50 protein-coding genes (2 of these 50 cut by a window edge) are annotated in these 57,396 nt (G+C 70.5%); 22 read left to right on the top strand and 28 right to left on the bottom strand.

Annotated features, from left to right (window positions below):
* Positions 1 to 1,572, top strand: partial view of a cytochrome c oxidase subunit I gene (gene ctaD, locus DEJ09_RS12715; RefSeq protein WP_375537960.1) — the 3' portion only. The gene continues 144 nt to the left of window position 1, outside the view; the window shows 1,572 of its 1,716 coding nt (coding positions 145-1,716); its start codon lies beyond the left edge, outside the window; it ends in the stop codon at positions 1,570 to 1,572.
* Between the two features lie 121 nt (positions 1,573 to 1,693).
* Here ctaD and glgX read toward each other — a convergent pair whose 3' ends face one another.
* From glgX to DEJ09_RS12680, 7 genes are all read right to left on the bottom strand, one after another.
* The gene (glgX, locus tag DEJ09_RS12710; protein WP_111088827.1) at positions 1,694 to 3,712 is read right to left on the bottom strand and encodes a glycogen debranching protein GlgX; all 2,019 of its coding nucleotides are present in this window, start codon (positions 3,710 to 3,712) and stop codon (positions 1,694 to 1,696) included.
* Positions 3,713 to 3,771: 59 nt separating this feature from the next.
* Positions 3,772 to 4,386, bottom strand: a complete 615-nt coding sequence (locus DEJ09_RS12705) for a TetR/AcrR family transcriptional regulator (RefSeq protein WP_111088826.1) — start codon at positions 4,384 to 4,386, stop codon at positions 3,772 to 3,774.
* Between the two features lie 134 nt (positions 4,387 to 4,520).
* Positions 4,521 to 5,057 (bottom strand): MarR family winged helix-turn-helix transcriptional regulator, encoded by a 537-nt coding sequence (locus DEJ09_RS12700; RefSeq protein WP_071248777.1) that lies wholly within the window; start codon positions 5,055 to 5,057, stop codon positions 4,521 to 4,523.
* 18 nt (positions 5,058 to 5,075) lie between these two features.
* On the bottom strand, positions 5,076 to 5,258 hold the full coding sequence (locus DEJ09_RS12695; protein WP_071248776.1) for a hypothetical protein: 183 nt from the start codon (positions 5,256 to 5,258) through the stop codon (positions 5,076 to 5,078).
* A 141-nt stretch (positions 5,259 to 5,399) separates the two neighbouring features.
* The gene (locus tag DEJ09_RS12690; RefSeq protein ID WP_111028786.1) at positions 5,400 to 5,960 is read right to left on the bottom strand and encodes a hypothetical protein; all 561 of its coding nucleotides are present in this window, start codon (positions 5,958 to 5,960) and stop codon (positions 5,400 to 5,402) included.
* A 1-nt stretch (position 5,961) separates the two neighbouring features.
* Positions 5,962 to 7,995 carry a primary-amine oxidase gene (locus DEJ09_RS12685; protein WP_111088825.1) on the bottom strand — a complete coding sequence of 678 codons (2,034 nt, stop codon included), beginning with the start codon at positions 7,993 to 7,995 and terminating at the stop codon, positions 5,962 to 5,964.
* A 49-nt stretch (positions 7,996 to 8,044) separates the two neighbouring features.
* Entirely contained in the window at positions 8,045 to 9,538 is a 1,494-nt protein-coding gene (locus DEJ09_RS12680; RefSeq protein ID WP_111088824.1) for an APC family permease, read from the bottom strand.
* Positions 9,539 to 9,731: 193 nt separating this feature from the next.
* On the opposite strand from DEJ09_RS12680, the gene DEJ09_RS12675 reads away from it, so the two are divergent.
* The 4 genes from DEJ09_RS12675 (at position 9,732) to DEJ09_RS12660 (ending at position 12,802) form a co-directional block, all read left to right on the top strand.
* A complete protein-coding gene (locus DEJ09_RS12675) occupies positions 9,732 to 11,249 on the top strand; it encodes an APC family permease (RefSeq protein ID WP_111088823.1) in 1,518 nt (505 codons plus the stop codon).
* Positions 11,246 to 11,899 (top strand): helix-turn-helix domain-containing protein, encoded by a 654-nt coding sequence (locus DEJ09_RS12670; RefSeq protein ID WP_258373891.1) that lies wholly within the window; start codon positions 11,246 to 11,248, stop codon positions 11,897 to 11,899. Before DEJ09_RS12675 ends, DEJ09_RS12670 begins: the two co-directional genes overlap by 4 nt.
* Positions 11,900 to 12,008: 109 nt before the next feature.
* Positions 12,009 to 12,464 carry an Hsp20/alpha crystallin family protein gene (locus DEJ09_RS12665; protein WP_071248766.1) on the top strand — a complete coding sequence of 152 codons (456 nt, stop codon included), beginning with the start codon at positions 12,009 to 12,011 and terminating at the stop codon, positions 12,462 to 12,464.
* Positions 12,465 to 12,475: 11 nt separating this feature from the next.
* On the top strand, positions 12,476 to 12,802 hold the full coding sequence (locus tag DEJ09_RS12660) for a hypothetical protein (RefSeq protein ID WP_071248763.1): 327 nt from the start codon (positions 12,476 to 12,478) through the stop codon (positions 12,800 to 12,802).
* An 82-nt stretch (positions 12,803 to 12,884) separates the two neighbouring features.
* Here DEJ09_RS12660 and DEJ09_RS12655 read toward each other — a convergent pair whose 3' ends face one another.
* Complete coding sequence (locus DEJ09_RS12655; RefSeq protein WP_111088845.1) at positions 12,885 to 13,766, bottom strand: manganese catalase family protein; 882 nt, start codon at positions 13,764 to 13,766, stop codon at positions 12,885 to 12,887.
* A 489-nt stretch (positions 13,767 to 14,255) separates the two neighbouring features.
* Here DEJ09_RS12655 and DEJ09_RS12650 point away from each other — a divergent pair, with 489 nt between their 5' ends.
* From DEJ09_RS12650 to DEJ09_RS12630, 5 genes are all read left to right on the top strand, one after another.
* Positions 14,256 to 14,627 carry a DUF6355 family natural product biosynthesis protein gene (locus tag DEJ09_RS12650; protein WP_111028791.1) on the top strand — a complete coding sequence of 124 codons (372 nt, stop codon included), beginning with the start codon at positions 14,256 to 14,258 and terminating at the stop codon, positions 14,625 to 14,627.
* 10 nt (positions 14,628 to 14,637) lie between these two features.
* On the top strand, positions 14,638 to 14,958 hold the full coding sequence (locus DEJ09_RS12645) for a DUF6355 family natural product biosynthesis protein (protein WP_111028792.1): 321 nt from the start codon (positions 14,638 to 14,640) through the stop codon (positions 14,956 to 14,958).
* A 97-nt stretch (positions 14,959 to 15,055) separates the two neighbouring features.
* Positions 15,056 to 15,742 (top strand): SDR family NAD(P)-dependent oxidoreductase, encoded by a 687-nt coding sequence (locus DEJ09_RS12640; RefSeq protein WP_111028793.1) that lies wholly within the window; start codon positions 15,056 to 15,058, stop codon positions 15,740 to 15,742.
* A gap of 250 nt (positions 15,743 to 15,992) precedes the next feature.
* Positions 15,993 to 17,204 carry a sensor histidine kinase gene (locus DEJ09_RS12635; RefSeq protein WP_258373890.1) on the top strand — a complete coding sequence of 404 codons (1,212 nt, stop codon included), beginning with the start codon at positions 15,993 to 15,995 and terminating at the stop codon, positions 17,202 to 17,204.
* Positions 17,201 to 17,872 (top strand): response regulator transcription factor, encoded by a 672-nt coding sequence (locus DEJ09_RS12630; RefSeq protein ID WP_056072621.1) that lies wholly within the window; start codon positions 17,201 to 17,203, stop codon positions 17,870 to 17,872. Before DEJ09_RS12635 ends, DEJ09_RS12630 begins: the two co-directional genes overlap by 4 nt.
* Here the strand turns inward: DEJ09_RS12630 and DEJ09_RS12625 are convergent.
* Positions 17,869 to 18,621: a TetR/AcrR family transcriptional regulator gene (locus DEJ09_RS12625; protein WP_111088822.1), complete on the bottom strand. Its 753-nt coding sequence runs from the start codon at positions 18,619 to 18,621 to the stop codon at positions 17,869 to 17,871. The two genes, DEJ09_RS12630 and DEJ09_RS12625, sit on opposite strands and share 4 nt — an antisense overlap.
* Positions 18,622 to 18,700: 79 nt before the next feature.
* On the opposite strand from DEJ09_RS12625, the gene DEJ09_RS12620 reads away from it, so the two are divergent.
* A complete protein-coding gene (locus DEJ09_RS12620) occupies positions 18,701 to 19,543 on the top strand; it encodes an NAD(P)H-binding protein (protein ID WP_111088821.1) in 843 nt (280 codons plus the stop codon).
* Here the strand turns inward: DEJ09_RS12620 and DEJ09_RS12615 are convergent.
* The 8 genes from DEJ09_RS12615 to DEJ09_RS12580 form a co-directional block, all read right to left on the bottom strand.
* On the bottom strand, positions 19,536 to 20,297 hold the full coding sequence (locus DEJ09_RS12615) for a triose-phosphate isomerase family protein (RefSeq protein WP_111088820.1): 762 nt from the start codon (positions 20,295 to 20,297) through the stop codon (positions 19,536 to 19,538). The two genes, DEJ09_RS12620 and DEJ09_RS12615, sit on opposite strands and share 8 nt — an antisense overlap.
* On the bottom strand, positions 20,294 to 22,000 hold the full coding sequence (locus tag DEJ09_RS12610; RefSeq protein ID WP_111088819.1) for a dihydroxyacetone kinase family protein: 1,707 nt from the start codon (positions 21,998 to 22,000) through the stop codon (positions 20,294 to 20,296). Before DEJ09_RS12610 ends, DEJ09_RS12615 begins: the two co-directional genes overlap by 4 nt.
* Positions 21,997 to 23,388, bottom strand: coding sequence for an MFS transporter (locus DEJ09_RS12605; protein ID WP_111088818.1), 1,392 nt, complete (start codon positions 23,386 to 23,388; stop codon positions 21,997 to 21,999). The genes DEJ09_RS12610 and DEJ09_RS12605 overlap by 4 nt, the downstream gene beginning before the upstream one ends.
* A gap of 140 nt (positions 23,389 to 23,528) precedes the next feature.
* The gene (locus DEJ09_RS12600; RefSeq protein ID WP_111088817.1) at positions 23,529 to 24,314 is read right to left on the bottom strand and encodes an SDR family NAD(P)-dependent oxidoreductase; all 786 of its coding nucleotides are present in this window, start codon (positions 24,312 to 24,314) and stop codon (positions 23,529 to 23,531) included.
* Between the two features lie 16 nt (positions 24,315 to 24,330).
* Positions 24,331 to 25,284, bottom strand: coding sequence for a 3-hydroxyacyl-CoA dehydrogenase family protein (locus DEJ09_RS12595; protein WP_111088816.1), 954 nt, complete (start codon positions 25,282 to 25,284; stop codon positions 24,331 to 24,333).
* Positions 25,281 to 26,303, bottom strand: a complete 1,023-nt coding sequence (locus DEJ09_RS12590; RefSeq protein ID WP_111088815.1) for a sugar phosphate isomerase/epimerase — start codon at positions 26,301 to 26,303, stop codon at positions 25,281 to 25,283. The genes DEJ09_RS12595 and DEJ09_RS12590 overlap by 4 nt, the downstream gene beginning before the upstream one ends.
* 93 nt (positions 26,304 to 26,396) lie before the next feature.
* Positions 26,397 to 27,113 carry a GntR family transcriptional regulator gene (locus tag DEJ09_RS12585; protein ID WP_111088814.1) on the bottom strand — a complete coding sequence of 239 codons (717 nt, stop codon included), beginning with the start codon at positions 27,111 to 27,113 and terminating at the stop codon, positions 26,397 to 26,399.
* 2,127 nt (positions 27,114 to 29,240) lie between these two features.
* On the bottom strand, positions 29,241 to 30,086 hold the full coding sequence (locus DEJ09_RS12580) for a serine/threonine-protein kinase (protein ID WP_111088813.1): 846 nt from the start codon (positions 30,084 to 30,086) through the stop codon (positions 29,241 to 29,243).
* 378 nt (positions 30,087 to 30,464) lie between these two features.
* Here DEJ09_RS12580 and DEJ09_RS12575 point away from each other — a divergent pair, with 378 nt between their 5' ends.
* Positions 30,465 to 30,758, top strand: a complete 294-nt coding sequence (locus DEJ09_RS12575) for a hypothetical protein (protein WP_111088812.1) — start codon at positions 30,465 to 30,467, stop codon at positions 30,756 to 30,758.
* 21 nt (positions 30,759 to 30,779) lie between these two features.
* Here DEJ09_RS12575 and DEJ09_RS12570 read toward each other — a convergent pair whose 3' ends face one another.
* The 9 genes from DEJ09_RS12570 to DEJ09_RS12530 all read right to left on the bottom strand — a co-directional run bounded on the left by DEJ09_RS12570 (position 30,780) and on the right by DEJ09_RS12530 (position 44,599).
* The gene (locus tag DEJ09_RS12570; RefSeq protein WP_220034937.1) at positions 30,780 to 31,697 is read right to left on the bottom strand and encodes a GNAT family N-acetyltransferase; all 918 of its coding nucleotides are present in this window, start codon (positions 31,695 to 31,697) and stop codon (positions 30,780 to 30,782) included.
* 180 nt (positions 31,698 to 31,877) lie between these two features.
* Positions 31,878 to 33,824, bottom strand: a complete 1,947-nt coding sequence (locus DEJ09_RS12565; RefSeq protein WP_111088811.1) for a prolyl oligopeptidase family serine peptidase — start codon at positions 33,822 to 33,824, stop codon at positions 31,878 to 31,880.
* The gene (locus DEJ09_RS12560; RefSeq protein ID WP_111088810.1) at positions 33,821 to 35,659 is read right to left on the bottom strand and encodes an N-acetylglutaminylglutamine amidotransferase; all 1,839 of its coding nucleotides are present in this window, start codon (positions 35,657 to 35,659) and stop codon (positions 33,821 to 33,823) included. Before DEJ09_RS12560 ends, DEJ09_RS12565 begins: the two co-directional genes overlap by 4 nt.
* Positions 35,659 to 38,244 (bottom strand): carboxylate--amine ligase/circularly permuted type 2 ATP-grasp protein, encoded by a 2,586-nt coding sequence (locus DEJ09_RS12555; RefSeq protein ID WP_111088809.1) that lies wholly within the window; start codon positions 38,242 to 38,244, stop codon positions 35,659 to 35,661. The genes DEJ09_RS12560 and DEJ09_RS12555 overlap by 1 nt, the downstream gene beginning before the upstream one ends.
* A 649-nt stretch (positions 38,245 to 38,893) precedes the next feature.
* A complete protein-coding gene (locus tag DEJ09_RS12550) occupies positions 38,894 to 39,772 on the bottom strand; it encodes an ABC transporter permease (protein ID WP_111028813.1) in 879 nt (292 codons plus the stop codon).
* On the bottom strand, positions 39,769 to 40,641 hold the full coding sequence (locus DEJ09_RS12545; protein ID WP_146245719.1) for an ABC transporter permease: 873 nt from the start codon (positions 40,639 to 40,641) through the stop codon (positions 39,769 to 39,771). Before DEJ09_RS12545 ends, DEJ09_RS12550 begins: the two co-directional genes overlap by 4 nt.
* A 74-nt stretch (positions 40,642 to 40,715) precedes the next feature.
* Entirely contained in the window at positions 40,716 to 41,936 is a 1,221-nt protein-coding gene (locus tag DEJ09_RS12540) for a PotD/PotF family extracellular solute-binding protein (protein ID WP_204166168.1), read from the bottom strand.
* Positions 41,933 to 43,114, bottom strand: coding sequence for an ABC transporter ATP-binding protein (locus DEJ09_RS12535; RefSeq protein ID WP_027466951.1), 1,182 nt, complete (start codon positions 43,112 to 43,114; stop codon positions 41,933 to 41,935). Before DEJ09_RS12535 ends, DEJ09_RS12540 begins: the two co-directional genes overlap by 4 nt.
* A 30-nt stretch (positions 43,115 to 43,144) precedes the next feature.
* Positions 43,145 to 44,599, bottom strand: a complete 1,455-nt coding sequence (locus DEJ09_RS12530; RefSeq protein ID WP_111088807.1) for an aminobutyraldehyde dehydrogenase — start codon at positions 44,597 to 44,599, stop codon at positions 43,145 to 43,147.
* A gap of 133 nt (positions 44,600 to 44,732) precedes the next feature.
* Here DEJ09_RS12530 and DEJ09_RS12525 point away from each other — a divergent pair, with 133 nt between their 5' ends.
* From DEJ09_RS12525 to DEJ09_RS12480, 10 genes are all read left to right on the top strand, one after another.
* Positions 44,733 to 45,215: an Lrp/AsnC family transcriptional regulator gene (locus DEJ09_RS12525; protein ID WP_035809531.1), complete on the top strand. Its 483-nt coding sequence runs from the start codon at positions 44,733 to 44,735 to the stop codon at positions 45,213 to 45,215.
* Entirely contained in the window at positions 45,212 to 46,669 is a 1,458-nt protein-coding gene (locus DEJ09_RS12520; RefSeq protein ID WP_084740608.1) for an aspartate aminotransferase family protein, read from the top strand. Before DEJ09_RS12525 ends, DEJ09_RS12520 begins: the two co-directional genes overlap by 4 nt.
* Before the next feature lie 2 nt (positions 46,670 to 46,671).
* Positions 46,672 to 48,036 carry an FAD-binding oxidoreductase gene (locus DEJ09_RS12515; protein WP_111088806.1) on the top strand — a complete coding sequence of 455 codons (1,365 nt, stop codon included), beginning with the start codon at positions 46,672 to 46,674 and terminating at the stop codon, positions 48,034 to 48,036.
* On the top strand, positions 48,036 to 49,379 hold the full coding sequence (locus tag DEJ09_RS12510; RefSeq protein WP_111088805.1) for an NAD(P)/FAD-dependent oxidoreductase: 1,344 nt from the start codon (positions 48,036 to 48,038) through the stop codon (positions 49,377 to 49,379). Before DEJ09_RS12515 ends, DEJ09_RS12510 begins: the two co-directional genes overlap by 1 nt.
* Positions 49,380 to 49,422: 43 nt before the next feature.
* A complete protein-coding gene (locus tag DEJ09_RS12505) occupies positions 49,423 to 50,076 on the top strand; it encodes a DUF1345 domain-containing protein (RefSeq protein ID WP_111045675.1) in 654 nt (217 codons plus the stop codon).
* A 221-nt stretch (positions 50,077 to 50,297) separates the two neighbouring features.
* Positions 50,298 to 51,008, top strand: a complete 711-nt coding sequence (locus DEJ09_RS12500) for an Abi family protein (protein WP_181433006.1) — start codon at positions 50,298 to 50,300, stop codon at positions 51,006 to 51,008.
* A 39-nt stretch (positions 51,009 to 51,047) separates the two neighbouring features.
* On the top strand, positions 51,048 to 52,082 hold the full coding sequence (locus DEJ09_RS12495) for a nitrilase-related carbon-nitrogen hydrolase (protein WP_111088804.1): 1,035 nt from the start codon (positions 51,048 to 51,050) through the stop codon (positions 52,080 to 52,082).
* Positions 52,079 to 53,089: an agmatine/peptidylarginine deiminase gene (locus DEJ09_RS12490; RefSeq protein ID WP_111088803.1), complete on the top strand. Its 1,011-nt coding sequence runs from the start codon at positions 52,079 to 52,081 to the stop codon at positions 53,087 to 53,089. Before DEJ09_RS12495 ends, DEJ09_RS12490 begins: the two co-directional genes overlap by 4 nt.
* A gap of 132 nt (positions 53,090 to 53,221) precedes the next feature.
* Positions 53,222 to 54,634, top strand: coding sequence for an APC family permease (locus DEJ09_RS12485; RefSeq protein ID WP_111028824.1), 1,413 nt, complete (start codon positions 53,222 to 53,224; stop codon positions 54,632 to 54,634).
* 21 nt (positions 54,635 to 54,655) lie between these two features.
* Positions 54,656 to 56,020, top strand: coding sequence for an NAD-dependent succinate-semialdehyde dehydrogenase (locus DEJ09_RS12480; protein WP_111088802.1), 1,365 nt, complete (start codon positions 54,656 to 54,658; stop codon positions 56,018 to 56,020).
* Between the two features lie 333 nt (positions 56,021 to 56,353).
* Here the strand turns inward: DEJ09_RS12480 and DEJ09_RS18175 are convergent, their stop codons facing one another.
* Complete coding sequence (locus tag DEJ09_RS18175; protein WP_155896911.1) at positions 56,354 to 56,512, bottom strand: hypothetical protein; 159 nt, start codon at positions 56,510 to 56,512, stop codon at positions 56,354 to 56,356.
* A gap of 76 nt (positions 56,513 to 56,588) precedes the next feature.
* Positions 56,589 to 57,396: the 3' portion of an NAD(P)/FAD-dependent oxidoreductase gene (locus tag DEJ09_RS12475; protein WP_111088801.1), read on the bottom strand. It continues 563 nt past the right edge of the window; only the last 808 of its 1,371 coding nucleotides appear in the window; the start codon falls outside the window, past its right edge — the gene reads right to left on this strand; its stop codon occupies positions 56,589 to 56,591.

The following is a 57,396-nucleotide window of genomic DNA, read 5'->3' as shown; positions in this document are numbered from 1 at the left end:
ACGGAGCTCTTCACCCCCGGGCTCGACGTGCTCGAGACGCGTGAGGAGTACAACCAGCTGCTCACGATGCACGGCACCGTCATGCTGCTGTTGTTCGCGACCCCGCTGTTCTCCGGGTTCGCCAACGCGATCATGCCGCTGCAGATCGGTGCCCCCGATGTCGCGTTCCCCCGGCTCAACGCGTTCTCCTACTGGCTCTACGCGATGGGCAGCCTGGTGACGATGGGCGGGTTCCTGACACCGGGCGGAGCGGCCGCGTTCGGGTGGACGGCCTACGCACCGCTGTCGGACACCACCTTCGAACCGGGCATCGGCGGGCACCTCTGGGTCGCCGGCCTGAGCATGACCGGATTCAGCACGATCCTCGGCGCCGTGAACTTCATCACGACCGTCATCACCATGCGCGCCCCTGGGATGACGATGTTCCGGATGCCGATCTTCACGTGGAACGTGCTGATCACGTCGATCCTCGTGCTGATGGCGTTCCCGGTGCTGGCGGTGGCGCTGTTCGGCCTGCTGCTCGACCGGGTCTTCGACGCGCAGATCTTCAACCCGGCCAACGGCGGACCCCTGCTGTGGCAGCACCTGTTCTGGTTCTTCGGCCACCCCGAGGTCTACGTGATCGCCCTGCCGTTCTTCGGCATCGTGTCCGAGGTGTTCCCGGCCTTCAGCCGGAAGCCGATCTTCGGCTACAAGACGCTCGTGTACGCGACGATCTCGATCGCGGCGCTGTCCGTGTCGGTGTGGGCGCACCACATGTTCGCGACGGGTGGGGTCCTGCTGCCGTGGTTCTCACTCATGACGATGCTGATCGCCGTGCCGACAGGCGTGAAGATCTTCAACTGGGTCGGCACGATGTGGCGGGGGTCGGTGACCTTCGAGACGCCGATCCTGTGGGCGATCGGGTTCCTCGTGACCTTCACGTTCGGCGGGCTGACCGGCGTGATCCTGGCGTCGCCGCCGCTCGACTTCCACGTCCACGACACCTACTTCGTCGTGGCGCACTTCCACTACGTGGTCTTCGGCACCGTCGTGTTCGCCATGTTCTCCGGCTTCTCCTTCTGGTGGCCGAAGTTCACCGGCAAGATGCTCGGCGAACGGCTCGGCAAGGTGCACTTCTGGATGCTGTTCATCGGGTTCCACATGACGTTCCTGATCCAGCACTGGCTCGGCGTCATCGCGATGCCCCGCCGGTACGCGAGCTACCTGCCCGAGGACGACATCACCTGGCTGCACCAGGTCTCCACGGTCGGAGCGGTCCTGACGGCGGCGTCGATGATCCCGTTCTTCCTGAACATCGTGCAGACGATGCGGAAGGGCCACAAGGTGCTCGTCAACGACCCGTGGGGCTACGGCCGGTCGCTCGAGTGGGCGACCAGCTGCCCGCCGCCCCGGCACAACTTCACGTCGGTACCGCGGATCCGGTCGGAGTCGCCGGCGTTCGACCTGAACCACCCCGAGGCCGGAGTCCCGGTCGGGGTGGGCCCGGCGATGGACGCCCCGGACGCGGCCACCCACGACCAGGCGACGGGCAAGACCCGGCACCCGAAGGAGACCGACCAGAAGTTCTGACGGCACCACTTCGTGAGCAGCAATGGTCGGGTCCCGAACGGGGACCCGACCATTGCTGCTCACCAAGCGAAGACCACGACACGAGCGACGCGAACGACGCCCCCGCGCGAGCCCGCGCCCGTCAGACCAGCGCGGTGAAGGACGCGTCGCGCACGAGCAGGGTCGCCGCGTCGCCCACCACGGCCTGGTCGGGGTCGCTCGACAGCCCGAGGGACCAGCTGCCCCCACCCGGACGCTCCGGCAGCGTGAACTCGACCGTGGTGTCCGACGCGTTCAGCAGCACGGCCACGGTGTCGTCGCCCTGGTGCAGCACGAGCGTCACGGCCCGGTTGCCGCCGTCCGCCCAGTCGCCGTCCTCGAACCCGGCGGCGTCGGCACGGAGCACGGTCACCGTCGACTCCGAGTCGCCCGGCGCGGTGCGGAACCACTCCGGACGCAGCGCCTGGTGCTGCCGACGGAACGCGATGGCCGCCGTGGTGAAGGCGAGCAGGTCCTGGTCGGCGGCGGCCCAGTCGAACCACGAGATCTCGTCGTCCTGGCAGTACGCGTTGTTGTTGCCGCCCTGTGACCGGGCGAGCTCGTCGCCACCCAGGATCATCGGCACGCCGGCGGAGAGCAGCAGGGTGCCGAGGAAGTTGCGGCGCTGCCGGTCGCGGTAGTCGTTCACCGCTCCGTCGTCGGTCGGGCCCTCGATGCCGCCGTTGAACGAGGTGTTGTCGCTCTCGCCGTCGTTGTTGTCCTCGCCGTTCGCCTCGTTGTGCTTGTCGGCGTACATCGTCAGGTCGGCCAGGGTGAAACCGTCGTGGGCGGTCACGAAGTCGATCGAGCACAGCGGGGAGCGCCGTGAGCCCTCGTAGACGTCCGGGCTGCCCAGGACCCGCTGCACAGCGTCGCCGAGTGCGCCCTCGTCGCCGCGCCAGAAGGCACGCAGGTCGTCGCGGTACTTGCCGTTCCACTCGGACCAGTCGGCCGGGAACCCGCCGACCTGGTAGCCGGCGGTGTCCCACGGCTCGGCGATCATCTTGACCTCACGCAGCACGGGGTCCTGGTGGATGATGTCGAGGAACGCGGAGTGCTTCTCGGCCTCGCCGTCCTGGCGGGTGAGCGTCGTGGCCAGGTCGAACCGGAAGCCGTCGACGTGCATCTCCTCGACCCAGTACCGGAGCGAGTCCATGATGAGTCCGAGGGCCGCCGGGTGCCCGACGTTCAGGCTGTTGCCGGTGCCGGTGGTGTCGAAGTAGTTCGCCTCGTCACCCTCGACCAGCCGGTAGTACGACTGGTTGTCGATCCCCTTGAACGACAGCGTCGGGCCCATGTGGTTGCCCTCGGCGGTGTGGTTGTAGACGACGTCCATGATGACCTCGAGCCCCGCGGCGTGCAGGGCCTTCACCATCGCCTTGAACTCGGCGACCTGCTGCCCGGCGGTGCCGGAGGACGAGTACTCGTCGTGCGGCGCGAAGAAGCCGATGCTGTTGTAGCCCCAGTAGTTGCGGAGGCCCTTGTCGAGGAGCGTCGAGTCCTGCACGAACTGGTGCGTCGGCAGCAGCTCCACCGCGGTGACGCCGAGGTCGGTGAGGTGCTTGATCGCCGCCGGGTGGGCCATGCCGGCGTAGGTGCCGCGGATCTCCTCGGGGACGTCCGGGTGCTGCTTCGTGAAGCCCTTGACGTGCACCTCGTACACGACGGTGTCGGCGAGCGGGGTCCGCAGCAGGGTGTCACCGTCCCAGTCGAAGGACCGGTCGGCGACGACGGACTTGGGCATCGCGCTGGCCGAGTCGGTCTCGTCGATCTGCTCGGGCTCGTTCATGTCGTGACCGAAGAGCGCCTGGCCCCACTCGTACTCGCCGTCGATCGCGGTGGCGTAGGGGTCGAGCAGGAGCTTCGCGCCGTTGTGGCGCAGGCCGTTCGCCGGGTCCCACGCGCCGTGCACGCGGAAGCCGTAGCGGGTGCCGACGGTCACGCCGGGGACGACGTCGTGGAAGGTGTAGCCGGTGCGGTTGCGGAGCTCGGTGCGGTGCTCGGTGCCGTCGTCGTCGAAGGTGCAGAACTCGACCCGCTCGGCGGTGCTCGAGAACAGGGCGACGTTGGCGCCCCCGTCGACGAGCGTGACGCCGAGCGGGGTGCGCGTGGAAGTGGTCATGCTGCCCTTCTACCGGCCGGTCGCTGTGCCACCGGCGGTCTGGGCGTACCCCTGGCCGCTCAGCGCACCGGCGGGACCAGTTGCTCGAGCAGCCGCAGCACCCGCTCGCCGTCGACGGCGTCCGGGTCGAGCAGCCACTGGACCTGCAGCCCGTCGGATGCCGCGATGCTCAGGCTCGCCAGGTCGACCGGGTCCAGGTCGGCGCGGATCCGGCCGCTCGCCTGGTCCGCCTCGATCAGTTCCGCGAGTTCGGCGCGCAGCCGGGCGAAGCGTTCGCGCATGAAGTCGCGTGTGGCCGGGTGGCCCTCCTGCACGGCGTCGGCCGCGAGGGTCGTGTACAGCTGCACCAGCCCCGGCACGGCCCGGTTGCGCGATGCGCTCTCGCGCATGTCGCCGATCGCCGACTTCATCCGGTCGGGCGCGCCCTGCTCGCGGACCTCGTGCTCCCGGTAGACGGCGAGCAGCAGTTCGTCGCGGCTCGGGAAGTAGTGGCGGAGTGCCGCGTGCGTGATCCCGAGGGCCTCGGCCACCGAGCGGAGCGACGATGCGTCGACCCCCTGCTCCGCGACCATGCGGATCATCTCGTCCAGGATCTGCGTGCGCCGCTCGGCGCCCTTGCGGTACCCGCCGCGGCGCGGCTGGTCCGCGTCGGCGTCGTCCGCGGGGTGGGTCATGCACCCAACTTACCGCTGGAAGGTTTTCTCGCCACCGTCCGGACTGGAGGCCCGTGGCGGCCGCACCACGGGCCTCCAGTCCGTACCGGGGTCGCGTCGCACCCGCCGGGTCGCATCAGCCGGGCGCGCTCGCGTCAGTCCTGGTCGTCGACCGTGTACTCGTCGACCGGCGCGGGCGTGCCCGCGGCGAGCGCGTCGACGATCTTCGTCAGCGAGTCGGCGAGGACGGCGTTGTCCGCGTCGGGGAGTTGCTCGAGCACCTCGACGACGGCCGCGTGGAAGCGCGCGTACGAGGCGTCGATCTTCTCGGCGGCCTGGTCGGTCGGGGCGAGCACCTGCGCACGACGGTCGGTGGGGTGCGCCGTGCGCGACAGCAGGCCCTTCTGCACGAGCCCGTCGACGATCTTGGTGACCGAGGCGTTCGAGACGGCGAGCATCACGGCGAGGTCCTTCGGTCCCATCGTCCGGCCGTCCCGGTGCGCCTGGAGCATGTACCGGACGGCGAGGAACTCGTTCTTCGACAGGCCGCTCTCGATGCGGGCGGACTCGATCTGCTGGTCCTCGGCGTGCTGCAGGCGGAGCAGCGCGTCGACGGCGGTCTTCGCGACCCCGGACTCGGGTTCGCGGGCGTAGAGGTGGACGTGCTCTCGACGGACGACGGTCAACGGCATGGGGTCATGCGCTCCTTGCTAAACGGCAGGCGTGCTGAAGAAGTCCGCGTAGGACGGTTCGGAACGACCGGCGAGCAGCGAGGGGTCCTGGATGCGACGCTCGACGTACGCGTCGATGATCGCCGGGTCGGTGAGACCGACGCGGGTGTGGCTGCCACCGATCCGTGCCGTCCGAGGCATCCCGGAGTACGTGCTGTGCATGTCGTGTCCCGCCCTTCTTGCTTGCCGTGTGTCCCCTGCGGACGGCTGAACTCTTTCACAATGTGAACGGTCAGTTCAACGAACCATTCGCGCTGTGTACGTTTTGCGCGCCGAACGGGTCGGCGGCACGCGGCACGCGCCTCAGACCATCGCCGCGGACATCACCGCGACCGCGACCCCCATCGCCAAGGTCTCGACCAGCGGCAGCGGACGTGATCGTCGCCGGACGCCGTCACGGAGCATGTGGACGGTGAGCACCAGGTACCCGAGGGTCAACCCGCCGAGCACCACCTGCCACGTCACCGCGACCACCCCGAGGTGCTGGTGCATCCCCGCGGCACCGGCGTCGTGCGCCATGCCGACACCCATCGCGCCCATCACGAGCAGGCCCAGGGCAGCATGCAGCCGCCCGTACCGGCCGTGTGCGGAGGCCGCACCCGGCGGCTGAGCCGACCCGCGCCTCCAGGCGGACGTGGACTGCAACCGGTGCACCCCGGCGACCACCACGGCGAGGAACGCCAGCACCAGGAACCACAGGACACCCGGCAGGACCCGGGGTCCGAACGCCCCGTCGACCATCGCCGCCACCATCGCGACCGCGGCGACCACGTCGACCGCACGGCCGGGGCGCCACGCCCCGACCGTGCAGCAGGCCCCGGCCGACGCCGGCACGATGGCCGCGAGCCCGAGCAGGTCGGTCACGTCAGTGCCCGTCCCCGTGCCCGTGCCCGTGGTCGTGCTGGTGCTCGGCTGCGTCGTGTGCGGCCTCGACGGCGCCGGAGACGTGGTGCGAGCAGTGCGACCCGGCCGATGCCCCGATCGACGCCGGCACGTTCAGGGCCGGGTTCCGCGGGAAGAACCCGTACGGCTTGAGCGTGAACTTGGCGTAGTCGACGGGCATGACGGGCCAGTCCTCGGGCCGGGGGAAGTGCGTGGGGCCGAAGGTGTGCCACAGCACGATGTCCTCGCCGTCGAGCGGACGGTCCCCCTGCACGTACCGGGCGACGCCGTCCCCGCCGGGGTTCTGGTGCACGAAGTCACCGGCGGCGAAGCGCTCGGCCGGGTCGTACTGCGTCACGTACAGGTGCTTCCGTGCGAACTCGGCGCGTGCGGCCACCGACGACGAGTCGTCCGCGAGCAGCACCGGGGCGTCCTGCGGGTACAGCACGTACCCGGTCGGGCGGTCGAGGTGGTTGCGCTCCTCGGTGTTCGAGATGAACCAGGTCCGGGCCTTCGACGCGTCGGCGAGACGGCCGGAGGTCGACTCGGACGACAGCCGGGTGACCGACTTCGTGAACGCGTTGCCGTGCTCGTTGCCCGGGCCGACCGGGACCCGGACGGCGTCGACCTCGTCCACCGCGTTCGACAGCCCGTCGACCATCATGTCCAGCCGTGCCGAGAACAGGTGCTGGTGGTACGGGGCGCCGAGGCCGGGCGCGACCTCGGAGGCGTACGGGTAGTCCGCACCGGTCTCCGTCCGACCCGGGTACGACGAGGTGAAGAGGACGCCGGTGAGCTTCGCCTCGCACTCGATCGTGCCGTCGAGGTACAGGTACCAGTAGAACCCGTAGTCGTAGTTGCCGACGGTGGTGAAGAACGAGATCACCAGCCGACGGGAGCGCCGGACCTCCTGCGACCCGGTGTAGATGTCCCCGTGCTTCCACAGCGTGCCGAAGTCCTCCTCGTGCATGCAGATGCCGTTCCGGATGGTCTGCGGGTTGCCGAGCTCGTCGGCCAGGACGGCGTCGAAGTACTTGATCTCGCCGACGCAGTCGCAGCCGAGCTCGAGCGAGTTGGTGAAGCGTCCGAACAGGTACTCGCCGGTGTCGAAGTAGTTCTGCCAGAACCGCACCGGTGACGGGTCGCCGTAGGGCACGAGCATCTCGTCGATCGAGGCCCGGTAGACGATCGGCCGCAGCCGCGCACCGTCCTGCCACGACAGCTGCCGGAGCACGAGCCCCTCGCGGGCGTCGAACCCGACCTGGAACCGCCAGTTCGCCCACTCGACGAACTCGCCGTCGACCGAGAACGACGGCCCCTCGGGCTGCGTGATGACGATCGGCTTGAGGTCGAGCGGTTCGCCCTGCACCGCCGGGTCGTCGAAGTTGCCGGACGTGGCGGGCACGGGCATCTCCGCGACGTCCACGATGCGGGTCACGGCGCGGTTGGCGGCGTCGACGTACACCGACAGGCCGTCCACGGGGTGCGCCCAGACGTGGTCGGCGGGGTGGTCCTGGCGGAAGGCGAGCACGCGGAGGATCCGGCGCCCCTCCTCCTCGGGGTAGTCGTAGTACCCGGCCGACAGCGGGACGCACTTCACCTCGTCCGGCGTCAGGCCGCGCTTCGCCAGGGCGGCGACCCAGCGCTCGTCCGCGTTCGCGATCTCGCCGACGGCGTCGAACTCCTCGATGAGGACGGGCAGCTGTCCACGGGACCCGTCGAGCACGTCGGTGGACAGGACGATCCGGTCGGTGATCGAGACGACGCCGTCGGTGGAGCGTCCGGTCGCCATGTCGAGGAGCATCACGCGGGCGCGGCGGTCCGGCAGGGGACCGTCGCCGGCCTGCCAGGCCAGGACCTGCTGCTTGTGCGGCTCGTCGAGGCCGACGTAGACGAAGCGCGTGGTGTCGGTCCAGTCCGGCTGCGCCGTGACGACGTCGCGGACGGCGGTGAACTCGTCGGGGCTCAGGTTCGCGAGCGGGTGGGTGGTGGCGGTGACGGGGTCGGTGAGCGTCATGCTGGTGGTTCCTTCGGTTCGGTCTGGAGGCGCGGGTCGGGTGGGTCGGTCAGCCGTCGCTGGCGAGACGGTCGAGCATCTGGTCGTAGCGGCGGCGGTCGCGCCGGCGCAGCACCACGGCCTGCAGCACGCCGACGGCGGGCACGACCACGACGAGGCCGGTGAGCACGGTGCTGACGACACCGAAGACGCTCGCTCCGGAACCGTCGACGTCACCGACGAGCGTCGGGAAGTTCGCCCAGATCAGGACGGCCGAGGCGACGAGCCCGACGAACCCCAGGACCGGGGCGATGACGGTGTTCCAGATGCGGCGGTCGGCGCGGTTCCGGCGGAAGTACACGATGACGGCGAGGCTCGTCGCTGCCATCAGGATCGCCACGCCCAGGGTGGCGACCCCGGCGAACCAGCTGAAGACCTGCAGGACCGGATCGAGGCCGAGGACGGCGAACAGGACCATGAGCACGGCGGCGGTGACGGTCTGCACGACGCTCGAGGTGTGCGGCGACTCGTGCTTGCGGTGCACGGTGCCGAGACGACCGGGCAGGAGCGAGGCGTTCGCCATCGAGTGCTGGTACCGGGTGATGACGTTGTGGAAGGACAGGACGCAGGCGAACATGCTCGTGAGCAGCAGCACGTTCATGACGGCCTCGCCCGCGGTGCCGATGTACTGCGCCGCCGTGGTGAGGATGAGCGCGCCCGGGTCCTTCGCGGCCTCGGCGAGCACGCCGTCCGGACCCCAGGCCATCACGAGTCCCCACGACGCCAGCGTGTAGAACACCCCGATGCCGATGACGGCGGTGTAGGTGGCCCGTGGGATCGTGCGCTCCGGGTCCTTCGCCTCGTCACGGAAGATCGCGGTCGCCTCGAACCCGATGAACGCCGCGATGGCGAACATGAGGCCGACGCCGGGCGAGCCGGACATGACGTGGGTCGGTTCGAACGGCGCGAGCGAGAGCCCGTCGGCACCGCCCCGGAACACGATCGCGGCGACCAGGACGAGCACGATCCCGACCTCGCCGACGAGCAGGACGCCGAGGACCTTGCTCGACAGGTCGATGTGCCGGTAGCCGAGCACCCCGACGAGCGCCACGACGACCAGGGACCACACGTACCAGGGGATGTCCGGCCCACCGAGGCCCGTGACGGTCACCCCGAGCAGGTACCCGATGTAGCCGTGCACGCTGACCTGGATCGTCGTGTAGGTCAGCAGCGCCAGGGTGGCCGCCCCCGCACCGGCCGGACGACCGAGCCCGTGGCCCACGAACGTGAAGAAGGCGCCGGGTCGTGGCAGGTGCCGGGTCATCGCCGCCAGCCCCACCGAGAACAGCAGCAGGATCACGGCGGACGCGGCGTAGAGCGACGGGAACCCGACGCCGTTGCCGAGCAGCATGCCGAGCGGGGCGGCACCGCCGACGACGGTGAGCGGGGCGGCGGCCGCGACGACCATGAACACGATCGCGGTGACGCCGAGCGAGCCGCGCATGGTCCGCTGCGGTGCGGGTACGGCTCCGAGTGACGCGGGGTCCTTCGTGATGCTGGACATCGTGGCCTTCCGGTTCGGGTGACTGGGTCGGGGTGGGACCACGGTCCCGCGCTGGGGTTGCGCCCCCGTTCCACGAGTGTGAAACCCGCACGCACCCGAATGGGACGGCCCGGACGAGGCGTCTCATTTGCCCGAGACCACCGCGAAACACGACCGAGACACCGGGGCAACGCAGCGCCCGTACCGTTGCCGCATGACCGCGCTCGACCGTGCCATCGCCGACCCGCCACGGGTGCCGGGCATCGGCACGCGCTCCCCCGTCGACGGGCTGTCCCGGCGGAGCATCGGCCCGGTCGACGTGCTGGCGCAGTCGGTGTCCGCGGTCGCACCGTCGGCGGCGGCCACCACGATCCCGGTGCTCGTCGCGACCGTCGCCGGGCAGGGCGCGACGTGGTCCCTGCTCGCCGCGATGGCGCTGTCGTTCCTGGTCGGACGCACCGTGAACCAGTTCGTCCGACGCGTGGCGGGCACCGGCTCGCTCTACACCTACGTCTCGCTCGGCCTGGGGCCGGCGGCCGGTGTGGTCGCGGGCGCCGCACTGCTGCTCGGCTACGGGTTCATCGCGATGTTCTCGCTCACCGGCAGCGGCTACTACCTCGACTACCTGCTGTCCCGGTTCGTCCCGACGGCCGGCACTGGCTCCCTGGTCACGGTCGTGGTGATCACCGTCATGGGCGCCGCGGTGTTCGCCGTCATCGCCCTCGGGGTCCGGTTGTCGACGCGCCTCACCCTGCTCGTCGAGACCCTGTCCGTCGCCGTCATCGTCGTGCTGATCGTCGCCCTGGTCGCACGGCTGCAGCCCGTCGACACGTCCGCCCTCGCACTCGGTCCGACCGCACCGGCGCCCTTCGCGGTGGGCACGGCGCTCGCGGTCACCGCCTTCGTCGGGTTCGAGAGCGCGTCGGTGCTCGGCGTGGAGGCCCGGCGCCCGTTCCAGGCGATCCCCCGCGCGATCTCGTGGACCGTCCTGGTCGCGGGCGTGCTCTACGTCGTGAGCGCTGCCGCCCAGCAGACCGGGTTCGCCGCGATCGGCGCCGACCTCGCCACGAGCGCGTCGCCGGTCAACGAGCTCGCCACGGCCTTCGGCATGCAGTGGGTCGGGTGGGCGCTCGACCTCGGGATCGCCGCCTCGTTCGCCGCGTGCGCGATCGCCTCGACGACGGCGCTCGTCCGGGTGCTGTTCGCGATGGGCCGTGAAGGGGTGCTGCCGGCCGCGCTCGGGCGGGCGTCGCCCCGGTTCCGGACACCCTTCGTCGCGGGCGTGCTGGCGTGCTCGGTGCTGACCGCGCTGCCGGTCCTCGGGCTCCTCACCGGCATCCCGACCTGGTCCCTGATGGAGGCCGAACTCGTCGTCGCGGCACTCGGGTACCTGACGGCGTACGCGATGACGTGCTTCGCGGCTCCGGTGTTCCTGCGACGCATCGGCGAGCTGACGACGGGGGTGGCGACCACCGCGGTGACGACCGGTGTCCTGCTCACCGCCGTGCTGCTCACCTACGCCGGGGTCGAGGCCGCATCGCCCCGGTGGCCGGCCGTCGTCCTCGCCGTCGGGGCGGTCACCGCGGTCGTCGTCGCGTTCCTGGTGGCGACCCGTCGGCGACCCTGGCGACGGGGTCGGAGCCGGGCGGTGTACGACGTGCCGGTCGAGGCGGACCTGCTGGGCGCCTCCCGGCCGTCCGCCGGACCCGGCCACGGGACGGGGGTGCGGTGAGCGAACCCGGTCTCCGCGCGCGGCAGCCGAAGGCGATCCAGAACGCCCTCGCGGTGCTCGAGGCGGTCGCGCACGCCGGGCCCGGCGTCACCGCCCAGCAGATCTCGGACGCGCTCGGGATGCCGCGGGCGACCACCTACCGGCTCATCACGCTGCTCGTGGAGGACGAGTACCTGGTGCGGCTGCCGGACCTGCGCGGCTTCGCACTGGGGCACAAGGTCTCGGAGCTCGCCGGCGTCGCCCCGGCCGCTGCCCCGTCGGTCCCACCGCTCCCCCGCGCCGTCCGGTCCGTGCTGTCCGACGTGCGCTCGGCGGTCCGCGCCGGGGTGCACCTGGCCCGGTACGACGCCGACGGGATCTGCGACGTCGACGTCGACCCGGACTTCCCGCTCCTCGACGCGACCGCCCTGCGATCGGCACCCGGGTCGAGCGCGATGGGCCGGCTGCACGCAGCCGGCGGTGCCTCGGCGTCGCAGGTCGGTGCCTTCGTGCGGGGCTTCGGGTGCCTGGCACTGCCCGTCCGCGGCGAGCGCGGTGAGCTCGTGGCGGGGCTGACGTTGTCCGCGCCCGCGGCCCGGGTGGAGTCCCCTGGCGAGGCCCTGGTGCACCTGCGGACGGCGGTCGCGCGGCTCGAGCCCCTGCTCGGCTGAGTTCTCGGCGTCCTCCGAGCGATCTCTTGGCACTCACCAGGGTCGAGTGCTAAAACGGTGGCAGTTGAGTCGAGGGGACTCAACGAGAACCACGAAGGAGTTGATTTCGATGACGATGAACTTCGATCCGTTCCGCGAGCTCGACCGACTCGCGGGTTCGCTCCTCGGCACCGCCGCCGGACCGCGCTCGATGCCGATGGACCTGTACCGCACCGGGGACCACTACGTCCTCGACGTCGACCTGCCCGGCATCGACCCGGGCTCCGTCGACATCGACGTGGACGGTTCCGTCCTGACCATCCGCGCCGAGCGCACGCTGGGCGCGCCCGAGGGCTCGCAGTGGCTCACCCGTGAGCGCCAGCCCGGCACGTTCGTCCGGCAGCTGACGCTCGGCGACGGCCTGGACGCCGAGCGCATCACCGCCGGGTACGACAACGGCGTGCTGAGCGTCACGATCCCCGTCAAGGAGTCCGCGAAGCCGCGCAAGATCGCCGTCACCGTCGGTGGCGCGTCCGAGCAGCTCGCGGTCGGTTCCGGTGCCGCCGGTTCCGGCGCCGCCGAGTGAGGAGCTGAGCGATGACGTCCGTCCTGCTGAACGCGGTGGTCGCGGTCCTCGTCGTCACCGCGGCGCTCGCGCTGACGAGCCTGGACCGGCGCACCGCCGTGCTCCTCGGGGCGACCGGCAGCCTGACCGGCACGTTCCTGACCTGGGTCGCCGCGCCCCGGCTGTTCGAGCAGTCACTCCTGGCGCCCTGGGTCGCGGCCGTCCTCGGCACGGCCCTGCTGATCGCGGGGTGGAGCGCGGTCCGCGCCTACTCGGGCATCTTCGAGGCACCCCGCGACGAAGAACCCGAGACGGGGGCGCTGATGACCGTGGGCGGGTCCGCCCCGTCGGTGCGGTGACCACCTGACGGACAGGAGGCCCGGTGCACGTCGTGCGCCGGGCCTCCTGTCGTTCCGTCGGTCGCGTGGGCGACCGTCGGGACTACTCCTTGTTCAGCTTGTCCTGCACCAGGCCGGCCGTCTTCTCGACGATGTTCGGCAGCTCGGTGGTGCCGTAGAGCCGGACGTCGGGGTGCGTGGGCGGGGGCATCGGGACCGAGGTCGTCGGGCCGTCGTGGTACGAGTACTCGCCCTTGCCGTCGAACGAGGGGCCGCTCGCCCAGGGGCCGTTCTTCGCCTCGGCGCCGTCGGAGAAGTTGAGGTACTGGTAGTTGACCTCCTGGTTCTCCTTCGACTGCGGGAAGTTGCTCGGCACGGGGAAGCCCTCGACGCCCTTCTCGCGCAGCTCGGCGGCAGCGGTCGCCCACATGTTCTGGTGCATGGTGTCGCGAGCGATGAGGAACGACAGCAGGTCCCGCACGCCGTGGTCGTCGGTCATGTGGTAGAGCCGGGCGGCCTGCACACGACCCTGCATCTCGGCGTTCTCGTTCGCCGTGAAGTCGGCGAGCAGGTTGCCGCTGGCGGTGATGTACGAGCCCTGCCAGGGGTTGCCGTTGCTGTCCACCGGGCGGGCACCCGCACCGGCGACGATCGCGTGCTGGACGTCGGTGCCGCCGACGATCGCGGCGACCGTGGGGTCGTCCTGCAGCGCGTCCTCGGTGATGCCGAGCGGGGACTTCTCGAGCAGCTGCGCGATCATCGTCGCGAGCATCTCGACGTGGCCCATCTCCTCGGCGCCGATGCCGAACACCATGTCGCGGTACTTGCCGGGGATGTGCATGTTCCACGCCTGGAACTGGTACTGCAGCGCGACGGAGATCTCTCCGTACTGGCCACCGAGCACCTCCTGCAGCTTGCGGGCGTAGATCGCGTCGGGCTTGTCGGGCGTTGCCTTGAACTGCAGTTCCTGCTTGTGGAAGTACACGTGGCTCTCCTTCACTCCAGCGGATGCCCGTCGATCGAGCGGGTCCGTGTGCGATGGTCGGCGCGACCGCCTCAGCGCCGTCCCAAGGAAAGCCAGATCGCGCAGACGGGCGTCAGCGTCCTCTCCCGCGTCGACGCAAGGCGACGACCCCGGCCCAGACCGTGCAGCCGGTGAACCCGAGAACGAGCACGGACACGACGGGGATCGCGAACCCATCTCCGATCGACTGCTGTCCGCGGAGCCAAACGACGACGAGGAGCAGTACCAAACACCCTGCGGCGATGATCGTCGCGACATTGCCAGCTGATCGTGAGCCCATGTCCACCTCGTTCCGTTGCGATACCCACCGCATGCACACCTGGCGGGCTTGCGTGATGATTCTTCAAGAGTAAGTTCGTTGTTGTTCCGAATTCCACGAACGGAATTCGGGGCACGATGCACAATTCGTTGCGCGGACAGCCTACCGCAGTCCCGCAGAGGGGAGAAAGAATGCATCTGCATCAGAAAATCCGGAAGGCAGCACTGGGGAGTGCGGCCGCCGCACTCGCACTCGGCGGAGTCGTCGGTGTGAGTACCGTCACCGCAGCGCCGGCGAGCGCGATGGTCTGCGGGTACAGCGAAGAGATCGAGGACTACGATTCGACCTTCGCGATCAACGTCCCAGTGGTCGGGTCGATATCGCCGTTCAGTGGTCAGCGCCAGGTCGCGCATTACGGGAATTGCGGCAGCGGCAATGTGAAGATCAAGGTGACGATGAAGGGCGGGAGCAAGAACTACTGCGTCCAGCCCGGCGACGTCCGACTGGGATTCACCGAGAACGACAAGCAGATCTCAGGGGCCAGCAAGGTCGGAAGCTGTTAGGGGGAGAGCGATGAAGCTCTGGACGAAGATCGGTGGCACGGCACTCGCCGCCACCATGATGTTCGGCGGGTCGCTGGCAGCGGCCGGTCCCGCGAACGCCGCGTCACCGTGCGGTTTCTACCCGATCACGACGGGGAACATCGGCGGCGGGGACGACGGACACTACGAGAAGGGCACCTACAACAACTGCAAGTCGGACCCGGTCCAGATCACCGTCAAGTACACGTACACGTCGAAGAGCCTGTGCTTGTCGGCCGGCGAGACGACGTTGTACGCCAATCCGGACTACGGGGCCCTGACCGGTGCCTCGTGGACCGGCAAGTACTGCTGATCGCGATCTGACCACCGGAGCTCCTGCCCGCCATCGGGTGGGGGCTCCGGTGCGCGACGGGCGGGCAGACCGCACCGTCCCGGCATAGCGTGGCCGCGTGGACCTCGAACTCAAGAACCGTGTCGCACTCGTCGTCGGAGGCAAGGGGTACATCGGTACCGCCGTCGCCCACCGCCTCCGCACCGAGGGGGCGACCGTCGTCGTCGCTTCCCGCAGCGCCGAGGACTCCGACGGCAGCGTGCCGATCGACACCGCCTCGCAGGAGTCGGTGGACGCAGGCATCGCCGCCGTCCTCGAGCGGCACGGGCGCATCGACGTGCTGGTCGTGACCGCTGCCCCGAGCGCGAGCACCCTCGACCCGGCCCGGAAGTCCGACCCGGAGCAGGTCCTCGACGCGATCGACGGCAAGGCGCTCGGGTTCCTCCGCGTCGCGAACGCCGTGCTCCCGGCCCAGCGCGAGGCCGGGTTCGGCCGCGTGGTCGTGGTGAGCGGGCAGAACGCGTACTTCTCCGGCAACATCACGGCCTCGCTCCGGAACACGGCGGTGAGCGTCATCGCGAAGAACCTGGCCGACGACGTGGCGGGCACCGGGGTCACGGTGAACGTCATCAACCCCGGGACCGTGACGGACACCCCGTCCGCCGAGGTCCGCCCGGGAGGCCCCGGCGACTCGACACCGCAGCAGATCGCCGACCTCGTCGCGTTCCTGTCGTCGCCGCTGAACGCGGTGTCCGGCGAGTCCGTCTCGATCGCGCACCGCCAGCTGGGGTCCGTCGTCGTCTGATCCCCGAGTACCGGGTGATCACCCCTCGCTTCACCCGCAGGGACGAAGCGCTTCGCCCCTGCGCCCGATGCCCCGGCGACTCCGGGCCACGAGTCTGGTGACATGGAGTCCTCGACGAAGCACACGATCGCCACGCTGCTGCTCTGCGCCGCGATCGTCACCACGACCGTCATCGCCCTCGCCGCCATGACCGCGGGCGCGTGACGTCGGTCCGCGCTGCCCGGCGTGGGCGGCATGCGATGATCGAGCCGTGACGGACCGGCGCACGTTCCTCCGGCCGCTCGCCACCCGGTCGATCGTCATCGACGTGGCCTGGGCGGCCCTGGCGGCGTTCGTGTTCCTGCTGCCCATCGACCTCGAGCTCGAGCACGCGAGCCTCGCCGCAGTGTTGTCGGCTTCGGTGGCGATCGCCCTGCGTCGCATCTCCCCGTCCGCCGCGATGGCCATGGTCGTCGTCCTCGGGGTGATCCAGGTCGGCGGCGGCGAGCGCCCGTCGCTGGTGGACCTCGCGATGTTCGTCGTGATCGGCACCGCCGCGGTCGTGGGCACCCGCACCGAGGTCGTCGTCTCGGGCGTGCTCGCGGTCGTCGCCGGGGCGGGTGCCACGGTCTACCTGGCGTCGACCGGCTTCCGGTTCCTCGTGCTCATCAACGGGCCGCGCGACCAGGCCTTCCTGGCGATGGCCGCCCCGGTGACCGCGCTGCTCGGGGTCTGGGCGGGTGGCGTCGCCGTCCGGGCCTTCCGCTCCCGCGACCGCGAGTCGGAGCGCCGTGCCGACGCCGAGGCCGCAGCATCACGTGCCGAGGCCGTCGCCACCGAGGCCGAGGCCACCGCCACCCGCGCCATCGACGTCGCCGAGTCCGAACGCATCCGCGCCGACATCGCCCGGGACGTGCACGACGTCGTCGGCCACTCGCTCGCGGTCATCATCGCGCAGGCCGACTCGGTGCCGTTCCTCGACGACGAGGCGCGCATCCGAGCGGTCAGCGCCACCATCGCGAGCACCGCCCGGAGCTCCCTGGTCGAGGTCCGACAGGTCCTCGGGCACATCGACGGCTCCGCCGAGGCGACCGGCCCGGGCTCGCTCGAGGAGATCGTGCAGGGCATCCGCGACGCCGGGGTCGACGTCGACCGCACGGTTCGCGGGGTCCCGCTGGCCCTGCGCCCGGACACCGGCACCGCCGCCCGCCGTGTGCTGCAGGAGATGCTCACGAACGCCCTGCGCCACGGCGCCCCCGGCAACCCGGTCGTCGTGCGGGAGACCTGGCGGAACGCCGACCTGGTGCTCGAGGTCGAGAACGTCGCCGGAGACGGCACCACCGCTGGCTCCGGCCGCGGGATCGACGGCATGGACTCGCGCCTCGGCGCCCTCGGTGGGTCGTTCGACGCCGCCGTGCTGGACGACGTGTTCACGGCACGCGCCCGCATCCCGTTCGACGTCCAAGGGGGACCCGTCCGATGACCGAACCGATCAGGATCCTGCTCACCGACGACCAGGCGCTGTTCCGCGCCGGGCTCCGGGTGGTGCTCGACGCCCAGGACGACATGCGGGTGGTCGGTGAGGCCTCCGACGGGGCCGAAGCGCTCGCACTCATCCCCGAGGTGCGCCCCGACGTGGTGCTGCTCGACATGCGGATGGCCGGCATGGACGGCGTGGAGACCGTCCGGCAGCTCTACTCCGGCGCCGTCCCGGGTCCGCTGCCCCGCGTCGTCGTGCTCACCACCTTCGGGCTCGACCCGGCGGCGGCGACCGCGATCCGGCTCGGCGCCAGCGGCTTCCTGCTCAAGGACACCACGCCGCCGTTCCTGTTCGCCGCGGTGCGGGCCGTGCACGAGGGCAGCTCGGTCATCGCACCGAACGACCTCGCGCAGCTGTTCGGCACCGACGTGGCACGGGCCCCGGCACCGCAGCCGCCGGAGTTCGCGACCCTGACCGAGCGGGAGCGCGTCGTGTTCGGGTGGGCGTCCCGCGGGCTCTCGAACGCCGAGATCGCCACGAAGGAGTACGTCACCGAGTCGACGGTGAAGACCCAGATCTCGAGCATCCTCGGCAAGCTCTCGCTGCGCGACCGTGTGCAGCTCGTCGTCTACGCACACGACCACGGGCTGGCGGGCACCCGCGAGGACTAGTCCGCGGCGATCCGGTCGAGCCACTCCGCGAGCATCGTCCGCTCGGCTGCCGACAGTCGATCGAGCCGGGGCGCAGCGGCACGGAGCGTGATCGCGGCGCTCGTCACGGCGTCAGTCCCCCGACCGCGACCACCCGGGGCCGCGCCGCCGTCGTCCCTCGTCGGCCCGCTCGGCACGAGGATCCGCCCGAGCACCGCGTCGAGGACGTCATCGGCGAGTGACGGGTCCCGCTCGTCCGCCGGAGCGGCCAGGATCGCGAGCACCGCACCGGTGCCGGCCGCGTGCACGAGCTCGACCGCGCGGTGTTCCGGCACGGCCAGTCGTCCGGCCTCGGCCACCCGCTGGATGCGTTCGGCGAGCAGCGCGGTACCGGCGCGGGCGGCTGCCGACCGACGGCCGCGCTCCGGGTCGCTCAACAGCACGAACAGGTCGGGGTTCGCCAGCCCGAAGCCGATCGTCATCGACCACCCGGTGCGCAGGTCCTCGACGGGGTCGGTCGCCCCGTCACGAGCAGCCCGGACAGCGTCGGCCTTCATCGCCGAGAACGTCGCCATCGCGTGCTCGGCAACCGCTTCGAGCAGACCGTCCTTGTCGCCGAACAGCCGGTAGATGGTCGGTGCCTGGACGCCTGCGCCGTCCGCGACCGCCCGCGTGGTCACCGCCGCGGCACCGCGTTCGCGCAGCATGGTGCCGGCGACCTCGACGATGCGCGAACGCGTCTCGTCGCGCTGGCTTCCCTGCTCGATCACGGATCAACGATAACGGATCTGTGCTATCACTGTGTTACCAGCGATACCGACGCGCTGTTTCCACCGATACGGAGAAGCCATGATCGTCATCACCGGGGCCACCGGAGCCCTCAACGGCGCGACCGCCGACCACCTGCTCGAGCACCTCGCGCCGTCCGACCTGGCGGTGGTGACCCGTGAGCCGGCCCGAGCACAGCGGTTCGCCGACCGCGGCGTCGAGGTCCGCCGCGGCGACTACGCCGAACCGGAGACCCTGCCGGCAGCCTTCGCGGGCGCCGACCAGCTCCTGCTCGTCTCGTCGAGCGACCCGGCCGCCGACGCCGTCGCGCTGCACCGTGCCGCGGTCGACGCAGCCGTGGACGCCGGCGTCGGCCGGGTCCTGTACACGAGCCACCAGGGCGCCGCGCACGGTTCACCCTTCGTGCCCGCAGCGCACCACGCCGCCACCGAGGACCTGCTCCGCGACTCCGGGCTGCCGTGGACGAGCCTGCGGAACGGGTTCTACGCGCACAGCGCCGCCTGGATGACGGGCCCGTGGCAGGAGACCGGCACGGTGTCCGTCCCCGTCGACGGCCCGGTGTCGTGGACCGCCCGCGGGGACGCCGCCGAGGCAGCCGCCGCGATCCTGCTCGCCGATCAGCCGTTCGACGGGCCGGTGACGCTCACCGCTCCGGACGCGCCGACCTTCGCCGACCTGGCTCAGCAAGCGTCCGAGGTGTCCGGTCGGACGATCGGGTTCGAGGCCCTGGGCGAGGACGAGTGGCGTGCCCGTGCGCTGGCCGCGGGGCAGGACCCGCACATGGTCGGGTTCCTGCTCGGCATGTACCAGGCCGCCGAGCGGGGCCTGTTCGCCGGCACCGATCCGCTGCTCGGCGAACTGCTCGGTCGCGCCCCACGGCCGGTGCGTGACCAGCTCAGCTGAGCGCCGCGACCTCGTCGAGGATCGCCTCGACCGCTGCGGGGTCGTGGGCGAACCGTCCGAGGAACAGCCCGCCGATCCTGCCCTGCCCCCGGGTGAGCAGGCCCGGTCCGGCACTGCCCCCGTAGAGGACGGTGCTGCCGCGCAGTTCGGGCCGGGCGCCGAGGTGCTGCTCGATCCCGGCGAGCACCGCCACGATGTGGTCGTCCGGTGCAGGTGCCGGTGCGCCGATCGCCCACACCGGTTCGTAGGCGACGGTCAGGGGTCCGGCGAGACCGTCCGCGACGGCGGTCGAGACGGCCCGGTCGAGCTGCGCGGTCACCGCCGCCACCGCTTCCGTCGGATCGGAGGCCCGGTCCGGCTCCCCGACGCACACAAGCGGACGCAGGTGGTTCCGGAAGGCCGCGTGCACCTTCCCCGCGATCGTCGCGTCGTCCTCGTGGAACAGGGAGCGCCGTTCGGCGTGCCCGATCTCGACCAGGTCGACACCGATCTCCCGCAGTTCGGCGCCGGAGACCTGGCCGGTGAACGCGCCCGCGTCGGCCCACGACAGGTCCTGCGCGGCGAGGAGCACTCCCGACCCGGAGAGCACGTCGCGGACGGGCACCAGCGCCGGGAACGTCGGCGCCACGAACAGCGTCGCCGCTCCCGACAGCGTCGCGGGGTGTCGCCGGGCGATGTCCGCGACCTCGGCCGCCCACGACAGCGTCCGGGCGTGCGAGAAGTACGTCTTCAGCGACACCCCGACGGTGATCACGGGGCGACCGTCTCCACGACGAGGGCGAAGGACAGCGCACCGGGGTCCGCGGTGCCGACGGCCTGGTCGGCGTGCGTCCGCGCCCGGCCCATCCTCGGCACCAGGGACTCCGTGGCGTCGGCCGCTTCGCGGGCGGCACGGACGGCGTCACCCCAGGCCTCGGCGAGCGCCGCCCCGGCGTCGAACCGGGTGCGGAGCACCTCGTCGAACGGCACCAGGGCGTCCACCATCGTCTTGTCACCGACGGTGGCGCCGAACGCGAGCACGGCCTCGGTGGCCGCGCGGACCCCCTGCGCGACGGTGGCACCCGACGGACGCGAGTCGTCCCCGACCACGCGACCCAGGGCCTCCAGGGCGGCGCCCCAGATCGCACCGGACGTGCCGCCGGCCTTGTCGGACCAGGCATCCGCGGCGACCAGCAGGACGGTGCCGGCACCGGCACCGCGGCTGACCGCGTCGGCGGCTGCGACGTCGGCGGCGTGCGATCCGCGCTGCATCCCGATGCCGTGGTCACCGTCACCGGCCACGGCGTCGATGCGCCCGAGTTCGTCGGCGTGCTCGTCGAGGACGGCGCGGACCGCGGCGAACCCGGCGGCGACCTGCTCGGCGACCGCACGGGACTCGTCGGTCGCCGGGCCGATGCCGACGCCCTCGGCGTCCGCCGCCACGGTCGACGGGTCGACCCGCTGTTCGGCGACGGCACCGCCCTTGCGGTAGGCGGGGGTGTCCGCGGGTGCTGCCCAGAGTTCCTCGAGCTCGTCGTCGAGCCAGAAGAGCGTCAGGGAGACCCCGGCCATGTCGAAGCTCGTGACGAGTTCGCCGACCTCGGGCTCCACGATGACGACCCCGGCGTCCGCCAGGCGCCGCTGCACCGAGCGGTAGACGACGAAGAGCTCCTCGTACTTGACCGAACCCAGGCCGTTCAGGATGGGGACCACCCGCTGGCCCTCGAGCGTCACGCCGTCGGGCAGTTCGTCGAGCAGCCGGGACACCAGCAGCTCGGCCAGCCCGTCCGCGGTGGGCACGTCCGTCTCGTCGATGCCACGCTCGCCGTGGATGCCCATGCCGACCGCCATCCGGCCCTCGGGCACCGTGAACAGGGGTTCCTCGGCACCCGGCAGCGAGCACCCGGAGAACGCGACGCCGAAGCTCCGCGTCCGGTCGTTCGCCCGCTCGGCGACGGCGGTGACCGTGTCGAGGTCGTCCCCGCGCTCGGCGGCGGCGCCGGCCACCTTGAAGACGCAGAGGTCACCCGCGATGCCGCGGCGCTTCGCGCGCTCGTCGGCCGGGGCGCTCGTCACGTCGTCGGTGACGCGGACCGTCCGGACCGGGATGCCGTCGGCCTCGAGCGTGCGCGCCGCGGCGTCGAAGTTCAGGACGTCACCGGCGTAGTTGCCGTAGCTGAGCAGCACACCGCCCCCGTGCTCCGCGGCCTTCGCGACCCCGGTGACCTGCTGGGCGCTGGGGCTGGCGAACAGGTTGCCCATCGCGGCACCGGCGGCCAGTCCGTGTCCGACCAGTCCGCCGAACGCGGGGTAGTGCCCCGAGCCGCCGCCGATCACGACCGCGACCGTGCCGTCGGGACTCGTGGTGGAGCGGGCGACCCCGCCGTGCACCTTTCGCACCCACCGCTCGTTCGCGGCGACGAAGCCGTCGGTCGCCTCGTCGGCGAAGTCCGCCGGGTCGTTGAACAGTCTGGTCATCGCTTGCTGCCCTTCGGGTCGGTGGTGCGGACGTGCGAGGTGTCGAGCAGCTCGTCGGCCTTGGCCCCGCGGAAGAACTTGGTGCAGAAGATCATCACCGCGGCGACGAACGCCAGGACGCCGAGCGAGACGATGCCGAACGCACCGCTGTCGGTGGGCACCACCTCGTTGATCGCGGTGCGCATGATCGGGGCGACGAACCCGCCGAGGTTGCCGAGCGAGTTGATCAGGCCGATGCCCGCGGCCGCCGCGGCACCGGTCAGGAACGCCGTCGGGTACGCCCAGGTGATCGGGCCGACGGCCAGGAAGCTCGCGACGGCCAGGGTGATGAACAGGATGCCGAGCACGGGCTGCCCGTTCGCACCCGCCCACGCCGAGCCGAGGATCGACAGACCGGTCGTGACGTAGAACAGGGTGCCCCAGCGACGACGGCGTCCGACGGAGTCTGCACGCGACCCGATCAGGTAGCAGGCGACGAGCCCGACGAGCCACGGGATCGCGGACACCAGACCGACCTGCCAGCCGACGTCCTGCCCGAGCAGCGAGGACACCTGCTGCGGCAGGTAGAACGTCGTGCCGTAGACGGCGACCTGCAGGCAGAAGTAGATGATCGTGAAGTACCAGACGCGCCCGCTCGCCATCGCGCGCCAGATGCCCTTCGGGCCGTCCTCGCTGCGGGCGGTGTCCTCGCGCTCCATGGCCGCGGTGAGCGACGCCTTCTCGCCCGGTTCGAGCCACTTCGCCTGCTGCGGACTGTTCGTCAGGAACACCAGGGCCGCGATGCCCGCCAGCACCGCGAGGATCCCCTCGCCGGCGAACATCACCTGCCAGCCGTGGAACGGGGTGACCTGGTCACCGATGCTGATCAGCCCACCGGACAGCGGGGCGCCGATCATCTGCGAGAACGGCTGCGCCAGGTAGAAGATCGCGAACATGCGCACGCGCACCTTGTTCGGGAACCACTCGGACAGGTACATGATCACGCCCGGGAACAACCCGGCCTCGGTCACACCCAGGATGAACCGCAGGATGATGAACATCGTGTCGTTCGTCGTGAAGGCGAACAGTGCGGCGACGATGCCCCACGTGACGGCGATGCGGGCGAGCCAGAAGCGCGCACCGAACCGCTTGAGCAGCAGGTTCGACGGGATCTCGAAGATCGCGTAGCCGATGAAGAAGATGCCGGCGCCCAGGGCGAAGGCGGCGTCCGAGATGCCGCGGTCGACGCGCAGGGCCTCTTCGGCGAAACCGACGTTCGTGCGGTCGAGGAACGCGACGAAGTACAGGATGACGAGCATCGGCATGAGGTGCTTCGTCGCCTTGCCGATGGCGGACTTCAGGCCGGGGTCGTTCGTCGACCCGAGCGCGGGGGCAGGGGGTAGTGACACGGGTTCGCTCCTTTGCGAGCACGGTGCGGTCGTTCTGGCGTCCGGCGGTCGGGCCTGTCGGCTTGTCAGCTTGTCGGCCTGTCGGACGGGAGGCACGGATCGCGTCGCCCGGTCGGCGCGCGTTCCGTGGGCGGCTGGCCCTAGTGCATGTACAGGCCACCGTCGACGTTGAGCGTCTGGCCCGTGACGAACCCGGCGTCCTCGCTGATCAGGTAGGCGATCGCGGCAGCGATGTCCCGCGGTGTGCCGATGCGCGGCAGCACGCCGTCGGCGGCCATCTCGGCCTTCCGCTCCTCGGACAGGGTGCCGCCCATGATGTCGGTGTCGATCGGACCGGGGGCGATCGCGTTGACCGTGACGCCGCGCGGGCCGAGCTCGCGCGCCAGTCCGCGGGTCAGGCCGATCACGCCGGCCTTCGCCACCGTGTACGGGGTCTTGCTGAAGGTGCCGCCGCCGCGCTGGGCGGAGACGGACGACAGGTTCACGATGCGCCCGTAGCCGGACCGCACCATCGACTCCGCCGCCCGCAGGCTGGCGAAGTGCACACCGTCGAGGTTGATCGACAGCACCCGGTGCCACTCCCCCTCGGGCAGGTCGAGGTAGGCGTGCGCGGAGGAGACCCCGGCCAGGTTCACGAGTGCGGTGATCGGCCGGAGTTCGGCCTCGATCGTGTCGAAGGCCGCACGGACGGCGGTCTCGTCGGCGACGTTCGCACCGACGCCGACGGCCCGCACGCCGTGCTGTTCGCGGATCTCGGCGGCGACCTGCTCGCTCGCCGTCTGGTCGAGGTCGATGATCCCGACGTCCCACCCGGCCTCGGCCAGGTGGTGGGCGGTGGCGCGGCCGATGCCCCGCGGTGAGGCGCCCCCGGTGAGGACGACGGTGCGGTCGCGGTGCTGGCCGGCTGACTGGTTCTGCGTGCTCATGGTTCGTGCTCCGGGCTCAGTGGATCGGTGCCGGGCCGAGCTCGTCGAGGAGCTTCTGCATCGCCACGTACGCCTTGTTCCGGTAGGCCACGAGCTCGGGCGTGCGGTCGGCCGGCACCTCGAGGTACCCGGCGCCGGACTTCGTGCCGAGCTCACCGGCGTCGACGTGCTGCTGCAGCGACGGCGGGGTGGCGAAGCGCTCCGGCCAGCGGGTCTGCAGCGACTCGAAGCAGAACGCGTAGACGTCGAGTCCGGCCATGTCGGCGATCGCGAACGGGCCGAAGAACGGCAGGCGGAACCCGAACGTGGTCCGCACGATGGTGTCGATGTCGTCGGGGCTCGCGATGCCCTCGTCGGCGATCTTCGTGGCCTCCTCGAACAGCGCGTACTGCAGGCGGTTCAGGACGAACCCCGTGGAGTCCTTCACCCGCGCCGACTGCTTGCCGGTCGCGGCGACGACGGTCTCGCCGACCTCGATCGCGTGCTCGTTCGTGGTCGGGTGCGGGATGAGCTCGACGCCGGGGATGAACGGTGCCGGGTTCGAGAAGTGCACGCCGAGGAACCGCTCCGGGCCCACGACCGCCTCGGCCAGCGACTCGATCAGGATCGTCGAGGTGTTCGAGCCGATCACGGCGTCGGGGCGAGCGGCCTCGCTGATGCGGCGGAGCGTGGCGTGCTTGATCTCGAGCTTCTCGGGCACGGCCTCCTCGATGAAGTCGGCGTCGGCGACGGCGGCCTCGATCGACTCGGCAGCGCTCAGGTGTGCGCGGACCCGTTCGACGGCGTCCTCGGGGAACAGTCCGTCGGCGACGAACTCTGCGGTCTCGCCGAGCAGTCGCTCCAGGTTCTGCTGGGCGATCTCGGCCGAGACGTCGGCGATCCGGACGGTGTGGCCGGCGAGGGCGAGGACCTGGGCGATCCCGCCGCCCATGTAGCCGGACCCGACGACGGCGATGTCGAGGGTGCTCATCGGATTGCTCCTTCGGTGCTGGTTGCTGCGGTCGGGGTCGCCGTCGCGTCGAGCTTCGTCGTCGCGAGGACGGATCGGATGTACTGCTGGTTGGTGGCGCAGACGCCGAGGCTGTCCCCGCCGTACTGCTCGGTCATGACGATCCCCCGGAACCCGTCGGCGACGGCGTCGCGCAGGACCTGGCGGTAGTTGATGAGGCCCGTCTCCATCGTGCTCGGCGCGCTCGTCGCCCAGCTGCCGTCGCCGGCCTCGTCACGCGTGTAGTTCTTCACGTGCAGGTAGTTCGTGTGCGGCATGGTCTTCGCGAACAGCTCCCGCCAGTCCTCGACCGGACGGTGCAGACGGATGAGGTTCGCGACGTCCGCGTTCAGCCCGACGTTGTCGAGCCCGATCTCCTCGACCAGGCGGACCGCACTGTCGGCGGTGCCGAGGTACGTGTCCTCGTACAGCTCGAGCGCCATCGGCAGCCCGACGCTCGCAGCGTGCTCGCCGAGCTCCCGCAGTCGCTTGACCGCGGCGTTCCAGACCTCGGGGTCGTCGGGGTCCTTCGGGCCCGGTGCCGTCCAGAACCACAGCGCGCGCTTCTGGGCGTCGGTGAACGGCTGGTGCAGCCCGGTCGAGAAGACCTGCATGCCCCACTCGGCCGCCGCGTCGATGGTGCGGTGGGCGTAGGCGAGGTTCTCCTCCTCGCGCCCGGGCTGGATGACGCTCTTGCGCTGCAGGTGCACGGACGGGATGCCGATGCCGTGCGCCTTCGCGACGGCGAACAGCTCGTCGCGGCGGGAGGCTTCGAGGTCTGCGGGGCGGATGTGGCTGTCGGCGAGCTCGGCGAGCGAGAAGCCGACGGCCTCGATCTGCCCGAACACCTCGTCCCACACCTCGGCGGGGGCGTCGTGGAAGGCCGTCCCGTCGCGGGTGACCTGCGCGAACCCGTGCAGGCAGGCGGCGATCGGCCAGGTCTTCGACGTCCAGGTGGTGGGGTCCCAATCCTGGTCGACCCAGTCCTGTGGAGTGGTCACGGAATGCTCCCTTGCATGTCGTGGTGGTTCAGCATCGAACCTCTTTCCTATAGGAAAGATACTCGCACGACGCCGGAACGCAACCCCTCTGCCTCAGCTCGTGTGGGACGCGTCCGCGCGCGAACGCAACCGGACGGCGTCGATGTGGAGCCGCATCGCGGCGACGGCCGACGTCGGGTCCGCAGCCAGCGCCTCCAGGATGGCCCGGTGTTCCTGGACCGCACGATCCGTGTCGTCCCCGCCACCCTCGACGATCTGCCGCATGCGGTGCACGCGCGTCGTGATGATCTCGGACATCTCCTCGAGGAACGGGTTCCGTGTCGCGTCGAAGATCAGCTGGTGGAACTGCCAGTCGCTGCGGAAGAAGCGGGCCATCAGCTCCTCCGGTGGATGCGCTGCGCCAACGGACGCGACCTCGGCGGCCACCGCAGCCTGCTCGTCGAGCGCTGCCGCCAGTCGCTCGCGCAGGCCGTCGACGTCGCCGCGGGCTGCGAGCTCGACGGCGCCGCTCTCGACGATGAGCCGGGCGTCGAACAGGGCCTCGAGCTGGTCGCCGGCCAGGGGCGGCGAGACCCGGTAGCCCTTGTTCGCTTCACGGGTGACGAGGCCGGTGCGTTCGAGTTGCACCAGGGCTTCGCGCACCGGGGTCGGCGAGACCCCGAGACTGCGGGCCAGTCCGTCGATCGACAGCCGCATGCCCGGTTCGACGTCGTGGCCCATCAGGACCTCGAGCACCCGGTCGTAGACGCGGTCGCGCAGACCGAGCTGCGTGATGCGCTCCGTCCCGAAGCCGGGCATGGTCGTGGACATGGGTCGATCCTAGAGAATCCACGACTCGGGCTCGGTGGGAGGGCCCCGAGCAAGGCTGCGCCATCACGAGCTGTCACCTTCTTCGACGTCGCCCCGCCCTCGCGCTCATGTCGCCCATGGGCTTGCTCGATTGCCGCTCCCCGCGCGCCGATAGGGCGCCCTTCTATCAGCTGAGGCTGCGGCGATCTGCGTCATGCCGCCGCCCCACTCGTCTACCGAGTCACGCTCAAACTCAAGAAGCTAGAGTGGGCAGGTGTCAAGGGTTCGAGGGATAGCGGTCGCAACATCCCAGCCGCGACCCGGCCGCCGATTTGAGCCAATCCAAGAGCTAGAACTCCATGACGACGCGCTAGATGCAGCCAAAACCCTCCCCGGCGCATCTCGAGGCCTGGTCGTCGTGTCAGAATTCGCTGGACCCCTCGGTATCCCAGATTTTACAGCATTCGTCGGGCAAGTGGCACACATTCGTACGCGTCAGAATCTGACTATCGCCCCGATTGTCAACGAGGTAGAGGCGGGCATAGTTTCCGTAGCTCACGTGAATCGCCCATCCTCCGCGGAACAGCTTGCGCAAGCTCTCGGCTGGCCGTCAGCGATTGTCGCAGGGCGGGTGCCGAGACTCGTGAAAAGCGGCGCGTTGGCCGAAGTTGCCCGCGGGAGATACACGCGACCTATGCTCCTTGAGCCTGCTGGTCGACTCTATGCGATCGAGGCAAAGGTGAACGACTGGCGGTCCGCACTCCGTCAAGTCCGAACCTATCGTGTATGGGCGGATGCATATGTAATTGTCATGGGGTCGATATCAGTGCAGGCTCAAGAAGCCCTCACAGCTGAGGTTCGTCATGACCGTGGCGGGCTCGTGGTCGCCGGGAAGTGGGTCATGAGACCACGTCTCGGCCCAGTTCCGACCAGACGGAGGATCGAGGCCTGGGAACGGTTTGCGTCAGCAACGCCGAGAGAGCTAGACGACCCATCCCTCGCTCTGCGCATACATTCGTAGCCCTTGTTGGTAGGGAGACACCCACATATCAGAACGATCGCGTAGCCCTACCGATGCGCGGATAGCGGCCCAGTTTGTGGCGGCCTCTGAGTACATGCGGTCGAGTTCCTCGTATCGCGCCTTATAGCTTGTTCCGGCGCCCTCCACACGACTCAACGCCGCTTCGAGTTGCGCTACGTGATGCCGGAATGCTTCCTTGGCTCCCGGAGCACCAGGAACGCCTCCGAGGCGTGCTGCGAGGCTTGGAGACTGTTGCTGAAGTACGGCCCCGTCTCCCTTTTTATCGAGGCTTCCAACGAGGCCCGAAAGGCTGGGTCGCTCGTACCAACTCGCTGGTCCGCTCGTCTCGGGCCGAGGTTCGTAATCCTTGAAGGAAACGACCCTTTGACGTTTATCCCATCCCGTTCCCACCGAGCGCGCACCTGCGGCGACTGCCGGTAGGGCCGCGAAGTCCCCGTGCGAGATGTGCACTGGCGCGTACTCACTCAAAGCGCGGACGGTGCGGCAGATTCCGAATACCTCATCGGCGGTAAGACGCGGCGGCAAGCTGTTATCAGGTTGAACAAATGAGAGAAACCACCCATTTGGAGCAAGAGCTGCGAGCGCACCGATATGCGCATCTAGGTCGCGACCATCGTTCCAGAATGTACTCACCCCAGCAATGGTTAACCAAGCGCCGGGCTGCATCTCTAAAGCAACCCTTGACGTCTCTAGCGCTAGGGTGCTGACGTTATTCAGACCGGAAGGCAGCAGAGGTGCAGGTGCAAGATATGGAACCGACAGATCGGCTTGGTGTTTGAACACTCTGCGTACGTGCTCCCGACGGTAGGAATCCTCGGTTAGGTCCCCCACCGGCCCGCCCCAAAGGGCAAACTCTGCGTAATACCGGAAGTCTCCAACCCCAGGCATTTGCAAAGCATGAGTCGTTGGGTCGAACCAGACAGATACCCCCGCAGCGTGGAGCTCATCCACCCTCCTGCTGATCCCGGGCTTCAAACCCGGTCCGCCGCGATGAGCGAAGGGCGAGGCCCACGGCGTGATCACAGCCCCCGAAGCATTGCCTGCGGTGTGGGCTTCGATGATCCAGCCGGCCTGGAATGAACGAGGACTGTCCTCTACGAAGGTCGTCACGGAGTCGCCTCCAGAGCGTCCCGTAGAGCCGCCGCATCCCGGTACCGCCGAGCGGGCTGCGGGTGCAGAGCTCGGTTGACTATCCCTGCCTGCTCAGGTGAGAGATCTGGTCGGTGCTCTTCGATCGGCTTGGCGCTCCCATCTCGGAGGCGAACTACATATTCGTATTCATTCCCAGTCCAAGGGTAGGGTGACACCCCAGAAAGGGCCGTGTAAAGATGGATTCCCACCTGGAACACGTCCGACATCTGCATGGGGCCGCCACTATAGCTGTTGAGATGCTCCGGAGTGAGGTATCCGGGTGTACCCGGTTGCCCCGCGACGGTCAACCCAGACCGAAGCGTGTGTCGTGCAAAACCAAAGTCGAGCACTTTATAGGTGCCATCACTCAGTTGCCGAATGTTATTTGCGCTCAGATCGCGGTGAATCACGCCCCGCTGATGACCCGCAGCCAGCCCGTTGGATACCTCGACACCCATTGCTCGGGCCTCAGACCAACTCCACTGAGTGCTACCCAGCAGCGCGCTCAGGTCGGTGCCGTCCAAGTATTCCTCAACCCACGCAGCACCGCGCGGCGGGTCTCCCAGTTGATATAGCTGCGATTCGACCTTGACCACGTTCGGGCTGTCGATACTCGCGAGGAGCTGTACTTCGCGCTCAGCTCGTTTGAGTGTCTCGTCCGTGGTGAAATCCAGCGCTACAACCTTCAGGACGAAGGGTTGCCCGTCCCGCGAGACCTTGCGAACTGCCTTCTGACCACCGACGGCACCGATTGGTCCGTCGTCAGTTAATGCCAGAGCGGCGACCGCTTCCCCCACGAGATTGTCATCTGCGACAGTCATGGCTAGAACATAGCGCCATTCGCGAGCGCGTCTCACCAACACGCGGGCGGAGCCGCGCTAGGCGGAGGGTGCTGTTGTGGTGTATACCCCAGCGCCACACTGACTCGCGTGGTCGATTGGGGTGGTTCTAGAGTGCGTTTTCGTCCTTGCGCCACACGAGTGTGCAAGCGTCTAGGGGTGGTGCAACGCAAGACGCAGACCGTTGCGTCCGTTCGGGTGAGCTCGATCGATCAGAACCTCGGCCGCCAGTTCGAGGCCATCGGCGACGTCGACCGACTGTTCGAAGAGAAGATCTCCGGCGGCTCCCGCACCGACTGAACCGCGCTGCTCGACTGCATCGGATACGTCAGCGACGGCGACACCGTCCGAGTCGCATCAATGGACCGGCTCGCCCGCTCCCTCGGCGATTTGCGCGACCACTTCGGCCGGTTCGGCTGGCGCCCCGCGTCCTTCGACCTCACCCGCCTCGCGGTGCTCCACTGGCAGCACGATCCCGCCCTCGAAGCGGCGTTCTTCGACGGGTACGGCGACGATCCGCGCACTCCGGACGCGTGGCGCTGGCTGCAACTCCGCGAAGCAGTGGGCACCGCGACCTGGGCCTACGCGGTCGGCGACGAGGGGTTCGAGGCCCAGGGCCACGACATGCTCCGCCGCGCCCTCGCCGCGTTCTGACCCGTCAGACCAGGACGCAGCTCACGGCACCCGCACGAACCGCGGCGCCCCACGGTCCCGCAGTCGGAAGCCGAGGTGCTGGTAGAGCCCGATCGCCCCGGTGTTCCCGGCGGCCGCGTGCATCAGAGGGGTCTCCCCGCGCTCCCGGATCCCGTGCGCGACGGCGAGCACCAACCGGCGCCCGAACCCCTGCCCCCGGTACGCGTCGTCCGTGCACACCGCGCTGATCTCGGTCCACCCCGGCGGGTGCAGGCGCTCCCCCGCCATGGCGACGAGCCGCCCGTCCCGCCGGATGCCCAGGTACGTGCCGAGCTCGATCGTCCGCGGCAGGAACGGCCCCGGCTTCGTCCGCTCCACCAGGGCGGTCATCTCCGGCACGTCGTCAGGCGTCAGCACGACGGCTTCGGGATCCGGCGCACCCTCGATCGCCTCGCCGGTCAGCTGCACGCCGCCGGCACCCTCGACGAGCTCCCACCCCTCGGGCAGGACGGCAGCCGCGCCGACGCCGAGCATCCCGCCCGACCCGAGCAGCGCCCGGACGTCCTCCCAGTCCTGCGCGGTGGGCTGCGCGGGGATCCCCGTCCACACCGACACGTCGGTCTGGTAGCGGACGACGTCGCCGCGCCGCTCGGCGAACCGCGCGTGGTGGCTGTTCAGCGCGGCCATGGCGGGTGCGTCGAGCATGCGCGTCGGGGTGCCGTCGTCGGCGATGGTCAGGTCGAGCGTCCGGAGCGCCTCGCCGCGGGAGTCACCGCCGCGGAACCCGAGGTCCTCGATCCGCCGTCGATCGCCGTCCGCCCACCCGGCGGTGTCCGCGACGACTCCGGAGGCGTACTGGTTCGTGGCACGGTGGACGACCAGCTCGACGTCCGCTGCCGAGGCCACGAGGACCTCTCCAGGTCGGGGCAGCGCGGTCGAGGTCGGCGCAGTCGTCGTCATCCCACCATTCTCCGCCCGCGGCGAGCGCCGCCGACGCATCGTTGCACCCGGTGACGCCGTGCCGCGGCTCGCACGGTGCGAGGGGGCCGACGGCCCGTGCGAGGTTCCGTACTCGGTGCGGGGGCACGTGCGCCGCACGGAGGACGGAACCTCGCACCAGGCCGAGCACCCCGCCCCGCCTCACCCCAGCCGCGACGCCACGAACTCCACCATCCGCCGCACCAGCAGCGCCTGCGACGACGCCCGCCGGTACTCGTGCCCCTCACCCTCGAGCTCCAGGTACTCCACGTCCTGCGCCCGCTCCCGCAACGCCGCGACGACCTGGTGCGCCTCACCGATCGGCACGTTCGTGTCGAGCTCCCCGTGCACGACGAGCAGCGGCGCCGTGACGTCGTCGATCACCCGCATCGGTGACAGTGCCGCGAGCAGGGCCTCGTCCTCGACGGGGTGGCCGTACTTCGTCGCGGCAGCAGCCGCGATCCACGGTTCCGTGTCCCGGTAGAAGGTCGCGAAGTCGCTCATCCCGCACACCGCGACCCCGGCCGCGAACACCTCGGGCGTGAACGCCAACGACGCGAGGGTCGCGTACCCGCCGTAGGAGCGCCCCTCGACGGCGACGCGGGAGCGATCGGCGTACCCGTTGGTCACCAGGAACCGCGCGCAGTCGACGACGTCGGCGAGCGCGTTCCACCGCAGCGCCAGGTCGTCGGCGTGCACGAACTCGTGGCCGTACCCGGAGGACCCGCGGATGTTCGGCGCGAACACGGTCACCCCGGCGGCGGCGAGCGCCTGGTGCTGCGGCGAGAACGTGGGTCGTTCCTGCGACTCCGGTCCGCCGTGCAGGTGGACGAGCGCTGCGCGGCCGGGAGGCACGGCACCAGCACCAGGGTCGGCTCCCGCCACCGACGCGGTCGGCTCCAGGGCCCGGTACAGCCACCCGGTCAGCTCCAGCCCGTCACGGGCGGCGAACCGCTCGAGCGTCGGCTCGACCAGCTGCACGTCCGGCAGCACCGGCACGTCGGTGACCCGGCTCCAGGTCAGCGCGTTCGTGTCGAGCCGCCACAGTTCGCGCGGTCGGGTCGGTCCCTCGACGGCGAGCAGCACGCTCCGGCCGTCGCGGCTGAGCACGGGGTCGGTGGCGACGTACCCGGGCAGGTCCGGAACGGGGGTGCGCGAGGCGTCGTGGGTGTTGATGAGGTCGAGTTCGCTGCGACCGTCGACGTTCCAGACGAGCAGCAGCGTGCGGCCGGCGTCGTCGGCGTCCAGGTACTCGAGCTCGGCGTCGTCGCGCTCGACGATCCGCCGGGGTGTGCCGCGCCAGCCGTGCGGCCCGACCGGCTGCGCGACGAGTCCGCGGCGGGGCAGTCCGGCCTCGGTGGCGACGTAGGCGACGAGCGGACTGGTCTCGCTCGCGGGCGAGGGCCGCAGGAACGCGATCTCGGCGGACCCGTCGGGGTCGTCGGCGAACAGGGCATGGCTCTCGTCGGTCAGCCGGTCGACCACGACGACGAACTCCTGGCCGCGCTGCCCGTCGCTCAGCACGACGAGCCGTTCCTCCACCGACAGGTCGAGGATGTGGATGAGCTCCCCCACGGCCAGGTCGTCGCGATCACCGGTGACCGGGTCGACCAGGTACGCACGGGCCGGCTGCTCGGGCTCGGTCGACGGCAGGGTGATGACGACCCGGTGTCCGCTGCGGCTCCACGGTCCGAGTTCGGCGTGCTGGTACCGCGAGCCGGCGATCTGCGCGGCGTCGGAGCCGTCCGGCCGCACCACCCAGACCTGTTGCTTCACGCCGCCGTCGGTCGCGATGGCGACGGCGAGCCACTCCCCGTCGGACGACCACGACACCCGGATCACGGGGTCGTCGGACAGCGCGATCCGCACCGGTTCCGGCAGCTCGCCGTCGACGACGACGTCCTGCACGAAGACCTCGGGGGTGCCGTGCCGGTCGCTCACGAACGCCACCCGCCGGGCGTTCCGGGTCATGGTCGGTCCCCACGACCCCCAGGCGGCGGTGAGCTGCGCACCCAGGTCGGCCGCGGCCCTGGTGGTGACCGACGGCTCGACGGTGGCCGACGACGCGACGCCCTGCGCGCCTCCAGTCCGGACGGAACCCACGGTCACCGCACCCCCTGCTGCTGCAGCCACATCTCGATCAGGCCGAGCTGCCAGAGCGCGTTGGCGCCGATCGCGGTCCTGGTGCTGTTCGGGTCCTGCAGCATCCGCTCGACGGTGGCGGGGTCGAAGAACCCGCGCTCCCGCGCCTCGGGTGCGTGCAGCGCGTCGCGGACGCGCTCCAGGTACGGGCCCTCGAGTTGCCGGATCGCGGGGACCGGGAACGAGCCCTTGCTGCGGTCGATGACGGCGTCGGGCACGATCCCGCGCGAGGCGCGCTTCATCACGCCCTTGCCGCCGTCGGTGAGCTTCATCGACGGCGGGATCGCGGCGGCGAGCTCGACGAACTCGTGGTCCAGGAACGGCACGCGGGCCTCGAGCCCCCACGCCATCGTCATGTTGTCGACGCGCTTCACCGGGTCGTCGACGAGCATGATCGTCGTGTCGCTGCGGAGCGCGGCATCGACGCTCGTCTCCGCGCCCGGCCGTGCGAACTGGCGGTCCACGAAGGCCGACGGGGTGTCGTCGTCGCTCTTCCACCGCTCCCCGAGCAGGCCCTGCAGCGCCGGCCACCGGCGGTCCATGAACACGGAGCGGTAGGCCTCGGCGGCCTGGTCGCGCGGGACGTCGGCGAGCGGCGGGTACCAGTCGTAGCCGGCGAGCACCTCGTCGGCGCCCTGGCCGGACTGCACCACCTTGACGTGCTGCGAGACCTCCTGCGACAGCAGGTAGAAGGCGACGCAGTCGTGGCTGACCATCGGCTCGCTCATGGTGGCGACCGCACCGTCGATGCCGTCGAGCAACCGCGACGAGGGGATGTGGATGCGGTGGTGGTCGGTGCCGAAGTGCTTCGCGACCTGGTCGGAGTACTCGAACTCGTCGCCAGATTCACCGCCCGCCGCCTCGAACCCGATGCTGAACGTGGCGAGGTCCTGCTGCCCGGCCTCGGCGAGCAGTCCGACGACCAGGGACGAGTCGATGCCACCGGAGAGCAGCACCCCGACCGGGACGTCGGCGACCATCCGGCGCTCGACGGCGGTGCGGAGCGAGCCGATGAACGCCTGCTCCCAGTCCCGCTCGGACCAGTCGGCCCTGGCGGGGTCACGCTCGAAGCGCGGCTCCCAGTAGACGGTGTCGTGCGTGGTGCCGTCGGGGTCGATCACGCGGACGGTCGCGGGCGGGAGCTTGCCGACGCCGGCCAGGATCGTGCGGGGTGCGGGGACGATCGAGTGGAAGCTCATGTACGAGGCGAAGGCGACGGGGTCGATGGACGTGTCGACACCGCCGGCGCCCGTGCCGCCGCTGCCGCTCGTGCTGCCGTTGCCGCCGCTGCCGGCGTCGCCGGCCAGGATCGCGGGCAGGGAGCTCGCGAACCGGAGGCCGCCCGGGACGGGTGCGACGTAGAGCGGCTTGATGCCGAGCCGGTCCCGCGCCAGCACGAGTCGGCCGCTGCCGTGCTCCCAGATGGCGATGGCGAACATCCCGATCAGGTGGTCGACGAACGCGGTGCCCCACTCGGCGTACGCCAGGGCGATGACCTCGGTGTCCGACGTCGACGCGAACCGGTGCCCCTTGCCGTGCAGCTCGTCGCGCAGCTGCCGGTAGTTGTAGACCATCCCGTTGTAGGCGATCGTCAGCCCCGCCTCGGCCAGCACCATCGGCTGCGCGCCCGCGGTGGACAGGTCGACGATGGACAGCCGTCGGTGCCCGAGCGCGACCGGGCCGCGAGCCCACAGGCCGTCGCCGTCCGGGCCGCGGTGCGTCATGCAGCCGGTCATCCGGGCGACCGCCCCGACGTCCGGCGCTCGGCCGTCGAACCGGATCTCACCCGCGAGTCCACACATCAGCGCTCTCCCTCGGTGTCCGCCGGGGCGGAGTCGGTGTCCGCCGGGGCGTTCCCGACGATCCACGTGTCCTTCGCGCCGCCGCCCTGCGACGAGTTGACGACCATGCTGCCCTCGGGCGCGACGCGTGTCAGGGCGACGTCGGCCAGGTGCACGTCGTCCGGTCCGGTCCCCGTCGCGTAGACGAATGCCCGCAGGTCCACATGCCGCGGGTCGAGACCGGCGGGTCCGATCGTCGGGTGCGAGGACAGCTGCACCACCTCCTGCCCCACCCACCCGGCGGGGTCCGCGGCGATCTCGCGCCGTCGCTCGGCCACCTCGGGGGCGCTCGCGCTCGGTCCGATCAGGACCCCGCGGCCGCCCTCGCCGTCGACCGGCTTCGTGACGAGTTCCCCGACGCGGTCCAGGACCGACAGCCGTTCCACCTCGATGCTCGTGCGGTAGGTCGGCACCGATGCCAGCAGGGGTTTCTCGTCCAGGTAGTACCAGATCAGGTCCGGCACGGTGACGTACATCGCCTTGTCGTCGACCAGCGCGTTGCCCGGCGCGTTCGCCAGGTAGACGCGTCCTGCCTCCGCCGCGTCGAGGATCCGCGCACCGAGGTCGGGAGCGTGCTCCGCGGTCAGCGCACTGACGTCGCGGTCGATCCGCAGGTACAGCCCGTCGAGCACGTCGCCCGTCGTCGCGTCGACCACGCGTCCGTCGCGGACGTCCAGGTCCGACCCGGACAGGAGGCGCAACCCGGCACCGTCAGCCAGCCTGCGGTGCTCGAACCACGCGCCGGCGGCGGGGCCGTCGCTGACCAGCGCGATCACGGGATCGGTCGCGCCCGTCACCGCGGTGGTGTTCGCGCAGAGGGTCCGGTGCAGCCGGTCGATCACGCCGTGCGGGTCGCGCAGGTGCGCCGGCCGCGGGGCGTCCGGCACGACGTCGTCCATCAGCTCGCGCAGGGCGATGCCGTACGCGACGCCCGAGGGCGAGCGGACGTTGTCCTCGAGCACGCGCCAGCCGCCGAACTCGTTGCGCACCAGGTCGAACCCGAGCACCGGCGCACGGACGGCGGTCGCCGGCAGCCGGGCGGCGTCCGGGTCCCAGCCCTTCGCGCCGACGAAGTGGTCCGCGTCCAGCACGCCGTCGGCCACGATCCGCCGGTCGCCGTACGCGTCACGCAGGAACAGCTCGATCGCGCGGGCACGCTGCCCCAGGCCACGCTCGAGCTGCGACCACTCGTACGCGCTGATCGTCCGGGGCACCAGGTCGCAGCCGAACTCCTGCGCCCCGCCGTCCACCACGAAGCCGACGTGGTGCTCGCGGGTCCAGACGTCGCGGGCGGTGCAGCGCTCGATCGCCGTCTCGGCGTCCCAGCCGTCGAAGAACGCCGCCAGGTCACGGAACGCCGGACGAGGGCGTGCACCGGGGCCGACCGCCTCGTCGCCGGCGCGGACGCGGTACCCGGGGATCGGGACCACCGGGTCCTCGTCGCGTCCGGACGGGAGCCCCGCGGTGTCCTCCACCACCAGGGCGACGACATCGTCCATCTCCCCGCGCTCGGCGTACGCGGTGCGCTGCCGGTCGGTGGAGTTGCCACGGGCCAGGGTCGCGTCGAGCAGCTCCGTCACCGTGCCCCAGTCGCCGAGCTCCTCGAGCTCCGGGCGCAGCCGGGACACGAGCTGGCGCGCCGCGACCTCGGCGGGCAGCCGTTCTGGGTGCTGCCCGAGGCCGACGAGTTCCCCGCTCAACCCAGAGCGGGCGGCCTGCCACATCGCTGCACGGTGCAGGGGTTCACTGCGCGGGTGCCACTCGGCGCCCGACACGACCGACTTCTCGGCCTTGCGCACGGCGGCGCGGAAGAGTCCGGCGATGAGCACGGCGTCGTCCACCACCGGGGTCGCGTCGCAGACCCGCAGCTCGAGCGTCGGCGCGTGCGACGACGGCCGCACGTCGAAGTAGGCCATCTTCTTGTCGGCGATCACGCCCGAGGCGATCAGGTCGTCGAGCACCCGGTCGTACTCGGCGGCGTCCTCCACCGGGCCGAAGCTGCCGGCCGACGGCCACCGCTGCCAGATGATGCTCCGGAACGAGGCGTACCCGGTGTCCTGCCCGTTCCAGAACGGACTCGACGCGCTCAGGGCGAGCAGGACCGGGAGCACCGGCGCCACCCGCTGGGCGATCAGCACCGCCAGGTCGCGGTCGCTCACCCCGACGTGCACCTGCAGGCCGCAGATGAGCTGTTCGTCGACGAGCATCCGGTACTGCTCCTGCATCCGGCCGTACCGACCGCCGGAGCTCAGCTCGAAGTCGGCGTACTCCGACCTCGGCGCGGTGCCGACGGCCGCGATGGTGACGCCGGCCGGGGCGATCGCGGCACTGAGCTCACTGCGGAGGTCGACGATCACCCGCCGCAGGTCGTCGAGGGTCCGCACCACCGGGGTGTTCGTCTCGATCGTCGTGCGCTGCAGCTCCGCGCCGAAGCGGTCGGTGGGCAGTTTGGGCAGAAGGCGCGGGGCCTTCGCGGAAAGTCGGCCGGACTCGAGGTCGATGAGGTGCAGCTCTTCCTCGGCGCCGAGCGTCAGCTCTGCACTCATGGCTGGAACCTACGCGCGGCGGCTGTGGTGCGCACCGCGGCACACCGCCCGACTCGTGCCCGTAACACTCCCGTCCATCGAGCGTCACGAGCACTGAACTCCCGCCCGCACCGTGCGAGGCGCGCCACCCCGTGCGACGTTCCACGCACCGTGCGCCGCTACAAGCACGCACCACGCGCGCAACCGCGCACCAGCCCACGCAACCCGCACCGTGCGACCCGCGCCAACCCCGCACCAGCCCACGCAACCCGCACCGTGCTGTGGACGCACCACCCGCAGTCGGGAGGCACGGCGCCAGCCCACCACGCGCCTCCCGTCCGCACCGTGCGCACCTCTTCACCCCGTGCGAGGTTCCACGCACCGTGCGCCGCTACAAGCACGCACCACGCGCGCAACCCCGCACCAGCCCGCGCACCCCGCACCGTGCGCCCCGCGCCGGCCCGCGAAAGCCGCACCGTGCGGTGGCCGCACCACCCGCAGTCGGGAGGCACGGCACCAGCCCACCACACGCCTCCGTCCGCACCGTGCGCACCTCTTCACCCCGTGCGAGGTTCCAAGCACCGTGCGCCGCTACAAGCGCGCACCACGCGCGCAACCCCGCACCAGTCCACGCACCCCGCACCGTGCCGGTGCCAGCGCGCGCGGAGCCCTATCCGCGGGTCCGAGCCAACCGCCGGTTCAGCGCCCCGTTCAGCAGCGCGACGAGCAGCCCCACCGCGAACACGAGCGTCCCGAAGCACAGCACCTGCGGCGGCATCCCGGCCTTCGCGGCGCCGTAGACGAACAGCGGGAAGGTGACCGCGGGCCCGGCGACGAACGAGGTGATCACGTAGTCGTCGATCGACATCGCCAGCGCCAGCAACCCGGCGGCGAGCATGCCCGGCGCCAGCAGCGGCAGGGTGACGAGCCGGAAGGCCTGGAACGGTGTCGCCCCGAGGTCACCCGCGGCCTCTTCGAGTGCCCGCGAGGTCCCCGCGATCCGGGCCCGCAGCACCACGACCACGTAGGCGACGTCGAACGCCACGTGCGTGATGAGCACGGTCAGGAACCCGGTGCCGAGCCCCACCGACAGGAAGAAGGAGAGCGACGCGGAACCGACGACGATCGACGGCGCCGCGATGTCGGCGAACACGACGGTGTTCACGACACCGCGACCCGGGAACCGGTACCGCTCCAGCGCCAGCGCGAGGGGCAGCCCGATCGCGACGGAGATGACCGCGGCGAGGAACGCGACGAGCACCGAGGTGACGAACGCGGCCCCGAGCCCGGACACGTTCACCAGGTTCGCGTACCAGTAGGTCGTGAAACCGTTCCAGGCGAACGACAGCCGGTTGGTGGGGGCGTCGTTGAACGAGTACACGATCATGTAGACGATCGGCACCAGGGTGATCGCGATCGTCACCCAGTACACGATGGCGAGCCAGGGCCCCCGACGGTTCACCCCGTGACGACGCGGACGGCCGGCGACGGAACCGGTCACGGGCGAGGCCGGAGCGGCGGCGGATCGGGACGGTGCGACGGCGGTCATACGAGGTCCTCGAGGTCGTCGGTGCCGGAGACGCGGGCGTAGATGAACAGGATGATGCCGAGCACGACCATGAGCACGGTCGACAGGGCTGCGGCGACGTTGTACTGCTGGTTGCCGGAGTAGGCGTCCTGGATCGCCTGACCGATCGTGTACGTGTTCGTGCCGCCGAGCAGGGCCGAGTTCACCGGGTCGCCGACGCTGTCGATGAAGACGAGCAGCACCCCGGCGAAGATGCCCGAGCGGGACAGCGGCAGCGTGGTGTGCCAGAACGCCCGGAACTTGCCGGCGTACAGGTCGTTGGCGGCCTCGCCGAGTCGTGGGTCGATGCGCTCGAGGGCGGCGTAGATCGGCAGGACCATGAAGGCCAGGTCGTTGTAGGCGTCACCGAAGATCACTGCGCCCCCGGTGCCGAGGATGTGGAAGTCCTTGCCGGCCAGCCCGAGCGCCTGCAGCGTCGTGACGACCGGCCCCTGCGACGCCAGCACGAACGCCCACATGTCGGTCCGGATGATGAACGACACCAGGAAGCTGATGAAGACGAGCATGAGCAGCGGGTTCTTCCACCGCGGGGACACCCGGAACGCGATGAAGTACGCCACCGGGTACCCGACGACGATGCAGACGATCGTGGCGGCGGCGCCGTACCAGAGCGACCGGAGCAGGAACGTCAGGTAGGGCACCTGCGGGTCGACGAACAGCGAGCCGTAGATCCCGAAGTTCCAGGTGAACGTGTAGCCGTCGTCCGGGTTGCCGGTCATGAGCGAGACGATCAGCCCGGACACCAGCGGGATGACGAAGAACACGCAGAGGTACGCGGTGCCGACGAGCGCCAGGAAGAACGGTGTGCTCCGACGGCGTCCCCGGCGCACCGACGCGGAACCGGAAGGACCGGCGGAACCACCGGGACCACCGGGACCGAGCCCCGACGCCACCCCGACCGCGCTCACGACTGCACCACCGCGTTGAAGATGCCGTTCCACTCCGAGTACTCGTCGTAGTTCTCGAACACCCGGAACTCGTGCGACTGCTCCAGCACGTCGGCAGAGGGGAACACGAGCGGGCTGTCCGCCACGGTGGCGTCGTCGAGTTCGTCCCGCACGTAGTCCTCGGCCGCGGGCACCGGGCAGACGTAGTTGACCCAGTCCTCGACGATCCCGGCGACCTTCGGCGTGTAGTAGAAGTTCATCCACTCGAGCGCCGACACCGGGTTCTCGGCCTGCCGTGGGATGAGCATGTTGTCGTGCCAGGTCATCTGCCCCTCTTCCGGCGTGACGAACTCCAGGTCGGGGAACCCGGACTGCTGCGCCTGGAAGACGTCGCCCGACCACGCCTGGGTGATCCAGGTGTCGCCGTTCTCCAACCGGTTGATGTAGCTCTGGTCGTAGAAGCCGGTGACGCTCGGCCGCAGTTCGCGCAGCCAGGCCTGGGCCTTCCGCCAGTCGGCGGGCGTCGAGGTCTCCGGGTCGATGCCGAGCGCGAGCAGTCCGAGCGACCCGAGTTCGGTGTTGTCGCTCATCAGCCCGATGCGGCCCTTGAACGCCGGGTCCTGCAGGTCCTTGAGCGAGGTGATCTTCCGCCCGGTGTACTTCGGGTTGTAGGCGAGCCCGGTGAACCCGGTCTGCCACACGACGGAGTGCTTGTTGCCCGGGTCGTAGATGGGGTCCTTCACGGAATCCGAGGCGTTCGCGGCGAAGTTCGGCAACCGCGAGTGGTCGAGCTCGCACACGAACCCGTTCTTGATCATCTGGGTCAGCTCGAACCCGTTCGTCATGACGACGAGGTCGTAGCCCGTCGCACCGTGCGCCCGCAGGATCGGTGAGACGGTCGCGTAGAAGGTCGCGTTGTCCTGGATCACCGCCTGGTAGTCGACCGCGATGCCCGTCTCCTTCTTGAACAGCGCCAGGGACTCGGACTTGCCGTGGTCGGAGTCGATGTACAGCGGCCAGTTCGCGAAGTTCAGGGTGCCGGTCGCCTTCGCGTCCTTCCAGAACGCCGCCCAGTCGACGGTGTCCTCGGCGCCGGCGGCGGCGGAGCCCTTGATGCTGCACCCGGTGAGCAGGGCGGCCAGCGCGGCGGCACCGCCGCCGGCCAGCAGGCCGCGTCGGCTGACGCGGGCCGACGTCAGCCCGCGCAGCAGGTCCGGACCGGGCACCGCGCCGGTCACGCGAGCGATCCTGCCGTGGCGGGGACGGCCTGGAGGCCCGGGTCGTCCTGGGTGGTGACGGTCGCGTCGGACGCGGGGTGCGCCTCCAGACCGAAACCGTGGTCGACGCCCCACGTGAGCCAGACCTCGGTGCCGGTCGCGATCCGCGGCCCGCCCTTCGAGTTCTGCGCGAACACCGAGACGCGACCGGCGCCCGGCACGTCGACCAGGTACTGGGTGCTGACGCCGGAGAACGAGACGTCCACGACCCGACCGGGGCCGAGGATGTTCCGTCCGGCCTCGGGGGTCGGTTCGGCGGTGCGGATCTTGAGCTTCTCGGGCCGGACGCCGACGACGACGCGCCCGGTCGTGGCGACGGCTCGGTCGGCCGGCACCGCGATCGAACCGGCCGCGGTGGCGACGACGAGCAGGCCTGCGTCGGTGCCGCGCACCTCACCCTCGAGCAGGTTCGACTGGCCGAGGAAGTTCGCGACGAACGCCGTGCGCGGCAGCTCGTACAGGTCCTGCGGGCTGCCCATCTGCTCGATCCGGCCGCCGTTCATGACGGCGACCGTGTCGGCCATCGTCATCGCCTCTTCCTGGTCGTGGGTGACGTGCAGGAACGTGAGCCCGACCTCGGCCTGGATCGTCTTCAGCTCGAGCTGCATCTGGTGGCGGAGCTTCAGGTCGAGGGCGCCGAGGGGCTCGTCGAGCAGCAGCAGGGCCGGCCGGTTCACGATCGCGCGGGCCAGGGCGACGCGCTGCTGCATGCCGCCGGAGAGCTGGGCGGGCCGCTTCGACGCCGACCCCTCGAGCTCGACGAGCCGTAGCGCTTCCGTGGCCTTCGTCATCGGGTCCGGGATCCGGCGCCGCTTCAGCCCGAACGCGACGTTGTCGAGCACGCTCATGTGCGGGAAGAGCGCGTAGTTCTGGAACACCGTGTTGACGGGCCGCTGGTACGGCTTCGTGTCGGTGACGTCCTGGCCGCCGATGGTGATGGTGCCGCTCGTGGGTTCCTCGAGCCCGGCGACGAGCCGCAGGGTCGTCGTCTTGCCGCAGCCCGACGGGCCGAGCAACGCGAAGAACGAGCCGGCGGGCACCGTCAGGTCGAGGCTGTCCACCGCGGTGTGGCCGGGGAAGGACTTCGTGATCTGGTCGAGCCGGAGATCGGCTCCCGATTCGGCGAACGTTCCGGTCATTGCCATGGTGCCTCCAGGGGGTGGTCGGCCTCAGCCGATGTAGGACATGACGTGCTTGATGCGGGTGTAGTCGTCGAAGCCGTACTGGGACAGGTCCTTGCCGTACCCGCTGTGCTTGAACCCGCCGTGCGGCATCTCGGCGACGATCGGGATGTGCGTGTTGATCCACACGCAGCCGAAGTCCAGGTCGCGGGCGAAGCGCATCGCCCGCGCGTGGTCGGTCGTCCACACCGAACTCGCCAGGCCGTACTCGACGCCGTTCGCCCACGTCAGGGCCTGCTGTTCCGTCGAGAACCGCTGCACGGTCTGCACGGGGCCGAAGATCTCCTGCTGCACGGCCCGGTCGTCCTGGCGCAGGCCGGCGACGATCGTGGCCTCGTGGAAGTACCCGCGGTCGCCCTGTCGTGCACCGCCGAGCTCGATCGTCGCGTGGTCGGGCAGCGTGTCCAGGAACGACTGCACGTGCGCGAGCTGGTTCGCGTTGTTGACGGGGCCGTAGTGACCGTCCGACCCGGTTCTCGCGTTGAGCCGTGCCTCTGCGGCGAGCGCCGCCACGAACTCGTCGTGGATGCCGTCCTGCACGAGCAGCCGGGTGGCCGCGGTGCAGTCCTGTCCGGCGTTGAAGAACCCGGCGGCGACGATCCCGGCCACCGCCGAGGGGATGTCCGCGTCGTCGAACACGATCACGGGTGCCTTGCCGCCGAGCTCCAGGTGGGTGCGCTTGAGGTCACCTGCGGCGGCACGGGCGACTTCCATGCCGGCGCGGACGGAGCCGGTGATGGACACGAGCTGCGGAGTGGGGTGGTCGATCATCGCTGCGCCGGTGGTGCGGTCCCCCACCACGACGTTCAGGACCCCCGGCGGCAGGAACTCGGCGGCGACCTCGGCGAGCAGCAGGGTCGACAGGGGCGTCGTGTCGCTCGGCTTGAGCACGGTGGTGTTCCCCGCGGCGAGCGCCGGCGCGAACTTCCACACCGCCATGTTGAGCGGGTAGTTCCACGGGGTGACCTGGGCGACGACGCCGATGGGCTCACGCCGGACGAACGAGGTGTGGTCGGCCAGGTACTCGCCGGCGCTCCGGCCCTCGAGGTTCCGGGCGGCCCCGGCGAAGAAGCGGATCTGGTCGACGGAGAGCAGGATCTCGTCCTCGACCAGGGTGGCGCGGGGCTTCCCGGTGTCGAGCGACTCGAGGTCGGCGAACTCCGACGCCCGCTGCTCCATCGCGTCGGCGATCCGGAACAGGGCGAGCTGCCGTTCGCCGGGGGTGGTGCGGCGCCAGGTCTCGAACGCGGTCGCGGCCGCACCGAAGGCGGCGTCGACGTCGGCGGGGGTGGACACCGGGGACGTGCCGTAGACGTGCTCGTCGGTCGGGTCGACCAGGTCGAACGTGGTGTCGGCGGTCGACTCGACGGAGGCGCCCCCGACGAAGTTCCGCAGGACCCGGGTGTCGGTGTCCGCCGTCGCCGTGCTCTGTGCGTCCAGCATGGCGGTGATACTGACACGGATTCCGGCGGTGCGGAAGAAGGATCCGGAGGTTGTGGAGAACTGTAACAACGGAAATCGTCGCGAAACACGGAGTTCACAACGGAATCCCTTGCGCACCCCGAACCGCGCTGCCATGCTGTCCGGCATGGCGGCAGCACCACGACGTCCGGGACCGATCGACGACACCTCGAAGCGGATCATCGAACAACTCCAGGCGGACGGGCGCCGCCCGTACGGCGAGATCGGCAAGGCCGTCGGTCTCAGTGAAGCGGCGGTCCGGCAGCGTGTGCAGAAGCTGACCGAGACCGGCGTCATGCAGATCGTCGCGGTCACCGACCCGATGCAACTGGGCTTCCACCGCCAGGCGATGATCGGCATCCGGGTCAGCGGCGACACCCGAACCGTCGCCGATGCCCTGGAGCAGCTGCCGGCGGTCGACTACCTCGTGATGACCGCCGGCAGCTTCGACCTGATGGTCGAGGTCGTGTGCGAGGACGACGACGACCTGATCGAACTGCTCAACGGCACCATCCGGGCCATCCCGGGCGTCGCCGGCACCGAGACCTTCGTCTACCTGCAACTCCGCAAACAGCTCTACGACTGGGGAACGCGATGACCATCTCCGAACAGGCCACAGGCCGGACCACGACGGGCCCGGCCGCCCGCCTCCACTCCTACGACCCGTTCGCACCGGTCGACGACGCCGACCTGCAGCGGAAGTCCCGGGACCACCTGTGGATGCACTTCGCCCGGCACGGCGCGAACCAGGCCGGTGCCGACGTGCCGATCATGGTGCGCGGCGAGGGCCACCATGTCTACGACAGCCACGGCAAGGAGTACATCGACGGGCTGTCCGGCCTGTTCGTCGTCGCCGCCGGGCACGGGCGGAAGCGCCTGGCCGAGATGGCCGCGAAGCAGGCGGAGACGCTGAGCTTCTTCCCGATCTGGTCGTACGCGCACCCCGCCGCGATCGAGCTCGCCGACCGGCTGGCCGAGCACGCCCCCGGTGACCTCAACAAGGTCTTCTACTCCACGGGCGGCGGCGAGGCGGTGGAGACGGCCTTCAAGCTCGCGAAGTACTACTGGAAGCTCCAGGGCAAGCCGATGAAGCACAAGGTGATCTCCCGCGCGGTCGCCTACCACGGCACCCCGCAGGGCGCCCTGGCGATCACCGGCATCCCGGCGATGAAGGAGATGTTCGAGCCCCTGACCCCCGGTGGCTTCCGGGTGCCGAACACGAACTCGTACCGCGCCGAGGAGATGGGCTTCCCCGGCGGCACCGAGGAGCAGTTCGGCTTCTGGGCGGCGGAGCGCATCCGCGAGATGATCGAGTTCGAGGGCCCCGACACCGTCGCCGCGGTGTTCCTCGAGCCGGTGCAGAACTCCGGCGGCTGCTTCACCCCGCCGCCCGGGTACTTCCAGCGGGTGCGCGAGATCTGCGACGAGTACGACGTGCTGCTCGTCTCGGACGAGGTCATCTGCGCCTTCGGCCGGATCGGCACGATGTTCGCCTGCGACACCTACGGCTTCGTGCCGGACATGATCACGTGCGCCAAGGCGATGACCTCCGGGTACTCCCCGATCGGCGCGACGATCATCAGCGACCGGCTGTTCGAGCCGTTCTCCAAGGGGGACACGACCTTCTACCACGGCTACACGTTCGGCGGGCACCCGGTGTCGGCCGCCGTCGCGATGGAGAACCTCGACATCTTCGAGGAAGAGGGGCTGCTCGCCAACGTGCAGCAGAACGCCCCGCTCTTCCGCGCCGAGCTCGACACCCTGCTCGACCTGCCGATCGTCGGGGACGTCCGCGGCGACGGCTACTTCTACGGCATCGAGCTCGTCAAGGACAAGGCCACCAAGACGACCTTCGACGACGACGAGTCCGAGCGGCTGCTGCGCGGGTTCCTGTCGAAGGCGTTGTTCGACGCGGGGCTGTACTGCCGGGCCGACGACCGCGGTGACCCCGTCGTGCAGCTCGCACCGCCGCTGACGATCGGGCAGCCGGAGTTCCGCGAGATGACGTCGATCCTGCGCAGTGTCCTGTCCGAGGCCTGGACGAAGATCTGACCGTGAGCGGCTACCGGGGCGTCTCGTTCTGGCTCGACCAGCTCGCGTCCACCGGACGCGACGACCTGACGCCCCGGCCGCCGCTCGACGGCGACACGACGGCCGACGTCGCGATCGTGGGCGGTGGACTGACGGGTCTCTGGACGGCGTGGTACCTGCACCAGGCCGACCCGGGCCTCCAGATCGTCGTCCTGGAACGCGAGATCGCCGGCTTCGGCGCGTCCGGTCGGAACGGCGGCTGGTGCTCGGCGCTGTTCCCGCGGTCCGCCTCGGCGATCGCCGAGGAGCACGGGCGGGACGCCGCCCTCGCGCTCCGCGCAGCGATGCGCGACACCGTCGACGAGGTCGGCCGCGCAGCTACCGAAGCCGAGGTCGACTGCGACTACGTGAAGGGCGGGACCGTCCTGTACGCACGCTCCGCCGTGCAGGAGCGCGCCGCCCACGACGAGGTCGCGTCCTCCGCGACATGGGGCGACGACGTGACGTGGCGGGCCGCTCGACCGGGTGACGCCGCCGGATCGGCGGGGGTCGCGTGGACCCCGGACTGCGCGCGCGTGCAGCCCGCCGCGTTGGTGCGTGGCCTCGCGGCCGCCCTGGAGGCCCGTGGCGTCCGCATCGCCGAGCACACGCCCGTCTCGTCCTGGGATCGCGGGCGTGTGGTCACGTCGCGCGGCACCGTCACGGCGGGCGCCGTGGTGATCGCGGTCGAGGGCTACGGCGCCCAGCTGGAGCAGACGAAGCGGCGGATCCTGCCGCTGTACTCGCTCATGATCGCGACGGCCCCGCTGCCGGCGTCCGCGTGGGAGCGCATCGGGCTCGAGCACGGGCAGACGTTCTCCGACTACCGGCACCTGCTCGTGTACGGGCAGCGCACGGCCGACGACCGGTTGGCGTTCGGCGGCCGCGGAGCCCGCTACCACTGGGGGTCCTCGATCACGCCCGGGTACGACCGGGTGCCGCGGGTGTTCGAGCACCTGCGGAGGGCCCTGGTCGACCTGTTCCCCGTCGTCGCGGACGCCCCGGTCACCCACAGGTGGGGCGGCCCGCTCGGGGTGCCGCGCGACTGGTGCGCCTCGGTGACCTGGGACGGACACGTCGGCAGCGCCGGCGGGTACGTCGGGGACGGTCTGTCGACGACGAACCTGGCCGGACGGACCCTCGCCGACCTCGTGCGCGGGGAGTCGACGGCACTGACCGCACTGCCGTGGGTGAACCACCGATCGCCCGACTGGGAGCCCGAGCCGCTGCGGTTCCTCGGCGCGAACGCGGGACTCGTCGCGACCGACCTGGCCGACCGCGAAGAAGCGCTGACCGGGCGGCCGAGTCTGGCGGCCCGGCTGATGGCACCGCTGACCGGAGGACACTGATGGCTGCTGGTCTCGACTCCGACGTCGTGGTCGTCGGGGCGGGGGTCGCCGGGCTCGCCGCCGCCCGGGCGCTCGCGCTCGGCGGGCAGCGGGTCGTCGTGCTCGAGGCCCGCGACCGGATCGGCGGGCGCACCTGGACCGATTCGTCACTCGGGGTGCCGGTCGACCTCGGCGCCTCGTGGATCCACGGGGTCGACGGCAACCCGCTCTGGGCCCTGGCGCCGGCGTTCGGCATCGAGACCGTCGAGTTCACGGTCGGCAGCTTCCAGTTCGACGGCCGGCCGATCGCATGGCACGACCCGTCCGGCGCCGCACTCTCCGCCGAGGACACGTCGGCGTTCGTCGCGGACCTGCACACCGTCGACGCGGCGCTCGACGCCGTCGTCGCGCACGCTCCCCCGCCCTCGACCTACGCGGCCGCCGTCGACACCGTGCTCCGCTCGCTGCGGTGGCAGGGCGACCGGGCCGCACGGGTCCGCGAGTACACGGCCCACCGCTCCGAGGACCTCTGCGGTGCCCCCGTGACCGTCCTCGACGCGCACGGTCTCGACGAGGAGCACGTCCCCGGTGACGAGGTGGTGTTCCCCGGCGGCTACGCCCAGTACGCCCGCGCGCTGGCCGAGGGTCTCGACGTCCGGCTGTCGTCGGTCGTGCGGTCGGTGACCCAGGCCGGTGACTCGGTGACCGTGGGGCTCGCCGACGGCACCACCGTCGTCGCGCCGCAGGTCGTCGTCACCGTGCCGCTCGGGGTGCTGCAGTCCGGCGACGTGGTCTTCGACCCGCCCCTGTCCGCGTCGGTGACCGGAGCGCTCGACCGGCTCGGGATGGGCACCTACGACAAGGTGTTCCTGCGGTTCCCCACACGGTTCTGGGGCGACTCGTGGGTGGTCCGGCAGCAGGGGTCCGCCGGTGTCGACTGGCACTCCTGGTACGACATGTCCCGGGTGACCGGTGCGCCGGTGCTCGCCGCCCTGGTCGGTGGTGCCGGAGCCCGTCGGCTCGAGACCCTGCCGGACGCCATGGTCGTCGACGAGGGGGTGGCGGCGCTGCGGAAGATGTTCGGCCCGTCCGTCCCCCAGCCCGAGGCGTTCCGGATCACCCGGTGGGCCGAGGACCCGTTCTCACGGGGCTCGTACTCGTACCTCCACGTCGGGGCGTCACCCGACGACCACGACCTGCTCGGCACCCCGTCCGGCCGGGTGCAGCTCGCCGGCGAGGCCACCTGGAGCGACGACCCGGCGACGGTGCACGGTGCGCTGCTGTCCGGGCTGCGGGCAGCCGGGCGGTTGCTCGGCACCGAGGTCGAACCGCTCTCGCTCGCCGACCCGCTGTCCAGGCCCTGAGCGCCACACCCCCGCGGGTGTCGGCCCGTGCGACACTCGCTCCGTGACCCCGACGAGGACCCGACCGCGACACGAACACCGGGCACCGGTCGCCGTCGCGGTCCTGGTGAACCTGGCGCTGAGCCTGTTCCTGCCCGACGAGGTGCTGTTCTTCCCGTCGTGGGTGGTGCCCGTCCTGGGCGTCCTGCTGCTCGCCCCGCTCATCGTCTTCAACCCGCGGCGTCTGACGCGCGAGACCACGTGGTCACGGTGGCTGTCGTTCGCGCTGGCGGCCCTGCTCACCGTCGCCAGCCAGCTCACCGTCATCCGGACCATCACCGAGCTGCTCGGCGGCCACGCGGACGGTGCGGCCGTGCTGCTCACCGCGCTGCAGGTCTGGGTGAGCACGATCATCGTGTTCGGGCTCGTCTACTGGGAGCTCGACCGCGGGGGTCCGGTGGCACGGCGTCGCCCCGAACTGTGGTCGACTGCCGAGGCGGACTTCCAGTTCCCGCAGGAGACCGACCCGAAGACCGCGGACTGGCGGCCGGTCTACCTCGACTACCTCTACGTGGCGATGACGAACATGATGGCGTTCAGCCCGACGGACACGATGCCGATGACCGTCCGGGCGAAGATGATCATGGCCTACCAGGCGCTCAGCGGGTTCATCCTGCTGGCGCTGGTCATCTCGCGCGCGGTCAACATCATCAGCTGACCACGGAGACGTGAACCATCGTCGCCATTGCACGTTCGATTCCCACGGTGGTGCCGAAGTCCTAGCGTTGCCGGATGCACCGCGACCCCTGGGAACGAGACCCCCGGGAAACAGAAATCCCCCCGCTCAGCGGGGGGATCTCGGGGTATGCACGTCGGTCCAAGCCCGACGCTCGTGCCGTCAACGCTAGGGCCTCGTCGTCAGGCAGTCAACCGAGCGCGTTGGAGCGTCTGGTCAGCCCTGCCCGACTCGCGACCTACCTCTGTGCCGCCGACGGTGATCTGGGCCGCGCGAGCGATCTGTACCTCTGGGCTGGACAACTGGCCGGGGCACTCCACGGCCAGATCGCGTTCGTCGAGATCGCCGTGCGCAATGCTCTCGACCTCCAGTTGACCGAGTGGAACGCCAGGAAGGGCAGCACGCCGGATTGGAGCACCGCGGGTGCAACGGTCGAACCGCTGTACGCGTTGCTTCGTCGGCAGCTGGCAGATGCCCGGAGTCGAGCTGCTCAAGAGGCATCAGACCGTCACGCGGAGCACCCCCGATCCGGCACCGTCCCGAGCCACGACGACGTCGTCGCTCAACTCATGTTCGGTTCGTGGGTCAAGCTCATCCGCCCGGTGTCCCGATCCGAGTCGCCTGCGCGCCAGCAGCTGTTGTGGGGTGCCGCGCTGTCTGCGGCCTTCCCCGGTGCGTCGTCGAACGACTCCAGCCGGCAGACGATCGGGCTCCAACTCGAGACGCTCCGCCGACTCCGAAATCGTGTCGCTCACCACGACAACCTGCTGCAAGTGGACGTCCGGCACCGGCTCAACGGCATGCTCGCCCTGCTTGCCAGCCTCGATCAGGACTACCCCGCGCTCGCGGCCGCCCGCAGTCCGTTACGGCGGCTCATCAAGGAGGACCCGCGGCGTGAATGGCAAACCGCGTGAAGGTCTTGCGCGCGTTGACCATGCGATCAACAATGGCGCATGGACGTCGTCACCGCACCCTCGCTCCCGTCGCCGCTGCACGCCGACACCGGGGCACCCCGCCGGTCCCTCCGCGTCGCCCTCGTGCAGATGCGGTGGCTCCCCGACCCGGACGAGCACCTGGCCCAGCTCGCCGACGGCATCGCGACCGCCGCAGCGAACGGTGCCACCGCGGTGTTCCTGCCCGAGCTCACGCTGCGCCGCTACCCGGGTGACACCCCGGCGAGCGGGACCCCGAAGGACCTCGCCGAGTCGCTGCAGGACGGTCCGACCGTCGCCTTCGCCCGTGCCCAGGCGATCGAGCACGGGGTGTTCGTGCACGCCTCGCTGTACGAGCGACCGGGCGACGACGACCAGCACGACGACCCCCGCGGCTACAACACCGCCGTCCTCGTCGCTCCCGACGGCACCCTGGTCGGCCGGACCCGGAAGACCCACATCCCGATCAGCGCCGGCTACCACGAGGACACGTACTTCCGCCCGGGGACCGACGACGATGCCTTCCCCGTGTACGAGCCGGCCGGACTCGGCGCGCGCCTCGGGCTGCCGACCTGCTGGGACGAGTGGTTCCCCGAGGTGGCCCGGTCCTACGGCCTCGCCGGGTCCGAGGTGCTCGTGTACCCGACGGCGATCGGCTCCGAACCGACCTTCCCCGACTTCGACACCGCGCCGATCTGGCAGCGGGTGATCGTGGCGAACGGCATCACCGCCGGGCAGTTCATGGTCGTGCCGAACCGGTGGGGCGACGAGGGCGACATCACCTTCTACGGCTCGTCCTTCATCTCGGACCCGTTCGGCCGGGTGCTCGTCGAGGCTCCCCGTGACGCGAGCGTGGTGCTCGTCGCCGACCTCGACCTCGAGGCCCGGAGGGAGTGGCTCCGGCTGTTCCCCTTCTACGTGACCCGGCGCCCAGACCTGTACGCCGGACTCGTCGAACCCGTCGACGAGGAACGCCACGCGTACGGCGCACGCGACGCGATCGACGCAGCCCTGGCCGTGGAACCGGCCACCACCGGGCGCGAGGCGAGCGCATGACGTGGGTGATGCCTCCCGAGACGGCTCCGCAGGAACGCACCTGGATGGCGTTCCCACGCCCCGGCCTGACGCTCGGCGACGACGCGGCGAGCGCCGACGCCGCGCGTCTGGCATGGGCGACCACGGCCAACACGATCAGTGAGCACCAGCCGGTCACCGTCGTCGTGGACCCGGTCGCACGGGCGGATGCCGGTCGCCTGCTGTCGTCCGACGTGGACGTGCTCGAGGCGCCGCTCGACGACTTCTGGATGCGCGACATCGGCCCGACGTTCGTCGTCGACGACGTGACCGGTGCGCTCGGTGCCGTCGACTGGGTCTTCAACGGCTGGGGCGCGAACTCCTGGTCGACCTGGACCCGTGACGCCGAGGTCGCCGCCACGGTCGCCGGTGCTGCGGGAGCCAGGCGGATCCCGTCGTTGCTCGTCAACGAGGGCGGGGCGATCCACGTCGACGGCGCCGGCACCGTGCTCGTGACGGAGACGGTGCAGCTCGACCCGCGACGGAACCCGTACGCCGACCGGGAGCGCGTCGAGCTGGAGCTGGCGCGCGCGATCGGCGCAACGCGGGTGGTCTGGCTGCCCCGCGGTCTGACGCGCGACTACGACGGCTTCGGCACCCGGGGGCACGTCGACATGGTGGCGACCTTCGCCGATCCGGGCACGGTCCTGCTGCACGCCCAGCCGGATGCGGGCCACCCGGACCACCTGGTGATGCCCCAGATCCGGCGAGCGCTCGAGCAGGCGACCGACGCGACGATCATCGAGTTGCCGGCCCCGTCGACGCTGTCGGACGACGGTGGACCGGTGGACTGGAACTACGTGAACCACGTCGTGGTGAACGGCGCCGTGATCGCCTGCGCGTTCGGCGACCCGGTCGCTGACGACCGTGCCAGGGGCATCCTCGCCGAGGCGTACCCGGGCCGACGGGTCCGCTCGATCGACGCGCGACAGGTGTTCGCGCGGGGTGGTGGGCTGCACTGCATCACCCAGCAGCAACCGGTGGCCTGAACCACTGCCGCGGTGTACAGCGGGTCCCGATCACCTGTACACCGCGGCCGGTCCGCCCACTGCCGACCCGTCGGTATGGTGCTCCGAACTGATCCGGGCGACGCTGCCCGGCCCCAAGAGCAGGGAAGTCACATGGCATCACCGATCGCGGTCACCGCGCCGGCAGCACCGGTGCGCGGCGGGTCGCTGAAGCGGAGCCTCGGGCTCTGGGCGATCGTCGGACTCGGCCTCGGCTACATGACCCCGACGGTCGTGTTCGACACCTTCGGCATCGTCTCCGAGCAGACCGACGGCGCGGTGCCGAGCGCGTACCTGATCGCCCTCGTCATCATGGCGCTCACCGCGATCAGCTACGGGAAGATGGTGCGCGTCTACCCCGCCGCCGGTTCGGCGTACACGTACGTCCGGGAGTCGATGCACCCGAACCTCGGCTTCATGGTGGGCTGGGCGTCACTGCTCGACTACCTGCTGCTGCCGATGGTGAACGCCCTGATCATCCGGCTCTACCTGGAGCAGGTGTTCCCGGGGCTGCCGCCGTGGGTGACCGTCGTCGTGTACACGGTGTTCGTGACGACGGTGATCTGCCTGTCGATGCGCGGCACGTCGAACCTGAACATGGTGCTGCTCATCGGTGCGGTCCTGGCGATGATCGCGTTCGTGGTCTTCACCGTCATCGAGCTCACTCACGGTGCCGGTGCGGGCACGATCGTCAGCGCCGAACCCTTCGTGCACGACGGCGTGACGATGTCTGCCCTGCTCACCGGGGCGACGGTGGTGTGCTTCTCGTTCATCGGCTTCGACGCCGTGACGATGTACACGGAAGAGGCGAAGTCGATCCGCATCATGCCGAAGGCGATCATGCTGACCGTCCTGCTCGGCGGCGCGATCTTCCTGGTCTCCGCCTACTTCGCCCAGCTCCGCTTCCCCACCAACGCACCGTTCGGCGAGTTCACCGACGACCCGCTCCCCCAGATCGGCCTGCTCGTCGGCGGTCCGGTGTTCCAGGCGGTCCTCGTGTCGGCCGGGTTCGTCGCCGCACTCGCCTCGGGTCTCGCGTCGCACGCCAGCGTCGCCCGCATGCTCATGGTGATGGGCCGGAACAACGTCCTGCCGAAGCGGGTCTTCGGCTACGTGCACCCCCGCACGCACACCCCGGTGTTCAACGTCGTCTTCGTCGGCGCGGTCACCCTGCTGGCGATGAGCTTCTCGCTCGACACGATCGCGGCCTACATCAACTTCGGCGCGCTCATCGCGTTCACCTTCGTCAACGCCACCGTGATCGTGCACTTCGCGATCCGGAACGGACGCCGTCACACGGCGGGCGACCGCTGGCGCTACATCGTGCTGCCGGGGGTCGCGATGCTCCTGACCGGGGTGCTCTGGTCGCAGCTCCATGCCGACGCCCTGATCGCAGGAGGAGTGTGGGCGGCGATCGGGTTCGTCTACCTGCTCGTCATCACCAAGGGCTTCCGGGTCGCACCGAAGGGCTTCGACGAGAACCAGCCCGTCACCGGTGTGAACAAGCAGCTGACCGACCAGGCCTGACCGCCACCACGAGAGGACGCCATGTACGCCGTCACCGACCCCACCACGGGCACGACCCTCGAGACCTACCCGACCATCACGGACGCCGAGCTGCGCGACGCCGTCGCAGCCGCCGACCGCACGCACACCGAGTGGTCACGGACGACGACGGTCGCCGACCGTGCAGCCCTGCTCCACCGGGTCGCGGACCTGTACCGGGAGCGGCACGCCGAGCTCGCCGCCACGATCGTGCGCGAGATGGCGAAGCCGATCGACCAGGCCGAGGGCGAGGTCGACTTCTGCGCCGACATCTACGACTACTACGCGGACCACGCGTCGGAGTTCCTGGCGGACCAGCCGATCACCCTGGCGGACGGGTCCGAGGGGTCGGCGTTCATCCGCAAGGCCTCGATCGGCGTCGTGCTCGGCATCATGCCGTGGAACTTCCCCGCCTACCAGATCGCCCGGTTCGCCGGCCCGAACCTGGCCATCGGCAACACCGTCCTGCTGAAGCACGCACCGCAGTGCCCGGAGTCCGCCCTGGCCATCGAGCGGATCTTCCACGACGCCGGCTTCCCGGCCGGGGCCTACAAGAACGTGTTCGCGACGAACGACCAGGTCGCCGACGTCATCGCCGACCCGCGCGTGCAGGGTGTCTCGCTCACCGGTTCGGCGCGCGCCGGTGCCGCGGTCGCCGAGATCGCCGGCCGGAACCTGACGAAGGTGGTGCTCGAACTCGGCGGCTCGGACCCCTTCATCGTGCTGTCCACCGACGACCTGGACGCCGTCGTCGAGTCCGCCGTCACCACCCGGCTCGAGGGCAACGGCCAGGTCTGCAACGCCCCGAAGCGGTTCCTGGTGGTCGACGGCCTGTACGACGAGTTCCTGGCGAAGTTCACCGCGGCGATGTCGGCGGTCGCACCGACGGATCCGAGCGTGCCCGGTGCCGAACTCGGTCCGTTGTCGTCCCCGGCCGCGGCCGACCGACTGCAGGAACAGCTCGCGTCCGCCGTCGAGCAGGGTGCGACCGTCGTCACGGGCGGCGACCGCCAGGGCAACGCCTTCCTGCCGACGATCCTGACCGACGTCACGCCGGACAACGACGCCTACCGCGAGGAGTTCTTCGGCCCCGTCGCCGCCGTGTACCGCGTCGCCGACGAGGACGCGGCGATCGCCCTGGCCAACGACACCCCGTACGGCCTCGGTTCGTACCTGTTCACAACCGACGCCGACCAGGCACTCCGGGTCGCCGACCGGATCGAGGCCGGCATGGTCTACGTGAACATCGTCGGCGCGGACAGCCCGGAGCTGCCGTTCGGTGGCGTCAAGGGCAGCGGCTTCGGCCGCGAGCTCGGCCCCCTGGGGGCCGACGAGTTCGTGAACAAGAAGCTGATCCGCATCGGCTGACCGGCGCGGAGACGCCGGCGTCTCCGCCAGACGCCGCCGAATACGACGGCGTCTCGCCGACGGGACGGCGTCCGATCAAGACGCCGGTGTGTTGCAGCCGGACCCACGACGGACGGGAGGCGCGGTGCCAGCTGGCACCGCGCCTCCCGTCCGCTCGTCGATCGCCGCTCCCACGTCGTCACCGGAAGACGCCGTCGTCACGCTTCGACGCCGCGGAACGCGCGAGACGCCGCCGGATCCGGCGGCGTCTCGCTGACGTGGAGGCGTCGAGCGAACACGCCGGCGTCTCACGCCGCCGCACCACCGCGCCTCCCGTCCGCTCGTCGGTCGCCGCTACTGCTGCGGGTCGGCGGGCTCGCCGCCGGAGTCCGTGTCGCTGTCCTGCTGCGGGTCCTCCGTCGCGTCGCCCGTGGGCGACCCGTCCGGCAGGTCCTCGGTGTACTGCTCCTGGTCCTTCGTGGGGTCGCTGGACCCGTTCGCTGCGTCACTCATGGCCCGGACGGTACGCGCGAGCGCCTGGGTACGTCAGTACCTGGACAGGTCACCCAGCCCTGACCCACCGAGGCGGTTACCGCGTCGCAGCGGTCTGCGGAACGACCGCCAGGATCTCCTCGGCGACCTCGCGACCGATGCGCACGGCACCGTCGACGTGCTGGTACCCCTGCCCGGCCAGGTCGCTCGAGGCGAACCGGATCGGACCGACCGCGGCCCGCTGGTCGGCGCCGTAGCGGACGAGCCCGCCCAGGTCGAAGCTCGCCGCGTAGGCGCCGCGCGTCCACTCCTCGGTGCCCCAGTCGCTCTCGTAGTAGACGACCGGCGACAGGGCCTCGTCGCCGTAGTAGTGCGCCAGCGAGGCGAGCACCCGGGCCCGGCGTTCCTCGGTCGACAGCGCGAACAGGTCGTCGGCGTGCTGGTCGGAGACGAACCCGACCAGGGTCCCCTGCTCGGAACCGTGCGAGGTGTTGTCGTACGCCTCGTGCACGACCTCGTACGGGCTGAACGCGGTGCCGGACAGGCCCGCCGCACGCCAGAAGGGGCGGTCGTAGACGGCGTGCACCTTGATCACGAAGCCCATCGACAGGTGCTGGTGCAGCTGGTGCTGGCGTCGGGGCAGCGGCGGCTCGTACGAGATCCGCGAGTACAGGGGCGGCGGGACCGCGACGAGGGCCTGTCGGGCGTGCACCTCGATCCCACCGTCGGCGAGCGCGACGACCCCGTCGTCGCTCCAGCCCAGCGTCCGGACCGGGGCGTTCAGGTGCACGTCGTCGCCGAGGCGCTCGGCGAGCCGCTCGGACACCTGCTGCATGCCGCCGACGACCCGCTTGTCCAGGATGAAGTCGGCGTCGACCAGGTTGGTGAAGCTGCCGGCGGACGCC

The sequence above is a fragment of the Curtobacterium sp. MCLR17_055 genome (assembly GCF_003234305.1).
Taxonomy (GTDB): Bacteria; Actinomycetota; Actinomycetes; order Actinomycetales; family Microbacteriaceae; genus Curtobacterium; species Curtobacterium flaccumfaciens.
This window is presented reverse-complemented; position numbering and strand designations above follow the sequence as displayed.

What these genes read in the sequence shown, in the direction of transcription:
- DEJ09_RS12575 (WP_111088812.1), top strand. Translation starts at nt 30,465, where the DNA reads ATGGACCGGCTCGCCCGCTCCCTCGGCGATTTGCGCGACCACTTCGGC.
- DEJ09_RS12535 (WP_027466951.1), bottom strand. Translation starts at nt 43,114, where the DNA reads ATGACCGGAACGTTCGCCGAATCGGGAGCCGATCTCCGGCTCGACCAG.
- DEJ09_RS18175 (WP_155896911.1), bottom strand. Translation starts at nt 56,512, where the DNA reads ATGAGTGACGCAGCGAACGGGTCCAGCGACCCCACGAAGGACCAGGAG.
- DEJ09_RS12645 (WP_111028792.1), top strand. Translation starts at nt 14,638, where the DNA reads ATGAAGCTCTGGACGAAGATCGGTGGCACGGCACTCGCCGCCACCATG.
- DEJ09_RS12530 (WP_111088807.1), bottom strand. Translation starts at nt 44,599, where the DNA reads ATGCTGGACGCACAGAGCACGGCGACGGCGGACACCGACACCCGGGTC.
- DEJ09_RS12705 (WP_111088826.1), bottom strand. Translation starts at nt 4,386, where the DNA reads ATGACCCACCCCGCGGACGACGCCGACGCGGACCAGCCGCGCCGCGGC.
- DEJ09_RS12495 (WP_111088804.1), top strand. Translation starts at nt 51,048, where the DNA reads ATGGACGTCGTCACCGCACCCTCGCTCCCGTCGCCGCTGCACGCCGAC.
- DEJ09_RS12490 (WP_111088803.1), top strand. Translation starts at nt 52,079, where the DNA reads ATGACGTGGGTGATGCCTCCCGAGACGGCTCCGCAGGAACGCACCTGG.
- DEJ09_RS12665 (WP_071248766.1), top strand. Translation starts at nt 12,009, where the DNA reads ATGACGATGAACTTCGATCCGTTCCGCGAGCTCGACCGACTCGCGGGT.
- glgX (WP_111088827.1), bottom strand. Translation starts at nt 3,712, where the DNA reads ATGACCACTTCCACGCGCACCCCGCTCGGCGTCACGCTCGTCGACGGG.
- DEJ09_RS12595 (WP_111088816.1), bottom strand. Translation starts at nt 25,284, where the DNA reads ATGAGCACCCTCGACATCGCCGTCGTCGGGTCCGGCTACATGGGCGGC.
- DEJ09_RS12660 (WP_071248763.1), top strand. Translation starts at nt 12,476, where the DNA reads ATGACGTCCGTCCTGCTGAACGCGGTGGTCGCGGTCCTCGTCGTCACC.
- DEJ09_RS12510 (WP_111088805.1), top strand. Translation starts at nt 48,036, where the DNA reads ATGGCTGCTGGTCTCGACTCCGACGTCGTGGTCGTCGGGGCGGGGGTC.
- DEJ09_RS12580 (WP_111088813.1), bottom strand. Translation starts at nt 30,086, where the DNA reads ATGACTGTCGCAGATGACAATCTCGTGGGGGAAGCGGTCGCCGCTCTG.
- DEJ09_RS12680 (WP_111088824.1), bottom strand. Translation starts at nt 9,538, where the DNA reads ATGTCCAGCATCACGAAGGACCCCGCGTCACTCGGAGCCGTACCCGCA.
- DEJ09_RS12700 (WP_071248777.1), bottom strand. Translation starts at nt 5,057, where the DNA reads ATGCCGTTGACCGTCGTCCGTCGAGAGCACGTCCACCTCTACGCCCGC.
- DEJ09_RS12520 (WP_084740608.1), top strand. Translation starts at nt 45,212, where the DNA reads ATGACCATCTCCGAACAGGCCACAGGCCGGACCACGACGGGCCCGGCC.
- DEJ09_RS12555 (WP_111088809.1), bottom strand. Translation starts at nt 38,244, where the DNA reads ATGAGTGCAGAGCTGACGCTCGGCGCCGAGGAAGAGCTGCACCTCATC.
- DEJ09_RS12675 (WP_111088823.1), top strand. Translation starts at nt 9,732, where the DNA reads ATGACCGCGCTCGACCGTGCCATCGCCGACCCGCCACGGGTGCCGGGC.
- DEJ09_RS12550 (WP_111028813.1), bottom strand. Translation starts at nt 39,772, where the DNA reads ATGACCGCCGTCGCACCGTCCCGATCCGCCGCCGCTCCGGCCTCGCCC.
- DEJ09_RS12630 (WP_056072621.1), top strand. Translation starts at nt 17,201, where the DNA reads ATGACCGAACCGATCAGGATCCTGCTCACCGACGACCAGGCGCTGTTC.
- DEJ09_RS12600 (WP_111088817.1), bottom strand. Translation starts at nt 24,314, where the DNA reads ATGAGCACGCAGAACCAGTCAGCCGGCCAGCACCGCGACCGCACCGTC.
- DEJ09_RS12480 (WP_111088802.1), top strand. Translation starts at nt 54,656, where the DNA reads ATGTACGCCGTCACCGACCCCACCACGGGCACGACCCTCGAGACCTAC.
- DEJ09_RS12560 (WP_111088810.1), bottom strand. Translation starts at nt 35,659, where the DNA reads ATGTGTGGACTCGCGGGTGAGATCCGGTTCGACGGCCGAGCGCCGGAC.
- DEJ09_RS12525 (WP_035809531.1), top strand. Translation starts at nt 44,733, where the DNA reads ATGCTGTCCGGCATGGCGGCAGCACCACGACGTCCGGGACCGATCGAC.
- DEJ09_RS12485 (WP_111028824.1), top strand. Translation starts at nt 53,222, where the DNA reads ATGGCATCACCGATCGCGGTCACCGCGCCGGCAGCACCGGTGCGCGGC.
- DEJ09_RS12570 (WP_220034937.1), bottom strand. Translation starts at nt 31,697, where the DNA reads ATGACGACGACTGCGCCGACCTCGACCGCGCTGCCCCGACCTGGAGAG.
- DEJ09_RS12610 (WP_111088819.1), bottom strand. Translation starts at nt 22,000, where the DNA reads ATGACCAGACTGTTCAACGACCCGGCGGACTTCGCCGACGAGGCGACC.
- DEJ09_RS12585 (WP_111088814.1), bottom strand. Translation starts at nt 27,113, where the DNA reads ATGTCCACGACCATGCCCGGCTTCGGGACGGAGCGCATCACGCAGCTC.
- DEJ09_RS12620 (WP_111088821.1), top strand. Translation starts at nt 18,701, where the DNA reads ATGATCGTCATCACCGGGGCCACCGGAGCCCTCAACGGCGCGACCGCC.
- DEJ09_RS12695 (WP_071248776.1), bottom strand. Translation starts at nt 5,258, where the DNA reads ATGCACAGCACGTACTCCGGGATGCCTCGGACGGCACGGATCGGTGGC.
- DEJ09_RS12650 (WP_111028791.1), top strand. Translation starts at nt 14,256, where the DNA reads ATGCATCTGCATCAGAAAATCCGGAAGGCAGCACTGGGGAGTGCGGCC.
- DEJ09_RS12685 (WP_111088825.1), bottom strand. Translation starts at nt 7,995, where the DNA reads ATGACGCTCACCGACCCCGTCACCGCCACCACCCACCCGCTCGCGAAC.